The sequence below is a fragment of the Hydrogenophaga sp. LT287 genome (assembly GCF_055702805.1).
This window is the reverse complement of sequence record NZ_JBVPZC010000019.1, coordinates 1-55,751: the sequence shown is the minus strand read 5'-3', so window position 1 is coordinate 55,751 and position 55,751 is coordinate 1. Positions and strand designations below refer to the sequence as shown.

Here is a 55,751-nt window from a genome sequence, read left to right as displayed (position 1 = left end):
CAAGCTGCCCGCGATTTTTTCAAAGACGGGCCCAACCAGCTTGGCCAGGGTCGCGCTGTTGAATCCATAGCTCAAGGTGAATTCCACCTTGCATGCCCGCTGGCTACCGTCTCCCAGCGGGGTGAACACCCAGCAACCGTCAAGGTGCGAAAACGGGCCGTCCACCAACTCCATGACCACCTTGCGGTCGGCCTCGTGCACATTGCGTGTGGTGAAACTGTGGCGCAGACCGCTGATGGCCATACCCACTTTGGCCACCATGGTGTGGTCTTCTTGCTCCAGCACCTCGCCGTGCTCGCACCAAGGCAAAAACTGGGGGTAATGTTCGATATCGGTCACCAGCGCAAACATTTCGTGTGCGCTGTGCCAAAGCAAAACAGATTTGTGAATGGTTTTCATACAATGGACCTGCGTGCAAGCGGGTGTGAAGCCCGCCGGTCAGCCGGTTGGTCTCAGGGCCGTCAATGCCATGTCGATGCGACATGCAACCAGCGCCTGAGCTCCGAACCCCATTGTATGGGCCTTGCATGTCCCACCATGCGGCCCCACCTGAACCCCCATGGCCACCAAATCCAGCAAATCAACCTCCGTCAAAGGCGCAGACAGCCGCATCGCTGACAACAAGAAAGCCTTCTTCAACTACGCCATTGAAGAGCGCTTTGAAGCGGGCATGGTGCTCGAAGGCTGGGAAGTCAAAGCCCTGCGCGAAGGCAAAGTCCAGCTTACCGATGGCTATGTGGTGATCCGGGAAGGCGAGTTGTTCTTGATCGGTTGCCAGATCAATCCGCTCAATACCGCATCCAGCCACATTTCGCCAGATGCCGTTCGCACCAAAAAACTGCTGCTGCACAAAGACCAGATCCGGCGGCTGATCGGAAAAATCGAGCAAAAAGGCTACACGCTGGTGCCGCTGAACCTGCACTGGAAAAATGGCAAGGTGAAATGCGACATGGCGCTGGCCAAAGGCAAGGCCGAGCACGACAAACGCGACACCATCAAGGACCGCGAAGGCAAGCGCGAGGTTGAGCGCGCCATGAAAAGCCGGCAGCGCTGAACCGCAGCCGCAGCGAAGCAGCCCAGCGGTGCGATCCGCTGGCGTTCGAACTCAGGCCAGTGTGCGCAGCGGGTGCGTGTGGTCTGGCCAGGGGCTTTCAAAGAATGCGCTCACCTGCTCCAGGGAGACATCCTCCACCCGAGCCGGGTTCCAGCGCGGCTGGTGATCTTTGTCCACTGCCAACGCGCGAATGCCCTCTACCGTTTCGCTGTCCGCTCCCGGACGCAACTGAAAGCAGCGCCGAACAAGGCCTCGCTCCAGCCGCAAATCGTCCGCCAGACCCATGCCGCGTGCACGCCGAATATGTTCCAGCACAACATGCAACATCAGTGGTGAGCGTTTGTTCAGCGTGGCCAGCGTGCTGCGTGCCCAGTCAGAATCGGTGGCCTCCAGCGCTGCCACGATCTCAGGCACGCTCGGAAGACTGAAAATGCGGTCAACCTCCGTGACGGGCCAGGTCCCGGGTGTCGTGGCGGTGTTCAGGTGGCTGGCGCACCAACGTTCAACCGATGCGCCGTTTTCAAACGGCGTCTGGGCCAGCGAACTCCACAAGCCAGGCAGTCGCCCCGAATCGATGAACCCGTCGGCAAGCCCTGCGGCCATCGCGTCGCGTCCACCCAGCACCACACCGGTGAGGGCCAGGTATTCGCCCAGGCGGCCGGCACAGCGGCTTAAAAAATATCCGCCACCCACGTCAGGAAACAAGCCGATGCCCGTTTCTGGCATGGCCAACTTGCTGCGCTCGGTCACAATGCGCAAGCTCGCGCCCTGACTGATGCCCATGCCTCCGCCCATGACGATGCCGTCCATCAACGCGATATAGGGCTTGGCGTAGGTGTGGATCAGATGGTTGAGCGCGTATTCCTCGGTGAAGAAGTCTTCCAGCTCGGGGTTCCCGCTCAAGGCCGCCTGATGAAAGAACCGAATGTCGCCGCCCGCGCAAAAAGCGCCAAACGGTCCGTCCTTGTTGACACCGCGCACCACCACCGCCAGCACCTGCTCGTCGTCGCGCCAGTCCAACAGGGCTTGCGTGAGGGTGCGAATCATCCCCAGCGACAGGGCATTGAGCGCCTGCGGGCGGTTCAGGGTGATGCAACCCACCCGGCCGCGCAGTTCAGCGACAACGTGATTTTCGGCAGAGAGCGTGGTCATGGTGAAGGTCCTATGTCTAGGGTGGACGAGGCCAGGTCATTGCCTGGGCTGATTAACGGTCTGAATGCGGGGTGTGCCGGTGCGTGAGCGCCAGCCCAACAACTCGTTGACGAGCAAGGCGCCAATGACCAGGCTTCCACCCAACAGCACCTCGGCTGCCGGCTTTTCGTGGGCCCATACCCACGCCAGCAAAATACCAAATACGACTTCCAGCAACGCCAGCAGCGAGATTTCGGGTGCTTTCAGAACCCGTGCACACACGACCGACAGCGTGCAGGGGATAGCCAACTGAAAAAGACCGAGCAAAGCCAGCCAGCCCACGTCCGATACCGTGGCCGCGAATGGCAATGCCAGAGGCAGGGTGAGCAGCGCCGAGATCAGCGCACCCAGCAAAACCGAAGGCACGAGGTCAATCTTTTCGCCCTGAGACTGGCTGCGCTGTACCACCGTCCAATTGATGGCACCCGCCACGGGAACACACAGCGCCACCAGGGAGCCCAGCACCAGGGCCGAAGCTTCTGTCGATTCCCCCTGGAAAGCCGCGAGCATCTGGCTGCCGTACATGTACACAATGCCAGCACCCGCGGCCACAATGGCCAGCCAGGTGCGCAGCGGCAGGCGTTGGCCAATGGTGAAACGGGCCACGAGGGCGGTAAACAAAGGCCCAGCAGCCAGAATGATCAGCACATTGGCCACGCTGGTGAAGGTCAAGGCCAACATGAAGGCCGTGAACATCACGCTCCAGCAAGCGCCTGACAGCCAAAACGCACGGGTTTCAGGCAGCACGCCCCAGTGGCGGTGCATGAATTGACCGACCACCGATCGTTCAGACAAAGGTTGAGCGAGGTGAGAGCCGCTGGCATGGCGCCAGATCGGGAGGATCACCACAAGCGACAGCGCTGTGAACGCGCTGCGCCAGAACGTGACTTCAAATCGGGCCGCAGACTCCAACTGGCGAGAGACCACACCAGCGATCGACCAGAGAAAGGCGACCAAAACCATCAACACCACGGCCTGCGTGTGGCTCAGCTGGCGAGAAGGGAACATGTCTTTGTTCTGGGAAAAACCGGCGCCTGCCAACAGGCGCCACTGGACACACCGCCCGAAGCAGGGCGGCGGTCCCCTGCGTTAATCACTTGTTGCGCTTGCGGTCGCCTTCTTTCAGGAAACGCTTGCGCAGACGGACCGACTTGGGCGTGATTTCCACCAGCTCGTCGTCTTCAATGAATTCCACACCGTATTCGAGGTTCAGGTCGATTGGCGGCGTGATCTTGATCGCGTCTTCCTTGCCCGATACGCGGAAGTTGGTCAGCTGCTTGGTGCGGGTGGCGTTCACGATCAGGTCGTTGTCGCGGCTGTGGATACCGACGATCATGCCCTCGTACACCGGATCACCAGCCTTCACAAACATGCGACCCCGGTCGTCCAGCTTGCCCAGTGCGTAAGTGAAAATTTCACCGTCGTCCATCGAAATCAGCACACCGTTCTTGCGACTGGCAATGTCACCTTTGTGCGGTTCGTAGCTGTCGAAGATGTTCGAGATCAGGCCGGAGCCGCGGGTCAAGTTCAGGAATTCGTTGGTAAAACCGATAAGACCGCGCGCTGGAATACGGTATTCCAGACGCACGCGGCCACGGCCGTCCGGCTCCATGTTGGCCAGCTCACCCTTGCGCTCGCCCAGGGCTTGCATCACGCCGCCTTGGTGCTGCTCTTCAATGTCGGCCGTCACCAGCTCGATGGGCTCGTGGCGCACGCCATCCACATCGCGGAACACCACGCGTGGCTTGGACACGGCCAGCTCGTAGCCTTCGCGGCGCATGTTTTCCAGCAAGATGGTCAGGTGCAATTCACCGCGGCCCATCACCTCGAAGATGCCCTCTTCGTCGGTTTCCTTGACGCGCAGCGCCACGTTGGACTGCAACTCTTTTTGCAGGCGGTCCCAGATTTGGCGGCTGGTGACAAACTTGCCCTCGCGGCCAGCCAGCGGGCTGGTGTTGACACAGAAGTTCATCGTCAGGGTGGGCTCATCCACCTTCAACATGGGCAGCGGTGCTGGCGTCAGCGGGTTGGTGATGGTCACACCGATGCCGATGTCAGCAATGCCGTTGATCAGCACGATTTCACCCGGTCCGGCTTCGGTGGCTTGCACGCGGTCCAGACCCTGGAACGTCAGGACCTGGTTGATGCGGCCTTTGATGGACTTGCCATCGGGGCCTTCCATCACCAGCACGTCCATGTTGGGCTTGATCGTGCCCTGGCTGATACGGCCCACGCCGATACGGCCCACGAAAGTCGAGAAGTCGAGCGCTGAAATTTGCAGCTGCAGGGGTGCTTCTGGATCGCCCGTCTGTGCAGGCACGTGGTTGAGCACCGTTTCAAACAGGGCGGACATGTCAGGCCCCCACTGTTCGCCAGGAGCGCCTTCCACCAGCGAAGACCAGCCATTGATGCCCGAGGCGTAAACGACCGGGAAGTCCAGCTGCTCGTCGGTTGCACCGAGCTTGTCGAACAGGTCGAAGGCAGCGTTGACCACCTTGTCGGGGTTCGCGCCGGGCTTGTCCACCTTGTTGACCACCACGATGGGCTTCAGACCCAAGGCCAGGGCCTTTTTGGTCACAAAGCGGGTCTGTGGCATGGGGCCTTCTTGCGCGTCGATCAGCAGCACCACACCGTCCACCATGGACAAAGCGCGCTCCACCTCGCCACCGAAGTCCGCGTGACCGGGGGTGTCCACGATGTTGATGTGGGTGCCCTTCCAGCTGACGGCACAGTTCTTGGCCAGAATCGTGATGCCGCGCTCTTTTTCAATGGCGTTGTTGTCCATCACCGTGTCCACGACTTTTTCGTGTTCGGCGAAGGTGCCCGACTGCCGAAGCAGCTGGTCCACCATGGTGGTTTTGCCATGGTCAACGTGGGCGATGATGGCGATGTTGCGGATTTGTTTGCTCATGATGTGAGTTCCGGTGAGGTTTCCAGGATTTGCTGTATTTCGATGGGGCTCAGCAGCCGCCCCGGGATCAATTCGCCGCCTTCGGTGTGGGCACTGCCCAGCAACACGCGGTCGGTTGTTGTTTCGTTAGAAGCGCCTGGGGCAGGTCCGAAAACCGCTACCCGCGCTTCGTTGGGCCAGGCGCCCCGGCGGCGCACACCGCTCAGAAAGCGCCCTGCACTTTCAGCTTCCAGCACAACCGGCGTGTAGCCTTCGAGCAAGGTCTTCACAGGCAGCAACCGGCCCAGACGTTGCTCTTCGGTGGCCGCTTCCAGCGCTTCGAGCGTGGTGCACTGGCTGGCGTCAAAGGGTCCGGTGGCTACCCGGCGCAGCATGGTCAGGTGACCGCCGCAGCCGAGGGCTTCGCCAATGTCTTCGCCCAGCGTGCGAATGTAAGTGCCTTTGCTGCAACGCACGAGCAAATGCAAACTGGGGTTGTCGCCCGTGAGCTGCATGTCCAGCAACTCCAGATCGTGAATGACCACCTGCCGGGCTTCGCGCTCCACCGTTTCACCGTCACGCGCGTACTCATAGAGCGCCTTGCCGTCTTTCTTGAGCGCACTGTACATCGGCGGCACTTGGGCAATGGGGCCCATGAAGCGGTCGAGCACTTCGACCACCTGGCCTGGCGAGCAGGTCACCGGGCGGGTTTCAATGACTTCGCCCTCGGCGTCGCCAGTGGCCGTTTTCTGCCCCAGGCGCACCGTGGTTTCGTAGGTTTTGTCGGCATCCAGATGGATTTGACTGAACTTGGTGGCCGCTCCAAAGCACAAGGGCAGCACGCCCGTGGCCAACGGATCGAGCGTTCCGGTATGGCCTGCTTTTTCAGCGCGCAGCAACCACTTGGCCTTTTGCAGAGCCTGGTTGCTGGAAAGACCCAGCGGTTTGTCGAGCAGCAACACCCCGTGCACAGGGCGCCGCTGCACCCGAGTGCGTGGCGCGTGCATGGTCAGTCCTCCTGGGCGCGAGAAGAAACGGCCTTGGCGATCAAGGCGTTCATGTCGGCCGCGCGCTCGGTGGTGCGATCAAACACAAAGTGCAAGGTCGGCACCGTGTGGATGTGCAAGCGCTTGAACAAGCCGCTGCGCAGAAAGCCCGCTGCGGTGTTCAATCCTTGCAAGGTCTCTTGTGGATCGCCTGTGAGCAGGCTGAAGAACACCTTGGCATGCGCGTAATCGGGCGTGACCTCGACCGCATTGATTGTGACCATGCCCACCCGCGGGTCTTTGAGTTCGCGCGCGATCAGCTCGGTCAGATCGCGCTGGATCTGATCGGCCACGCGAAAACCGCGGTTGGGGGTGGATGACTTCTTGCGGGTTGCCATGGTGCTTGTGTTGCCGGTGCGCGCTTACAGCGTGCGGGCCACTTCCTTGACTTCGAAGAACTCCAGCTGATCACCTTCTTTGATGTCGTTGTAGTTCTTGAGCTTGATACCGCACTCGAAGCCTTCTTTGACTTCGCGCACATCGTCCTTCAAACGCTTGAGGGTGTCGATTTCGCCGGTGTAGATCACCACGTTGTCGCGCAGCAAGCGGAAGTGTGCGTTGCGGTTGACCTGGCCCGACGTGACCATACAGCCCGCCACGGTACCAATCTTGGTGGCCACAAACACCGTGCGAATTTCGGCAGAACCGATGACTTCTTCGCGCTTTTCAGGTGCCAGCATGCCGGACATGGCCGCCTTCAACTCATCCACGGCGTCGTAAATGATGTTGTAGTAACGCAGATCCACGTCGTTGCCCTCAGCCAGCTTGCGTGCGCCCACATCGGCGCGCACGTTGAAGCCGATCACAACCGCCTTGGAGGCGATAGCCAGGTTGACGTCGCTCTCGCTGATGCCACCGACACCGGCAAACACCAGCTGAACCTTGACTTCGTCGGTCGACAGCTTGAGCAGCGAAGCGCCCAGCGCTTCTTGCGAACCCTGCACGTCGGCCTTGACGATGATGGGCAACACCTTGACTTCACCAGCAGAGATGTCGGTGAACATGTTTTCCAGCTTGGCGGCCTGTTGGCGCGCCAGCTTGGTGTTGCGGAACTTGCCGGCACGGTAGGTGGCGATCTCGCGAGCGCGGCGCTCGTCGGTCATCACCATGAAGTCGTCGCCAGCCTGAGGCACTTCAGACAGACCCTGGATTTCTACCGGGATCGAAGGACCAGCGGATTTGATGGGCTTGCCGTTCTCGTCCAGCATGGCGCGCACACGGCCCGAGGTCTGGCCAACCAGCACCACGTCACCGGTTTTGAGCGTACCGCTCTGCACCAGCACGGTGGCCACCGAGCCACGGCCTTTGTCCAGGCGGGCCTCAATCACCAAGCCCTTGGCCATGGCTTCCACAGGCGCCTTCAATTCCAGCACCTCAGCCTGGAGCAACACCTGCTCCAGCAGAGCGTCGATGCCTTCGCCGGTCTTGGCCGACACGCCCACAAAGGGCACGTCGCCGCCAAACTCCTCGGGTACCACCTCTTCGGCCACCAGCTCGGAACGCACGCGCTCCAGGTTGATGCCCGGCTTGTCGATCTTGGTCAGCGCGACCACGATCGGCACACCGGCCGCTTTCGCGTGCTTGATGGCTTCTTTGGTCTGGGGCATGACGCCGTCGTCCGCCGCACACACCAGAATGACGATGTCGGTGGCTTGCGCACCGCGGGCACGCATGGCGGTGAAGGCCTCGTGACCGGGAGTGTCAAGGAACGACACCATGCCGCGCGGGGTTTCGACGTGGTAGGCGCCAATGTGCTGCGTGATACCGCCGGCTTCGCCCGCGGCCACTTTTGCTCGACGGATGTAGTCCAGCAACGAGGTCTTGCCGTGGTCAACGTGACCCATCACGGTCACCACAGGCGCACGCGGCAGCAGTTCACCTTGCAGCTGGGTTGAATCGTCGTCGGTGAAGGCCTCTGGATCGTCCAGCGCCGCGACCAACGCCTTGTGACCCAGCTCTTCCACCACGATCATGGCGGTGTCTTGGTCCAGCGGCTGGTTGATGGTGACCATCTGACCCAGCTTCATCAATTGCTTGATGACCTCGGACGACTTCAAGCTCATCTTGTGCGCAAGCTCGGCGACCGTGATGGTCTCGGGCACATGCACCTCGATGATCTTGACTTCGGTCGGAGCCACAAAATTACCCTGACCATGGTCGCCGCGCGAATCGCGGTCGCCACGGCGGCCGCCGCCACCACGGGGGCCACCGCGCCAGTTGGAACGACCTGCGCTGGTGTCGCCGCGGGTCTTGATTTCCTTCTTCTTGGCAGCGTCGTCTTTCCAGGTGGAAGACAGGTTCTCAGACTTGACTTCCTTCTTGCCAGCGGTGGCTGGCGCAGCAGCACCCGCCGCGGCGGCCGGCTTGACAGGCGTGCCAGCAGGCTTGTGCAGCGTCCCTTTGATCCCGGCTTTGGGGTCTGGCGTGGGTTCTGGCTTTTTGGCCACCATCGTCTTGGCAGGAGCCGCCATCATGGCGCGAATATTCGCAGCTTCGGCCTCGGCTTTGCGGCGGCGCTCCACGAGATCTTGCGCACGCAGTTCTTCTGCACGCTTGACCTCGGCGTTCTTGTCTGCCAGCACACGCGCAGCGGACTCACGCTCAAGCGTGTCTGTTTTGACCTGAGCGCGCTTCGCGGCGTCAGCGGCCAGCGTTTCCTCAGTCGGGGCGCTCGGCGCTTCGGTGGCGGCTGCGACTTTCGCGGCAGCAGCGGCTTCGGCAGCAGCCGCCGCCTGTGCAGCTTCAGCGGCCGCGCGGGCTTTTTCAGCCTCGGCCTGCTTGCTTTCCTCAGCTTCACGGTCGCGCCGTTTTTGGGCCAACTCTTCTTCCTGGCGGCGCAGCAACTCGGCTTGACGGCGTGCGTCTTCCTCGCGCCGGGCCAGTTCAGCCGTGTCCACCACCGAGACGGGTTCCACCGCTTCGACGTGGTCCACAACCGCTTCAGGCACCACGACTTCGTCGTCCCGCTTGATGAACGTGCGCTTTTTGCGCACCTCCACCTGAATGGTGCGCGCACGTCCAGTGGCATCGGCCTGTTTGATCTCCGAGGTGGACTTCTTCACCAGGGTGATCTTTTTGCGCTCGGCACTGGCCGTGCCATGGCTGGCCTTGAGGTGACCCAGCAGCGTCTGCTTGTCCGCTTCCGAAAGCGGATCGGCTCCAGATGTCTTGGGTACCCCGGATGCGGAGAGTTGCTCCAGCAAAAGGGACGTGGGTTTGTTGAGCTCGGCAGCCAATTCGGCGACGGTGGTACTGGTCATAGGTTCTTTTCTCCGCTGGGGCCTCCGCTGGTCAGGTCGTGGGTTGCGCTTCGTCACCGGCGAACCAGTGAGCGCGGGCCAGCATGATCAGCGCGGTAGCCTCTTCAGGCGTTTGTCCGGTGATGTCGGTCAATTCGTCGGTGGCCAGGTCGGCCAACTCGTCGCGGGTGTGAATCCCGCCGTCAGCCAGTTTGGCCACCAGCTCCTGGGTGACGCCATCGAGATCGCGCAGGTCTTGCGAAACCTCTTCAACGCTTTCTTCCCGGACGAGTTCCATGGTGAGCAAGGCATCCTTTGCACGGGTGCGCAGTTCGTTGACGGTGTCCTCATCGAACGATTCAATTTCAAGCATTTCCTGGATCGGCACGTACGCCACCTCTTCGAGGCTGGTGAAACCTTCCTCGATCAGGATGTCGGCAATCTCTTGGTCCACATCCAGTTTGGCCATGAAAATCTTGCGAATGCCGTCGGCCTCTTCAGCCTGCTTTTGCGCCGACTCGTCGGCGGTCATGATGTTGATGCGCCAGCCAGTCAGCTCAGACGCCAGACGCACGTTTTGACCACCACGGCCAATGGCGATGGCCAGGTTTTCCTCGTCCACCACCACATCCATGGCGTGGCGCTCTTCGTCCACCACAATGGACTGGACGTTGGCAGGAGCCAAAGCACCAATCACAAACTGGGCGGGATCTTCGCTCCACAGCACGATGTCAACGCGCTCGCCAGCGAGCTCATTGGTGACACCGTTGACGCGCGAACCGCGGACACCCACACAGGTGCCAATCGGGTCAATGCGCTTGTCCAGGGTATGAACAGCGATCTTGGCGCGCGAACCAGGGTCGCGGGCACAGGTCTTGATCTCCAGCAGACCCTGCTCAATTTCAGGCACTTCCAGGCGGAACAGCTCGATCATGAACTCGGGGGCGGAACGCGACAGCAGGATGGGAGCGCCGCGCAGGGTCAGGTCCACTTCCATGATCATGGCGCGCACGCGGTCGCCCGTACGGAAGTTTTCCTTCGGGATCATTTCGCTGCGACGCAGGCGGCCTTCGACGCGACCGCTCTCGACAATGAGGTCGCCCTTGTCCATGCGCTTCACGGTGCCGACAAAAATCTTGTCGCCACGCGACATGAAATCGTTCAACAGCATTTCGCGCTCGGCATCGCGGATTTTTTGCAGGATCACCTGCTTGGCTGCCATGGCACCAATGCGGCCGATCGGCACGCTTTCCACGGGCTTCTCAATGAAATCACCCTCTTCGATGTCCGCGAGTTCGTCGCGGGCATCGGTCAGCAGCTCTTCAGCATCGGGGTTTTGCAGACCGGCTTCATCGGGCACGACCAACCAGCGGCGGAAGGTCTCGTAGGAGCCGTCGTCCGGGTTCATGGCCACGCGGATGTCCACGTCGCCTTTGTAGAGTTTCTTGGTGGCCGAGGCCAGCGCCAGCTCCACCGCACCGAGCACCACGTCGCGTTCGACGTTCTTCTCGCGGGAGATGGCATCAATCAGCATCAACATTTCGCGGTTCATTTACTCGCCCACCTTTCCGGATATCTTTTTCAGAATCAACACAATTATTCGCATTCGTTTGCGCGCGGCGCACCAGTCATTCGGCGTCAGCGACACCTGGAGCCTGTCGACCCTTGAAACTCACAATAGGCGCCAGCCGTGCCTGCTGGACATCGTCCAAGGTGAACACCAGCGCCTGCAGCGGTGGCGGTACACGCTTCTTGCTGACGCGCACACCCGGCTTCACCTCAGGGGCATCGCTCCAGACCACTTGCCACTGCACGCCGTCTTCAGCACGTTCGAGCGTGCCGCGAAATTTTTTCCGGTTGGCCGACACATCGGAGGCGGTAACGCCAATCGGCGCCTTCAAGGTGAGATCCACCACGTGACCTTCAAACCTGATGTAGTCGATTTCACGCTTGAGCGGTCGATCGATACCCGGCGAACCCACCTCAAGGCGGCGGTATTCCAGCCCCTCCACCTCCAGCAAGTACTGAAGCTGGCGGGTGATTTTTTCACAATCTTCCACGGTCACAAAGCGCTCCACCGGAGCGGCTTCACCAGCCTGCGGCGCTTGCCAAGGCCAATCAATAGTCACGCGCAATAAACCACTGCCAGAGCGATCAAGCTCCACCAGGTCAAAACCCAGTCCAGTGACGGTTTGCTCTACGGTTTCTTGCCAAGCCATTGTGTGTGGTGTCTGCCCTAAGGGTTTGCGTGGGGGTAAAAGCGTTCGGCCAAAAAAAATGGGCCGGTAGTAACCCGCCCATTTGGTCGTGAAGCTCGCATTATAACCCGGTTAAGGGGTGATTTGCAAGTTGCGCGGCGTTCAAACAGGGGGCACTTCGCTGAACCCTGAGGGACGCAGCAGCGAGGCATGTTCCGCTACATGCAACGGGCGGCGTCATGCAAGCCGGATAGGCAATCGGGCGCAGGCCAGCGCGAACCGATCAGATGCCCAAGACCCACTGAATGAGGTTCTTGGCCATGAATCCCAACATGCCAAACGAGAGCACCAGAAACAGAATGAAGGTGCCGAACTTGCCGGCTTTGGATTCCCGCGCCAGATTTAACACGATGAACAGCATGTACAAAATAAAGGCACCCACACCGAAGGTGAGGCCGAATTGGGCGATTTGCCCTTCCGTGTAACCAAACAGGGTCGTTTCCATGGCTCAGCCTCCGCCAGTCGACTCGATGCCGCTGGGCAGAGAAACGGGTCTCATCGTGAGGTCGCAGTAAGCGTGCCAACTGGCATGGGCAATCAGCGGAATGACCACAACCAAGCCCAACAGCGCGGTGAACATGCCCACGCCCACCAACAGCCCGATCAGCACAGCCCAAAACGCCATGGGTGCCGGGTGATTGGCCACGGCACGCCAGCTCTCGGCCACCGCCATGCTGACGGGGACCGATGTGTCAACCAGCATGGGGATGGCCACCACGCTGGATGCAAACACCGGTGCGGCCAGCAGGGCACCCAGCAGCAACCAGGCCTCAAACAGGCCGATGTCACGCACCAGCACCACATGGCGCAGGAAATCGATGGGTTTGTGGATGGGCTCGGGCGACCACAGCGTGATCAAACCTGCCGAGGTGAGCACCCAGCCGGTGCCGGCCAGCCCGAGCAACAAACCGAATCGAACCAGGCGACCGTCGCCGGAGCGCCAGAGGGCGATCACTTCGGGCATGCCCACGCAACGCCCGCTGTTGCACGCCCGGCTCACGTGGTAAAGGCCGGTGGCCAGAATCGGCGCCACGATCAGGAAACCCGAAAAAGCACCGGCCAGCAGCCAGAACTGGTCGCGCGCGCCCCACAGCAGCAGCCAGCCGCCAGCGGCCAGCAGCAAACCGTGCCACAGACCTGGAGCAGGGTTGCGGCGCAAATCGGCCCACCCCAGCGCCAGCCAGCGCAAGGGTGAGCCCAGGGAAACGGGGACGGGCATGTTGGGCGCAGAAGAGGGGTGGTCGTTCATTCGAATTTCCATGGGGCACGGCAGCCGGGCGGAACCCGCTTTTATAGTGGTTCGGCGCAAACTGGGGGTTGATAAAAGTCAAGTATGACCGCACGCCGACACAAGCCTTGCGCAAGCGAGGCAGCGCCTGAAGGCGAGCAAGAACAACGCAGACCCAAACGAGCGGATGCCAGCACGCGCACCCGGCAGCTCAAGCGGCGGCTTGAACCAGCGTACGTGTGTAGGGATGGGCGGGCTGCTGAAGAACCTGTTGCACCAAACCGTGCTCCACCACCTGGCCATCTTTCATGACGAGCACGTCATGGGCCATGGCGCGAATCACGTCCACGTCGTGCGTGATCAGCAAATAGCTCAGCCCGCGCTCGCGCTGCAGGCGCTGCAGCAGGGCGAGCACCTGTTTTTGCACCGTCACGTCCAACGCGCTGGTGGGTTCGTCCAGCACCAGCACTTGCGGGCCCACGATCAGCGCTCGGGCAATGGCCAACCGCTGGCGCTGCCCGCCTGAAAACTCGTGCGGGTAGCGCTGCAACCAGTCGCCGGCCTGGGTGGGGTCTTGCACCAGACCCACTTCGGCCAGTGCGGCCACCACGCGCTGGCGCCGCTGCTCTTGCCGCAGTTCCGGCTCGTGAACCAGCAGGCCTTCGCCCACGATCTGTTCGATGGTCATGCGGGGTGAGAGCGATGAAAACGGGTCTTGGAACACCACCTGGATGCGCTGGCGCAGCGACCGGCTTTGGCCTGTCCTCTGCGCCTCGGCCCAATCGGTACCCGTGACTTGCAGGCTGCCCTGGTGCGGCAGCAGGCCGAGTGCTGCCAGTGCCAGGGTGGATTTGCCCGAGCCAGACTCTCCCATGACGCCCAGCGTTTGACCCGGTGCCAAGTCCAGGTCAGCGCCCTGCACTGCCACATAGGCGCCTTTTTTGAACCAGCCTTTGATGCCCGGCAGCGGCACGGGATAGCTCACCCGCATCTGCCGGGCCTGCAACACCGGGGGTGCAGCAGATACGACGGCGGCTTCCACCACATCGCGTTCCGGCCTGCTGGCGAGCAACATCTGGGTGTAGGGGTGTTGCGGCGCGGCAAACACGTCGGCGACAGCGCCCTGCTCCACCAACAGCCCGCGCTCCATCACCGCCACCCGATCGGCAAAGCGCCGAACCAGGTTCAAGTCGTGCGTGATCAGCAGCACGGCCATGCCGTGCTGGCGCTGCAAGTCGGCCAACAGATCCAGAATCTGGCCGCGCAGGCTCACGTCGAGCGCCGTGGTGGGCTCGTCGGCCAGCAGCAGCTTGGGTTGGCTCGCCAGCGCCATGGCGATCATGGCGCGCTGGCGCTGGCCGCCGCTGAGCTGGTGGGGATAAGCGCCAGCGCGGCGAGCCGGTTCGGGAATGCCGGTGGAAGCCAGCAGTTCCACCGTGCCGGCCAACGCCTGGCGCGGCGTAAAACCTTTTTTAAGTTGCAGCACCTCGCCGATCTGGTCGCCCACGGTGTAAAGCGGGTTGAGCGCCGTCATGGGTTCCTGGAAGATGATGGCCACCTCGTCGCCACGCACACCGCGCAACTGGTGTTCACTCATCTGCAGCAGGTCGCGCCCCTGCAGCAAAGCAGAGCCGCTGACTTGCGCGTTGTGCACCAGGCGCAGAAGCGAAAGCGCCGACACGGTTTTGCCCGACCCAGACTCTCCCACCAAGGCCAGCTTTTCACCCGCCGCAATGGAAAAGTCGATGTTTCGCACCACCGCGTGTCCACCGAAGGCCACGCTCAAACCGGTGACCTGCAGCAGGGGCTCTTTGGCGGCCGGGCTTGAGCGCTCCGTCATTTATCGGCCTTTCGAGGGTCCAGTGCATCGCGCAGCGCATCGCCCATGAAGGTGAGCAGCAGCAGCGTGACCACCAACACGGCAAAGGTGGACATCGAAATCCACCAGGCATCGATGTTGTTTTTGCCTTGGCTCAACAGCTCGCCCAGGGAAGGCGTGCCCGGCGGCACGCCCAACCCCAGAAAGTCCAGCGAAGTGAGCGCCAGGATGGCCGCACTCATGCGAAACGGCAGAAACGTGACCACCGGCGTGAGGCTGTTGGGCAGCACATGGCGCCAGATGATCTGCCAGCTGGACAGACCCATGGCACGCGCTGCGCGCACGTAGTCCAGCTGGCGGTTGCGCAAAAATTCGGCGCGCACGTAGTCGCTCAGGCCCATCCAGCCAAACAGACTAAGCAAGATCAGCAGCAAGCTGATGCTGGGCGCAAACACGGCAGAAAAAATGATGAGCAGGTACAGCTCGGGCATGGAGCCCCAGATTTCAATGAAGCGCTGGAAAGCGAGGTCGGTCTTGCCCCCAAAAAAGCCCTGAATGGCGCCGGTGACAACGCCCAGCACCACGCCGATGAAGGTGAGCGCCAAGGCAAACAACACACTGACGCGAAAACCGTAGATCAGCTGCGCCAGCAGGTCGCGCCCCCGATCGTCGGTACCCAGCCAGTTGTCACTTGTGGGCGCTGACGGGTTGGGCTCTTTGGCAAAGTAATTGAGCGTCTTGGGGCCGTAGGGGTTGGGCGCGTACACGGCCCAGTTGTCACCCCGAGTGATTTGTTCACGGATATAGGGGTCCAGGTAGTCGGTGGCGGTTTCGAAATCGCCACCAAACGTGGTTTCCGGGTAACTCTGAGCGATGGGGAAATAGGTTTTTCCCTCGTAGCGCACCATCAGCGGCCGGTCGTTGGACAGCAGCTCGGCAAACAGGCTGGCGACCACCAGCACACAAAAGACCACCAAACTCCAATAGCCCAGGCGGTTGCGCTTGAAGCGCTGCCAGGCGCGACGAGAAGGCGATGCAGAACTTGTCGGGGCCATCAGTCGAACTTCACGCGGGGGTCGACCCAGACGTAGCAAAGGTCGGAGATCAGTTTCGTCACCAGCCCGATCAGTGTGAACAAAAACAGCGTGCCCAGCACCACGGGGTAATCGCGCCGTATCACGCTCTCAAAGCTCAACAGGCCCAGCCCGTCGAGCGAAAACAGGGTTTCGATCAGCAACGAGCCCGCAAAAAAAGCGCCGATGAACGCACTGGGAAAACCGGTGACGATGGGAATGAGCGCGTTGCGAAAAATGTGTTTCCACAGCACCTGGCGCTCGCTCAAGCCTTTGGCCCGCGCTGTCATCACGTATTGCTTGCGTATTTCTTCCAGAAAGGCATTTTTGGTCAGCATGGTGGTGACGGCAAAACTGCCCAGCACCATGGCGGTGATGGGCAGGGTGATGTGCCACAGGTAGTCCACAATGCGCGCCGCCCAGCTGAGCTCCTCCCAGTTGGACGAGGTGAGCCCGCGCAGCGGAAACCACTGCAGCTGGCCACCAAAAATCACCAGCAAAGCCACGCCAAGCACAAAGCCGGGAATGGCGTAACCAATCAGCACCAGCAGGGTGGTGACCAGATCAAACCGCGACCCCGCGCGCACCGCCTTGGCCACACCCAGGGGCACGGCAACCAGGTAACTGATAAAGAAAGTCCACAAGCCCAGGCTGATGGACACCGGGAGTTTTTCCACAATCAGCTCGGACACGGCCTTGTTTTGAAAAAAGCTGGTGCCCAAGTCAAACCGCGCAAACTGGCCGACCATCTGGAAAAAACGCTCGTGCGCCGGTTTGTCAAAGCCATACAGGGCTTTGACTTGCTCCAGCCGCTGCGGGTCAACGCCTTGGGCGCCGCGGTACACCGACCCGCCTTCGGCAGAACCGCCCTGCCCGGTTCGCGCTTCGGCCAGGTACTGCTCAACCGGGCCACCGGGCACAAACTGGATCACCACAAACGTGAGCAACAAAACCCCAAACAGCGTCGGGATCATGAGCAAAATGCGTTTGAGAATGTAGAACCACATAGAGGGGATGTTTTAACCGACAAGGCCAACAGCATGGAGAAGCCGCTGCCGACCCAGAACATCGCGCAACGGGCTTTGCCGGGCCGCCGATGTTGCCCCCTTGGAGATTGATGCGCACAGCGCAGAGCGAGGCCTCATTTGGCCCACCACGTGTCGATGGCCCAGGTTTCACCGGCTGCGTAGGGCGGCATCTCAGCGGGTCGGGCGAGCCGCCAGGCGTTGTACACCATGCGGTGGGTGGTGGCCGACCACTGCGGCACCAGGTAATGGCTGTGGCTGATGACGCGGTCCAGCGCTCGGCAGGCGGCCAAAAACTCGGGTTTCGATGGCGCATTCGACATGCGGGCAATGAGTGCGTCCACCGCCGGGCTGGCCACACCGGCGAAGTTGCCAGAGTCTTCCGTTTTGGCCGCTTGGCTGCCAAACAGATCGGCGTATTCCGCGCCTGGGTTGTGGGTGCCGCCGTAGGCGATCGAGATGATGTCGAAGTCAAACGTGCGCAAGCGCTGCTGGTACAGCGCAAAGTCGACCGGACGAAACTTGAGTTCAATGCCCAGCTTTTCCAGGTTGCGCGCCCAGGGCGTGACCACACGGGCGCCGGTTTCGTTGCTGTCCAGGTACTCAAGCACCATGGCCTCGCCCCGGGCGTTGCGCAGCTGACCGCCCTGCACCGTCCAGCCCGCTTCGCGCAGCAAGGCCTGCGCGCGCCGCAGATTGCCGCGCAGCGAGCTGGCGCCGTCGGTGCGCGGCGGCACCAGCATGGGTCCAAAAGCGGCCGGCGGCAGTTGACCGCGCCAGGGCGCCATCAGCGCCAGTTCGTCCGTGCCGGGCGTGTCCGTGGGCGAGCAGTCGGTGTTACCAAACAGGCCCTGCACACGCTGGTAAGCGTTGTAGAACATCTGGCGGTTCATCCACTCGTAGTCCATGGCCAGACCCAGCGCCTCGCGCACGCGGACATCGGTCAGCGGGGCACGGCGCGTGTTCAGCACATAGCTTTGAAAACCCGTGGGCAGGCGGTGTTTGAGCTCGGCCTTGACGAGCTCACCCGTATCAAACCGTTTGCCGTTGACACGGCGCGCCCAGTCTCCGGCTGAAAAGAAACGCATCAAGTCAAACTCGCCCGCCTTCAGCGCTTCCAGTTTGGCGGTGTTGTCTTTGTAAATTTTGACCAGGATGCGGTCGAAATTGGCGCTGCCACGGCGCACCGGCAGGTCGCGTGCCCAGTAGGCCGGGTCGCGCACATAGGTGATGTCTTTGCCAAACTGCACCGGGCCTATTTTGTAGGGCCCGCTGCCAATGGGTGGGTCCATCACCACCTGGTCAAAGGTCTTGCGCTGGCCCGTTTTGGGGTCGATGGCATTGCCCCAGGCCCGACTGAACACCGGCAGGCCGCCCACAGTCAGAGGCAGTTCGCGGTTGGGCTTTTTGAAACGGTAGCGCACGGTGCGCTCGTCGATCACGTCCAGCCCGGCCACGTCTTCCAGAATGGTTTTGAAAGCGGGCGACGTGTGCGGGCCCATGAGGGTGTCGAAACTGTGTTTCACGTCTGCGGCCAGCACCGGATCGCCGTTGTGAAAGCGCGCAGCGCTACGCAACCGGAACGTGACCGACAAGCCGTCTGGCGCCGCCGCCACATCTTCGGCCAGCAAGCCGTAACCGGCACCGGTTTCGTCCAGCGCCCCCACCAGCAGGGTGTCAAACATCAGGTTGGACAGGTAGGCCGGCGCGCTGCCCCGCAGGGTGAACGGGTTGTATTTATCGAAGGTGGACACCCGCAGGTTGCTCACCAGCTTCAGGTCACCGCCTTTGGGCGCAGCGGGGTTCACGTATTCAAAGTGGGAAAAACCGGCCGGATACTTCAGGTCGCCCCACAGTGCGTAGCCGTGGGCTGCCCATGCCGCAGGGCATGCCATGACCAGCCACGCAGCAACCGCCAAGGGGGTCCGGGAGCGAAGGAAGTGGCGGGTAATGCGCATGCGACAATTCTGCTGGAATTTTCTTTGGAGATTGAACAATGGGTTTTCTCGCAGGCAAAAAATTGCTGATCACGGGCGTACTGTCCAACCGCTCGATCGCCTATGGCATCGCCAAGGCCTGCCACCAGCAAGGCGCCGAACTGGCGTTCAGCTATGTGGGTGAGCGTTTCAAGGACCGCATTACCGAATTCGCTGCCGACTTCGATTCGAAACTGATCTTTGATTGCGACGTGGGTTCTGACGAGCAGATCGAAAAAATGTTCGCTGACCTCTCGCTGGTCTGGCCGCAATTTGACGGCTTTGTACACAGCATCGGTTTCGCACCGCGCGAAGCCATTGCCGGTGACTTCCTGGAAGGCCTGTCGCGCGAGAGCTTTCGCATTGCCCACGACATCAGTGCCTACAGCTTCCCGGCCATGGCCAAGGCTGCGCTGCCCATGCTGAACAACAAGTCGGCCCTGCTGACCCTGACGTACCTGGGCGCCCTGCGCACGGTGCCCAACTACAACACCATGGGCCTGGCCAAAGCGAGTCTGGAAGCGTCGGTGCGTTACCTGGCTGAGTCGCTCGGCCCCAGGGGCATGCGTGTCAACGGTATCAGCGCCGGCCCCATCAAAACCCTGGCTGCCAGCGGCATCAAAGACTTTGGCAAGCTGCTCGGCATGGTGGCCAGCGCGTCGCCGCTGCGCCGCAACGTGACGATTGAAGACGTGGGCAACGTGGCCGCGTTCCTGATGTCCGACCTGGCTGGCGGCGTCACGGCAGAAATCACCTACGTGGACGGTGGCTTCAGCCACACCGCAGGCGTGAGCCGAGACAGCGACGCTGTGGCCTGAACCCCACGTTGAACGCAGCCATCAACGTTCTCGTGGCTGCGCCAACCTCTTCCAGCAGGCGCCGCCTGCTGATCGCTGGGTTGGCACTGGGGCTTGGCTGGCCCCTGGCTGCGGCGTGGGCCAACCCCAACCAGCCGCCAGCGCTCATGCTCTCGGGCGTGTACCGGCTGGGCACCCCGCTTGAAGCCTACTGGCTCAGCGAAAAATACGACGGTCTTCGCGGCTACTGGGACGGCCAGCGCTTGCTGACCCGTGGCGGTCAGACCGTGCAGGCACCCAGCTGGTTCACCGCCGGGTGGCCCGCGGTTCCCATGGACGGCGAGCTGTGGGCTGGTCGCGGCCGGTTTGAACAAGCGCTGTCCACCGTGCGCCAGCAAACACCCAACGAAGAGGGTTGGCGCGGCATCCGATTCATGGTGTTTGACCTGCCTGCGCACACGGGCACCTTCACCCAGCGCATCAGCGCCTACCAGCAACTGGTGGGCCAGTTGTCACAGCCCTGGGTGCAAGCGGTGCAGCAAGAAAAAGTCAGCACCCACGCCGAGCTGATGAAACGGCTGGACCGCATGGTGCGCGACGGTGGCGAGGGCCTGATGCTTCACCGGGGCGACGCGCTGTACCGCGCGGTGCGCAGCGACGACTTGCTGAAAGTCAAGACCCACGAGGACGCAGAAGCGCGGGTGACGGGCCACCTGCCCGGCCAAGGCAAATACGCCAACAGCCTGGGTGCGCTGCAGGTGCAAACACCCGATGGCCGCCAGTTTCGGCTGGGGTCTGGCTTGACCGATGCACAGCGGCACAACCCGCCGGCAGTGGGTGCCTGGGTAACCTACCGTTTTCGCGGCCTGCACGCTAGCGGCCTGCCCCGTTTTGCCAGCTTCGTGCGCGTGCGCGACGACATGAACACACTCACACCCGAAATCGCCCCAACACCCCGCCAGCCGTGACGGCTGACCGCCCTCGCCCGCCGGCGCTGAAGACGAAAAAAAGCCCCTGAAGCGACCGGTGGGTCACGTCAGGGGCCTCGGGATCACGTCAACCAGCGTCAGGCACTCGCTTTGCGCAAGATCTCGTACAACTCGTCTTTGAGCAGCAGCTTTTCCTTCTTCAACTGCTCAATTTGAAACTGTGAACCAGCTTCAATACCAGCTTCCATGTTTTTGATGGTCTGGTCCAGCGCGTTGTGCTTGTCAAACAGGCGGGTGAAGTGGTGGTCGTGGCCCTTGAGTTGGGTGATCAGGTCGCGGTATTCAGGAAACATTCAAACTCCTTTCAGTGCAGGTAAGAATCTGACAGGTTACCCCGCTTTGACGCAATCGGCAAAGTAGCGTTTGCGGCCTTCTTCGTCCTTCACCTCGACCAGGCCGTGGATGTCGGTCTCGAAGCCAGGACACTGGGCGTTGAACTCCCGCGCAAACTTGAGGTAGTCCACGATCTTCTTGTTGAACACCTCGCCGGGGATCAACAACGGGATACCCGGCGGGTAAGGCGTGACCAGACTGGTGGTGATGCGACCTTCCAGTTCGTCGATCGGCACGCGCTCGGTGGTGCGCTGCGCAATGTGCGCAAACGCGTCGGTGGGCTTCATGGCTGGCGTCAAATCGCTCAGGTACATCTCGGTCGTGAGCCGCGCAATGTCGTACTTGGCGTACAGCGTGTGCACGTGCTGGCACAGATCGCGCAAACCCATCTGCTCGTAGCGCGGGTACTTCTGGCAGAACTCCGGCAGGATGCGCCACATGGGCTGGTTCTTGGCGTAGTCGTCCTTGAACTGCTGCAAGGCGGTCAGCAGCGTGTTCCAGCGGCCCTTGGTGATGCCGATGGTGAACAGGATGAAGAAGCTGTAGAGGCCTGTTTTCTCCACGACCACGCCGTGCTCGGCGAGAAATTTGGTCACGATGGAGGCCGGAATGCCGGTTTCAGCAAACTGGCCGTCCAGATTCAGACCTGGGGTAACGATGGTGGCCTTGATCGGGTCCAGCATGTTGAAGCCCGGCGCCATGTCGCCAAAACCGTGCCAGTCGTTGTCGGTCGGTTGCCAGTCGGGTTTGCGGTTGAGCACCCAGTCGCTGGCCTCGCCCATGCCCTCTTCTTCCAGCGTCTCAGGGCCCCACACCTGGAACCACCAGTCGTCTTCACCAAACTCAGCCTCCACCTTGCGCATGGCGCGGCGAAAGTTCAGCGCTTCCATGATGCTTTCTTCCACCAGGGCACGGCCACCGGGTGGCTCCATCATGGCGGCAGCCACGTCGCAGCTGGCGATGATGGCGTACTGCGGGCTGGTGCTGGTGTGCATCAGGTAAGCCTCGTTGAAGAGGTGGCGGTCCAGCTTCACGTTTTGTGAGTCTTGCACCAGCACATGGCTGGCCTGGCTGATGCCCGCCAGCAGCTTGTGAATGGACTGCGTGGCGTACACGACAGACTCTTTCGGACGCACCCGCTTTTTGCCCATGGCGTGGAAGTTGCCGTAAAACGGGTGAAACGCCGCGTGCGGCAGCCAGGCCTCATCAAAATGCAGGTTGGCCACATAGCCGTCCAGCATTTCCTTGATGGCCTCGGTGTTGTAAAGCACACCGTCGTAGGTGGACTGCGTCAGCGTGAGCACACGCGGCTTGACCGCGTCGGCATCCACACCGGCCAGCAGCGGGTTGGCGCGGATCTTGGCCTTGATCGAATCGATCTCGAACTCGCTCTGCGGGATCGGCCCGATGATGCCGTAGTGGTTGCGCGTGGGCTTCAAAAAGACGGGAATAGCGCCCGTCATGATGATGCTGTGCAGGATGGACTTGTGGCAATTTCGATCCACCACCACCACGTCACCTGGCGCCACCGTGTGGTGCCACACCATCTTGTTGCTGGTGCTGGTGCCGTTGGTCACGAAGAAGCAGTGGTCGGCATTGAAGATGCGCGCCGCATTGCGCTCGGAGGCGCCGATGGCGCCGTTGTGGTCGAGCAGCTGGCCGAGCTCTTCCACCGCGTTGCACACGTCGGCGCGCAACATGTTTTCACCAAAAAACTGGTGAAACATCTGGCCCACCGGGCTCTTCAAAAACGCGACGCCACCCGAGTGGCCAGGGCAGTGCCAGGAATACGAGCCGTCTTCGGCGTAGTCCAGCAGCGCTTTGAAGAACGGCGGCTGAATCCCTTCCAGGTAGCTCTTGGCTTCACGGATGATGTGGCGCGCCACAAACTCGGGCGTGTCCTCAAACATGTGGATGAATCCATGCAGTTCGCGCAAGATGTCGTTGGGCAGGTGGCGGCTGGTTTTGGTTTCGCCGTAGATGTAGATCGGCACGTCGGCGTTTTTCCAGCGCACCTCTTCAATAAACTTGCGCAAATTCAGCACCACCGGGTCTAGATCGGGGCCGTGGCTGAACTCCTCGTCGTCGATCGACAAAATAAACGCACTGGCGCGCGACTGCTGCTGGGCAAACTGGGAGAGGTCGCCGTAGCTGGTCACGCCCACCACCTCAAAACCCTCGGTTTCAATGGCTTGCGCGAGCGCCCGAATGCCCAGACCCGAGGTGTTTTCAGAGCGGAAGTCCTCGTCAATGATGACGATGGGGAAGCGAAATTTCATGGCAATCTCCAGCCTTGCTAGGGGCACTCAGGTGAGAAAAAAGGGCGGGCAAAAAACACAACGCAGCCAAAAGCGGCAAAGCAGGCGCGAAGTGTACGGAAATCAGCAGGCCGCTCCCGGTGCGGGCAGGCTTTTGTCGCAGAATGTGGCGCAAGCCTGACATATCAACCCATGGGGGTTTCTCGTGACGCCCGCTTATTTTCGTTCCATAGGAAGGCTGATGTATGTCTGATTCAACACTCTGGTGGCTGCTGGCTGGCTCGGCGGTGGCGCTGGAGCTTTTCACGGGCACGTTTTACCTGCTGATGCTGGCTGTGGGCATGGCCGCCGCCGCCCTGGCTGCCCATGCCGGCGCTGGCACGGCGGTGCAGCTGGTCTGCGCTGCTGTGGTGGGCTCAGCCGCGGTGGTCGGCTGGTACATCCGCAAAAAGCGCAACCCCGCAGACCCGTCGGTGCGCACCATGCGCAGCGTCAACCTGGATGTGGGTGAAATCATTCAGGTAGACGAATGGTTGGCCGATGGCACGGCCAGCGTGAAATACCGTGGCGCGCAGTGGAGCGTGGTCCAGCGCCCCGGCAACGCAAACGAGCCCGGCGCTCACCGCGTCATTGAACTGCTGGGGAACCGCCTGGTGGTCGAAAAAGTCTGACCCCCAACGCAGTTCCCACCCACAGTCACGAAACTCGACTACCCTGCCCTTTTACCAACCTCTAAAAAGAGCCCCCACACCATGGAACTTGCCGTTCTCCTGTTTGTTATTGCAGCGATCTTCATCACCCGATCCATCAAGGTCGTGCCCCAGCAAAACTCCTGGGTGATTGAGCGCCTGGGCAAGTACCACGGCTCACTGGCGCCCGGGCTCAATTTCCTTGTGCCCTTCATCGACAGGGTGGCCTACAAGCACAGCCTGAAGGAAATTCCGCTGGACGTGCCCAGTCAGGTTTGCATCACGCGCGACAACACCCAACTCCAGGTCGACGGCATTCTGTACTTTCAGGTCACAGACCCCATGCGCGCCAGCTACGGCTCGTCCAACTACATCATGGCGGTCACGCAACTGGCCCAAACGTCGCTGCGTTCCGTGATCGGCAAACTTGAACTCGACAAGACCTTCGAAGAGCGCGACATCATCAACGCACAAGTGGTGCAGGCGATTGACGAAGCCGCTCTGAACTGGGGTGTGAAGGTGCTCCGCTACGAAATCAAGGACCTGACCCCGCCCAAGGAAATCCTGCACGCCATGCAGGCCCAGATCACCGCCGAACGCGAAAAGCGCGCGCTGATCGCAGCTTCCGAAGGCCGCCGCCAAGAGCAGATCAACATCGCCACCGGCGAACGCGAGGCGTTCATTGCCCGATCTGAAGGTGAAAAACAGGCTGCCATCAACAACGCCCAAGGCGAAGCCGCCGCGATCACCGAAGTGGCCAATGCCACCGCCATGGCCATCGAACGGGTGGCGGCCGCCATTCGGCAACCGGGCGGCGAAATGGCCGTGCAACTCAAAGTGGCTGAACGCGCGGTGGACGCCTATGGCAAAGTGGCCGCGGATTCCAACACCACACTTATCGTGCCCAGCAACATGACCGAAGTCTCTGCCCTGATCACCTCGGCCATGAAGATGATTGGCACCGGAAAACCCAGCTGAATACCTGGCGCACTCGAACCATGAGCCGCAATGTTTTGGGCGAAGAGCTGCTGCCCTGCTCCTACGACCCACTGACCGGGTATTTTCGCGATGGCTGCTGCCGCACCGACGAAAGCGACCTGGGCACACACGTGGTGTGCGCCCGTGTCACCCAGGCCTTTCTGGATTATTCGCTCAGCCGAGGCAACGACCTGATGACGCCCCGGCCCGAGTGGCGCTTTTCTGGACTGAAGCCCGGCGACCGATGGTGCCTGTGCGTGCTGCGCTGGCTCGAAGCCCTCCAGGCAGGTGTGGCACCGCCGGTGGTTCTGAACAGCACCCACGAAAAGGCGCTGGAACATGTTGCGCTGGACGTGCTGCGGCAGCACGCATGGCAGAAGGCAGCCGACGGGCCCTCTGTGCACTGAAAACGATCATTTCTGGGTGGCACACAACCGAGCGCCTTAAAAATCAGCCGCGGCGCCTGCTATAATGCAGGGCTGCCTGGAGAGGTGGATGAGTGGTTTAAGTCGCACGCCTGGAAAGCGTGTGTGGGTTTATCCCCACCGCGGGTTCGAATCCCGCCCTCTCCGCCAAAAATGACGTAAGCCCTTGAATCTAAACGGATAGTTGCGATTCAAGGGCTTTTTCGTTTCTGAGTGGTACACCAGCCTGGTACACCATCGATAGACTGTCTCTCACGAAAGACGATGAGATGTTCAGACACTCCCCTGCACAGGCGCAGCGACATCTACTACTTCAGAGCCAAAGTCCCCGTCGATTTATTGCCTTGCTACCAGGGCGAGACCAGCGAGAGCCTTTCTGGGGTGTTTCCTTCAAACAGGGAGATCAGCGCAGACAGTAAAGAGCAGAGGTGTACGAAGTAGCGTCCTCCTGAGCTGCACCAGGACGGTCTTGTGCTCTACGATTCACCAATCGAGCAGAAAAAGAAATGCGGTAAGTCTTTAATTTGTTTCGGTCTTGGTAATCAGCTTCACATCACCCGACTAAATGCAAAAAACCACCCGAAGGTGGTTCTTGGCTGGCTGTCAGACCTTGCGGGGCTGACAGCACAAGGGCGGCAATCAGCGAATGACGGCCAATGTGGTGCGTGCACCGGCCTTATAGGTCATCAGCGTCAGGGCGCCGTTTTTGATGTCGCCTTTTTCGTCAAAAGCGATGTTGCCGGTCACGCCTTTGTAGTCCGTGGCTTTCAGGGCTGGCAGGTACTTGGCTGGGTCGGCAGAGTTGGCGGTCACCATGGCGTTGGCCATGACTTTCACAGCGTCATAAACGTAGGGTGCGTACACCTGAACGTCAGCGCCAAACTTGGCTTTGAAGTCTTCACGGAACTTGTCCATGCCGGCTTTCTGCTCGCCTTCCACACCACCGGCTTCAGCGCAGTACACCTGGTCGTCGGCCATGCCGTCGCCAGCCAGCTTGGGCAGCTCGCTGGAGCAGATGCCGTCGCCACCCATGAACTTGGCGTTGATGCCGAGCGCTTTCATTTGCTTGAGCATGGGGCCGGCCACAGCGTCCATACCGCCGAAGAACACGACGTCAGGCTTCTTGGCCTTCAGGGTGGTCAGGATGGCGTTGAAGTCGGTGGCTTTGTCGTTGGTGAATTCACGACCCACCACGGTGCCGCCCGCTGCGATCACGCCTTTTTCGAACTCGTCAGCCACGCCCTGGCCGTACGCGGTGCGGTCGTCGATGACGGCCACGGTTTTGGCGGTCAGCGTTTCCACAGCGTATTTACCCAGCGTGCCGCCCAGGTGCACGTCGTCAGCCACCATGCGGAACACGCCCGCATAACCCTGGCGGGTGTACTTGGGGTTGGTGGCCGAGGGGGAAATCTGGGGAATGCCAGCGTCGTTGTAGATCTGCGAAGCGGGAATGGTGGTACCCGAGTTCAGGTGACCAATCACGCCTGCGACCTTGGCATCGACCAGCTTGGTGGCGGCAGCGGTGCCCTGCTTGGGGTCGCCAGCGTCGTCTTCAGCCAGCAGCTCAAACGTGGTGGGCTTGCCGTCGATCATCAGGCCCGCTGCGTTCAGCTCTTCGATGGCCATCTTGGCGCCGTTTTCGTTGTCCTTGCCGAGGTGAGCAATGCCACCGCTGGTGGGACCGACGTGACCAATCTTAATGACTTGGGCTTCAACAGCGGCGGGTGCCGCAGCTGGAGCAGCAGCAGGTGCAGCCTCTTCTTTTTTACCGCAAGCGGCCAAAGCGACAGCCGCTGCGATCACGGCCAGTTTCATGTTCAGGTGCATAGTTATCCTCGGGAAGGAATGAAAGTTGGAATGCGGAGGGAACTTTTTTCTCCACATTCATAAAGATACTCTAAAAAATCACTTTATTGCAGCAACGACCAGGAACTGCGGGGGTGTTCAAGGGTTTGCCCGCAGGTCGATCACACCAAAGAATGCCTCATTAGCGCCACGCATGCCGTGCGAGACCTGTTCGATGCGCTACACACGCAGGCCAAGCCCGGTCTCCATCAGTCCTGCGGGGCCAGTTGCAGATCGTGCCGAACCGGTTCAATACCGCTCTGTTTGTAAGCTCGCCAACGTTCGCGAGCCTGCAAGCGGTCGTCCTCGTCCTGTGTCACCACCTCAATCACCCGCCCAAAGCGCGCGTACCCAGGTGGCAAGCTGGTGCTCAGATTCACCAAGACAGCGGACTCGATGCCCTCCAGGCTTTCAGGGAGTTCGCTGTACAGCTGAACGGGCGAGCGCTGGAGCACCATCGGCGGATCGCCTTCACAGCCATGCGGAATGAACTCACCCTGGGCAAAGGTCCATAAGGCGGTGTCCAGTGCAGACAGCGCCTGGGCATCGGTACGCACCACCAACCGGGCACCTTTCAGGTAGCCCTTGCGCAACAAGCGGCAAGCGTAGCTTTGCTTGTCAGGCGCATTGAAATGAAAAGCCACCTCGGTCATGTTGGATGTATCCAATGTCCCAGCCGCTCAGGCCTTGCGTGCGCGCTTGGTGGCTTTTTTCTTGGGCTCGTGGCTGGCTTCTGGCGCTGGCCGCGCCGCTTCGTCCAGCAGGTATTGCAACAGCAGCGGCACAGGTCGACCGGTGGAGCCTTTGGCGGCGCCACTTTTCCAGGCCGTGCCGGCAATGTCCAGGTGTGCCCAGGGCAGATCGGCTGTGAACTTCTGCAAAAATTTGGCGGCAGTGATGGAGCCGCCGGCGCGCCCGGCCACGTTGCCCATGTCGGCAAAATTGGACTTGAGACCTTCGGCGTACTCATCGTCCAGGGGCATGCGCCAGCAAGGGTCCAGCGCACTTTCACCGGCTTGTTGCAGGGCTGCAGCGATGTCGTCGTGCGCTGAGAACAGACCTGAGCGCACGGCGCCCAGGGCAATCACACAGGCGCCAGTCAGGGTGGCGATGTCCACCACGCTGCGGGGCTTGAAACGGGCCGCGTAGGTGAGCGCATCACACAAGATCAGCCGACCTTCGGCGTCGGTGTTGAGAATTTCAATGGTCTGCCCGCTCATGCTGGTCACCACATCGCCGGGCTTCACGGCCTGGCCGTCGGGCATGTTTTCGCAGCTGGGGATCAGTCCCACCACGTTGATGGCTGGTTGCAGCTCGGCCAGCGCGGCAAAAGTGCCGAGCACACTGGCCGCACCACCCATGTCGAACTTCATTTCGTCCATTTCGGCAGCGGGTTTGATGGAAATTCCGCCCGTGTCAAACGTGATGCCCTTGCCCACCAGCACCACCGGCGCGCTGGACTTTGCCGCACCGGTGTAGTGCATGACGATGAAGCGCAGGGGCTCCACCGAACCCCGGGCCACCGACATGAACGCACCCATGCCCAAAGCGGCCACCTCTTTGGGGCCCAGCACCTCGGTCTTCATGCCCGGCTTGCGCCCGATCTTGCGAGCGGCGTCGGCCAGCATGCTGGGCGTGGCGTGGTTGGCCGGGCGGTTGGCCCATTCTTTGGCGAACTCAACGCCAGTCACCATGGCCTTGCCGGCATCAAAAGCCGCTTGAACCGCCGACGCATCGGCCACCGCCACCACCACCTGTTGCAGCGCGCGCGCCTTGGCTGATGGCTTGGTGGTGGTGTAGGTGTAGCTGGCGTCTGCACAAGCTTGCACCGCCGCACGCACCGCACCGTTGTCGTTGTCCAGCAGGCTCAGCACGAGACCGAGTTTCTTGATGTTGGGCTGTTTGAGCGAAGCCAAACCGGCCGCGACGGCCTTGAGCACCGCAGCGGCTGAGCCGTTGCCCGCACGCACCAGCACCACGCGGCTCGCCTTGATGCCTGGCACACGGTAACAAGACAGCGTTTTGCCCAGGCCGGCTTCCAGGTCCCCCTTGCTGGCCGCTTCCGACGTGAGGGTGGCCAGAGCACCCGCCAGCGGCGTGGCCGACAGGGCATCGGGCACCAGCACCAGCAAGGCATCGGCAGCCATGGCGGCGGCTTGTTCGGGCGAGAGGGATTTAAGTTCGAAGTCCATAATTGCGTTTTCCTGTTGTCATTCAATGTTATTCCATTCTTCCATTCGCAAAGAGCTGGCCCGCAGCTTCGGGGCCACGCTGGTGGTGCTGTTCACCATCGTGCTGACCATGCTGCTGATTCGCACGCTGGGTCTGGCCTCGCGTGGCAGCGTCAACCCCGAAGAAATCATGCTGGTGCTGGGTTACACCGTGCTCGGGCGCATGCCCACCATCCTGACGCTGGCGCTGTTCATTGCCATCGTGTTCACGCTCTCGCGTATGTACCGCGACAGCGAAATGATCATCTGGTTTGCCAGCGGGCGTTCGCTGGGGGGGTTTATGGCCCCTGTGATGCGCTTCGCCTGGCCGATCTTGCTGGTCATTTCCTTGATGGTGTTTTTTGTATGGCCCTGGGCCAATCAGCAAACCGAGGAACTGCGCAGCCGTTTCCAGAAACGTGGCGACCTGGAACGCATTGCGCCCGGGCAGTTCCAGGAATCGTCCAGCGGTCGCCGCGTGTTCTTTATTGACAAAGACACCGCCGACGGCACCGAGGGCCGCAACATCTTCATTTCCAGCAAGGAAGATGACGGCCGCGAAACCATCACCTCGGCGCGCTCGGGTCGCATCGAATGGATTGACGAACAGCAGGTGCTGATGCTCAACAACGGGCAGCGACTTGAAATTGCTGCTGACCAAAGCAGTCTGCGCGTGAGCGAGTTTGAAGAATATGGCACCCTCGTGGGTGAAGGCGAGACGGTGGTCGGCAGCGCGCAAGGGCTGAAGGCGCGCCCCAGCTGGGAGCTGATTCGCAACCCCAGCCAGGCCAATCTGGGTGAGTTGGGGTGGCGTGTTGGCATGGCCTTGACGGCCTTCAATTTTGTGCTGATTGCACTCGCGACCACGGCGGGTAACCCCCGCGCGGGGCGCGGTGGCAACCTGTTCTTCACCTTGTTTGCGTTCGTGTTTTATTACAACCTGCTCAATCTGGGCCAAAGCTGGGTGTCCAAAGGTTTTGTCGGTTTGGGCCTATTCATGGTCATGCTGCATGGCGCAGTGTTTGTGCTGGCCCTCTTGTGGCTGGCCAAGCGGCACAACAACCTGACCCTGCGAGACTGGCTCCTCACCTGGCGAGACAAGGGTCAGCGTGCCCAGGAGGCTCGCGCATGAAGACCATTCGCCGCCTGATCTACGGAGAAATTTTTGTGGCTGTGGGCTTTGTGCTCCTGGCGTTTCTGTCGCTGTTCTTTTTCTTCGACTTTGTCGAAGAATTGCCCGCGCTGGGTCGTGTGTCTCCGCTGGACGCCAACCTGGTCTACGAAATTCGCCACGCCTTGCTTTACGTGCTGCTGCTGATGCCGAGCCGGGTCTACGAACTCATGCCCATTGCCGTGCTGATTGGCTCGGTTTTTGTGCTGGCGCGGCTGGCGCAGGGTTCGGAATACACCATTCTGCGCACCAGTGGCCTAGGCCCCTGGCGGGCGCTGCGCACCTTGCTGGGTCTGGGCACCATCTTTGTCGCCTTGACGTTTGCCATTGGCGACTACGTGGCGCCGTTGGCCGACAAAACGGCCCAGTTGCTCAAGGCCTCTTACCAGGGCCGCATCAGCCTGGGCCAAACCGGCGCCTGGCTGAAAGAGCGGCAGGCCTACAGCAATTTTTCGGTCAATGTGGGCTCGCTTTCGCCGCAAGGTGAATTGGGCGATGTGCGTATTTTCGAGTTCGACAACCAGGGCTTTCTGGTGTCCACCGTGCAGGCCAAGGCGGGACAAATCGAAACCGACGAGTCGTGGACACTGATGCAGGTGGAGCGGCGCGAATTCGACACCGCCGGGCTGGCTTCGGCGCGCATCACCCGCAGCAAGCTGGACACCTTCCGTTGGCCCAGCAGCATCAGCACCGAAATGGTGTCGGTGGCGCTGCTCAAACCCGAGCGCATGCGCACCGCCGACCTGTTTGCCTACATTCGCCACCTGGAAGCCAACAACCAGACCGCCCAGCGCTACGAAATCGAGTTCTGGCGCAAAGTGTTTTATCCCCTGAGTTGCCTAGTCATGGTGGTGTTGGCCCTGCCCTTTGCCTACCTGCATTTCCGCTCGGGCAGCATCACCGGCTATGTGTTTGGCGGTGTTTTGATCGGCATCAGTTTTTTCCTGCTCAACAACGTGTTCGGCTACATCGGCAACCTCAACCAGTGGCAACCCTGGCTGGCTGCGGCGTCGCCGTCCCTCATTTATTCGGTTTTTTCACTGGGCGCCTTTGGCTGGCTGGTGCTTCGACGATAGGTTCAACATGCTTGGTGTGATTGTTTTTGCCCATGGTTCGCGCGACCCGCTGTGGCGCTTGCCGGTGGAGTCGGTGGCGCAGCAAATTGAGCGCAGCGACCCCGCTGCCCGGGTGTCGTGCGCCTACCTGGAACTGTGCGAGCCCGACATGGCCACCGCTGCGCGCCAGATGGTGGCGCAAGGCGTGAGCCGTGTGCGCGTGCTGCCGCTGTTTTTTGGCATGGGCAAGCACGCCCGCGAAGACCTGCCAGTGCTCATGGCCGAGTTGGCCCAGGCCCACCCCGGCGTGCGGTTTGAACAACTGCCTGCCGCCGGCGAAGACCCGCGCCTGACTGCGCTGCTGGCCACCATAGCCCTTGAAGAGGCCACATGAACCTGCACCAGTTCCGTTTTGTGCAGGAAGCGGTGCGCCGCAACCTGAACCTGACCGAAGCGGCCAAAGCCCTGCACACCTCGCAGCCCGGGGTGTCCAAGGCCATCATCGAGCTGGAAGACGAACTGGGCATCGAGATCTTTGCCCGCCACGGCAAGCGCATCAAACGCGTCACCGAGCCTGGCGCGCAGGTGCTCAAAAGCATTGAAATCATCTTGCGCGAGGTGAACAACCTCAAGCGCATTGGCGAGCAGTATTCGGCCCAAGACAGTGGCACGCTGTCGATTGCCACCACCCACACGCAGGCCCGCTATGTGCTGCCCGGACCAGTGGCCGCGCTGCGCCAGGCTTACCCCAAGGTCGGTATCAGCCTGCACCAGGGCTCGCCCGACCAGGTGGCCAAAATGCTGATGGAAGAAGTGGCAGAAATCGGCGTGGCCACCGAGTCGCTGGTGAACTACCCCGAACTCGTAACCCTGCCCTGCTACGAATGGCAACACGTGCTGGTGTTCCCGTTTGACCACCCGCTGCTGGCGCGTGAGCGCATCACGCTGGAAGACCTGGCCCAGGTGCCGCTCATCACCTACCACCCCAGCTTCACCGGCCGCACCCGCATTGACCAGGCCTTTGCCTTGCGCCACCTGCAGCCCAACGTGGTGCTGGAAGCCATCGACTCGGACGTGATCAAGACCTATGTGAAGCTCGGCATGGGCGTGGGCATCGTGGCCGAAATGGCCATGAGCGGCGACAACCAGACGCCCGACCTGGTGGCGCGCCCCGCCGCGCAGTTGTTTGGCCACAACCTGGCGCGCGTGGCCTTCAAGCGCGGCACCTATTTGCGCCATTTCGTGCTGCGCTTTGCCGAGTTGTTGAGCAACCGCCTGACGCGTGATTCGATCTTGCGCGCCATGAGCGGCACACCCGATGACTATGAACTGTGACTCCCCCCGCGCCGGCCTGACGGCCTTCACCCCCCAGGGGGCAACACCTGCGGCCTGGCGAAGCCCGTTCGGCGGTGTTCTGGCTGGGGCTACCTTGATCTCCGGACATTGATATGCCATCTCCATTGCCCCACACCCCCGCCCTCACCTCGCGGCTGCCCAAAGTAGGCACCACCATCTTCACCGTCATGTCGGCGCTGGCGGCCGAAACCGGTGCGGTCAACCTGGGGCAGGGTTTCCCTGACTTTGACTGCGACCCGGCGCTGGTGAATGCTGTGACGCAGGCCATGCAGGCCGGCCATAACCAGTATCCGCCCATGCCCGGCGTGCCCGCCCTGCGCCAGGCCATGGCCGCCAAAATGCAGGCGCTTTACGGCTTGGCCTGTGACCCGAACACGGAAATCACCGTGACCGCAGGTGCCACCCAGGCCATCCTCACCACCATCTTGGCGGTGGTGCACCCGGGCGACGAGGTGATCGTGCTGGAGCCTTGCTACGACAGCTATGTGCCCAACATCGAGCTGGCCGGCGGCGTGGTGGTGCGTGTGCCGCTCACACCCGGCAGCTTCCGGCCCGACTTTGAACGTATCAGCGCGGCCATCACGCCGCGCACCCGCGCCATCCTCATCAACAGCCCGCACAACCCCAGCGGCCAGGTGTGGAGCGAGGCCGACATGCTCCAGCTGCAAGACCTGCTGGCGCCCACCGACATTTTGCTGATCAGCGACGAGGTGTACGAGCACATGGTGTTCGACGGCCAGCAGCACCAAAGCGCGGCGCGATTCCCCGGCCTGGCTGCGCGCGCATTCATCATCAGCAGCTTTGGCAAAACCTACCATGTGACCGGCTGGAAGGTGGGCACCGTGGTGGCGCCGGCCACACTCACCACCGAGTTTCGCAAGGTGCACCAGTTCAATGTGTTTACCGTGAACACGCCCATGCAACACGCGCTGGCCGCCTACATGGCCGACCCGGCGCCGTATTTGAACCTGCCGGCTTTCTACCAGCGCAAACGCGACCTGTTTCGCAGCGGGCTGGCCAGCACCCGCTTCAAGTTGCTACCGGGCGCCGGCACCTATTTCCAGTGCGTGGACATCTCTGGCCTGGCGGTGCCCGAGCGCGACCTGCCCGAGGCCGAGTTTTGCCAGTGGCTTACGCGTGAAATGGGTGTGGCGGCCATTCCGCTGTCGGCGTTTTACGGCAACGGTTTTGATCAAAAAGTGGTGCGCTTTTGCTTCGCCAAGCAGGACGACACGCTGCGCGAGGCGCTCAAGCGGCTCGCCCGCTTGTGAGCCACTGAACCCGCAGCTCAGCAGCGCACGGCGTTGCGGCAAAAACTGTCCAGCTCACGCACCATGCTGCGGCCCACCACCGCTTGTTTGGCGCGTGGGCCCGCTTCCAGGCTCAGTTTCATTTCGTACTTTTTGAAAAAGTCGTCAAACAGCTCACCACCCAAGGTGCCCGTGGCTGTGAGGGTGTCGGCCTTGGGGTCGTGTTCCAGCAGCACCGCACAGAGCGGCTGTTCTGCCGGGCCACCCAGCACCTGCGCACCACGCGCCGGGTCGTACTGGCTGTGGTCGGCGCAGCAATGAATCAAGTCACTGCCTTTGCTGGGTGTCTGGGGGTTGACCGCAGCACCTTTGCGAAAGCTGATGAAACTCAGGTCTTTGGTGGGATACACCAGCTTGTGCGCGCAAATGGCCGAAAACGCCACCAGGCTGCGCGCCGGGCCCACCCCACCAGGCCACTGGTAAGCCTGCTGCTCCCGCGTGCGCAGGCTGGTGGCCAGCGCCGGCTTGCCCAGGTCGAGCAAAAACACCGGCGTGGCTTCAAACGGGTAATGGAAAACATAGTTGGTCTGCGCCCGCAGGCGCGAGGCCTTGATGGGCTGGCCCATCTCATCGGTGAGCAACACCCGGCCATACGCGCGAGGCTTGGCGTCCGCCGCCCAGGCCTGCCCTGCCAGGGTGGCCGCCAGCGCGCCAGCGCCCAAAGCACAACTCTCCACAAAGTCACGACGGTCCATGCGTTGCTCCTCATTGATCGACAGCGGCCAAACCCAATGGCCTCCACAGTGAAACGCAAGCACTGGCGTGCTGTCAACCCAACTCAAAAATAGGACAGCGGCACGGCGGGGTAACCCCTGCCCACAACACCCTTTCCAGCCGCCAAGTGAGCAGATTGGTGACTTACTTCACTACAAACGCGATGAAAGCGGAGGATTCACGCCATTTGCCGTCAACCGCTGAATCCAACGATTGTCTCGGTGCGTACCTTCAATGTGGCCACAGGCTGCCGATAAACCGCCTGTCACTCCGTTTTTATTGAGGTACCGCATGTTCATCAACCCAAACAACCGCGCTTCTGTCACCGTTCGCCCCACTGTCCAGAGCACGAATGGGCTTCGAAAAAGCTGGATCGCCCGCGGCGCGTCGACACTGATCCTGGCCGCCATCGCCTGGGGTCTGGGTCAACCCAGCCATGCAGCGGCTGCCAACACGGTGGTGGAAGCGGTGCAACTGCCCGCCTGGGTGGAGCGCCAGGGCCAGCGCCGCCCGGCCCAGCCAGGCCAGCTGCTGCGGGACAACGACAAGGCCGTGACCGCAGACGGCGCACGCATGCTGCTGCGCCTGCCCGACCGCTCGGTGATCAAGCTGGGCGAGCAAACCCAGTTTCACATTGAAACCATGGTGGCCAAGCAACAGGGCACCGCCGGTCCGTCTGAAATCAAGTCCAGCTTGCGCTTGATCACCGGCGTGTTTCGATACGCAACCGACTACACCAGCAAGGCGCTGGGCCACAAGCGCGAGCTGAACCTGCAACTGGCCACCGCTACCGTGGGCATTCGCGGCACCGACTTCTGGAGCATGACCGACGCCGAACACGATGCCGTGTGTGTGTTTGACGGCAGCGTGGCCGTGGAGCGCGAGGCGAAACCCGACATCACCCTGGACAAGCCCGGTGCTTTCTGGGTGGTCTTCACCGGTCAGCCCGAAAAGCCCGCCGGCCAGGCCACGCCCGATCAGCTGGCGAAGTTCATTGGCCAGGCCGAAATGCAACCGGGCAGCGGCATCTTGCTGCAGGGTGGGCGCTGGCGCACGGTGGCAGGCTTGTCGTCCAGCGTGGCAGAGGCTGCCGCTTTGCGCGTGCGCCTGCAAACCGCTGGTTACCCCGCCGAGATGGTGGCCAAAAATGGTCGCCATGAAGTGCGCATCAACCAGCTGGCCACCCGGGAAGACGCAGAAGCCGTGCTGGCACGGCTGCAGGCCAACACCGACCTGAAGGTGACCCAGGGCCGCGTCGCGCTGGCGGCCGACTGAGCGTACCGAGCACCCTGAGGCGGCCCGCGCCGCTTCGTGGTGCGGACAAGCTGCGGGTCTAGCTGTTGAGCTGAGACCAGGCCTTGTCCAGCCGCTTCACGCTCACCGGCTGGGGCGTGCGCAGCTCTTGTGCAAAAAAGCTCACCCGCAGCTCCTCCAGCAGCCAGCGCAGTTCTTGCAGGCGCGCGTCTTGCACGCCTTTGCGCTCGGCCACCAAGCGCCAGAAGCGTTGGTCTTGCGGGCGCAACTCAGTCAGCTTGGCGGCGTCGCGCGCCGGGTCGGCGCGCAGCTTGTCCAGCCGCAGCTGCACCGCTTTCAGATAACGGGGAAAGTGCTGCAATTGCGCATAGGGCGTGGTCAGCAAAAAGCGCTTGGGCACCAGGCGCTGCAGCTGCTGGGCCACATCGGTGGCCACGTCGGCGGGCGGGCGGCTGTCTTTGAGCTTGCGCGCGGCGGCGGCGTATTCGGTCAAGATCAGCCCGGCGTTGCGCGCAATCTCGGTTGAAATCAGCGTGAGCCGGCCGCGGCCCTCGTCCACCCGTTTCTTGAAAGCCGCTTCGTCGGTGGGCAGCGGTTCGGCCAAAAAGGCGCGGTCCAACGCGAGTTCAATGATCTGGCTGCGCAGCTCTTCCAGCGTGCCGCCGCCCGATCCGCTCTCGGTTTTTCCCACCTGCATGTAGGCCGTGGCCATGGTCATCAGGCCGGGCAGGTTCTTTTCCAGGTATTTCAGCGCGTCCTTGATCTGCAGCGCAAACAGGCGGCGCAGGCCTTCCCGGTGCCGCGCCATCGCCACTTCAGGCTCGTCAAACACCTCAATCGCCACGGCGTCGCCCAGGTCCATGAGCGCCGGGAATCCGATCAGCGTCTGCCCGCCTTTGCGGATCTCCATGAGCTCGGGCAATTCACCAAAACTCCAGCTGGTGTAGCGCTGAGCCGCACTGGCGGCGGGCACGGCGGGCGCCTCTGCGGCCACACGGCGGGCGCCGCTGGCAGCGGCGGGTGCCGGGGCGGCCTTGGGCTCGGGCGGAGCCGGGCGCAAGCTCTCCAGCTTCAGCGAAGCCAGCGCCTGAAACGCCCCACGCGCCTGCCCGCCCAGCTCGGCCTTCAGCGCAGCCAAGCTGCGGCCCTGGCCCAGCTGGCGGCCGTGTTCGTCCACCACGCGCAGGTGCATGAAGTGGTGGGGCGTGAGCATGTCCACCTTGATGTCGTTGCGCGCAATGTCCAGCTGGGTGGCTTCGCGCACCAGCTTCAGCAGCGCATCCATCAGGTTGCCGGCGCCAAACACCGCGGGCTCGGTGAGCGCGGTGGCAAAACGTTCGGCCGTGGCCGGCAGGGGCACCAGGCGCGAGCGCGGGCGCTGGTGCAGGGTTTTCAGCAGCGCCAGCAGCTTGTCTTTCAGCATGCCGGGCACCAGCCAATCGCAGCGGTCTTCGCTCACCTGGTTGAGCGCAAAAATCGGCACCGCCACGCTCAGACCATCGCGCGCATCACCCGGTTCGTGCAGGTAGGTGCAGGCGCAGTCCACCCCACCCAAGCGCAGCGTTTTGGGAAACGCCTGCGTGGTGATACCGGCTGCCTCGTGGCGCATCAGCTCTTCTTTGGTCAGCAGCAACAGCTTGGGGTTGAGCCGCTGCGCGTCTTTGTACCAGCGCTCAAAACTGGCGCCGCTGCACACCTCGGCGGGAATCTGCGCGTCGTAAAACGCAAAAATCAGCTCGTCGTCCACCAGCACGTCCTGACGACGCGACTTGTGTTCCAGCTCGGCCACCTGCTTCACCAGCTTCTGGTTGGCGGCCAGAAACGGCAGGCGCGTCTCCCATTCACCAGCCACCAGCGCTTCGCGGATGAAAATCTCGCGCGCGCCCGCCGGGTCGACCCGGCCGTAGTCGGTGCGGCGGTTGTGGTACACCACCAGGCCGTACAGCGTGGCGCGCTCCAGTGCCGTGACCTGTGCGGCCTTCTTCTCCCAATGCGGGTCGAGCAGCTGCTTTTTGATCAGGTGCGGGCCGACCTGCTCCAGCCACTGCGGCTCAATGGACGCGATGCCACGCCCAAACAGGCGCGTGGTTTCCACCAGCTCGGCGCACACGATCCAGCGCCCGGGCTTCTTGCTCAGGTTGGCGCCCGGGTGGCGGTAAAACTTGATGCCGCGTGCGCCCAGGTACCAGTCCTCAGCCTCGTTCTTCTGGCCAATGTTGCCCAGCAGGCCCGACAGCATGGCCAGGTGCAGCTGCTCGTAGCTGGCCGGCTGGGTATTGAGGGACCACTTGTGTTCGGCCACCACGGTGTGCAGTTGGGTGTGGATGTCGCGCCATTCGCGCACCCGCCGCACGTTGATGAAGTTTTCGCGCAGCAGGTTTTCGTATTGCCGGTGGCTGAGCTTGTGGTCTTTGCCGTGGCCGCCCTTGCTGTCGTCCAGCCACTTCCAGAGCTTGAGCGTGCCGGTGAATTCGCTCTTTTCGTCGTCGAACTTGGCGTGCGCCTGGTCGGCCTGGGCCTGTTTGTCCATGGGCCGGTCGCGCACGTCTTGCACGCTGAGCGCAGAGGCGATCACCATCACCTCGTCGAGCGCACCGCGCTGCTGCGCCTCCAGAATCATGCGGCCCACGCGCGGGTCCAGCGGCAGGCGCGAGAGCGTCTGGCCGATGGCTGTGAGTTCGTTGGCCTCGTCCACCGCGCCCAGCTCGGAGAGCAGTTGGTAGCCGTCCACAATGGCGCGCTTTTGTGGCGGTTCAATGAACGCAAACTCTTCTACGGCGCCCAGGCGCAGCGCCTTCATGCGCAGAATCACACCGGCCAGCGAGCTGCGCAAAATTTCAGGGTCGGTGAAGGCCGGTCGTCCGTTGAAGCCGGCTTCGTCGTAGAGCCGGATACAAATACCGTCGGCGACGCGGCCGCAACGCCCGGCGCGTTGGTTGGCCGCCGCGCGGCTGATGGGTTCCACCATCAGCTGCTCCACCTTCTGGCGAAAGCTGTAGCGCTTCACGCGCGCGGTGCCCGCGTCGATCACGTAGCGGATACCCGGCACGGTGAGCGAGGTTTCGGCCACGTTGGTGGACAGCACGATGCGCCGCCCACTGTGGTCCTGAAAAATGCGGTCCTGCTCGGCTTGCGACAGGCGCGCAAACAGCGGCAGCACCTCGGCGTTGCGCAGCGTGGGGATGTGGCTGAGGTGCTTGCGCAGGTGGTCCGTGGCTTCGCGGATTTCGCGCTCACCGGGCAAGAATATCAGGATGTCGCCACCCTGCGGCCCGCGCCAAAGCTCGTCCACGCCGTCGGCAATGGCGTTGTTCAAATCGTAGTCGCGGCTTTCTTCAAACGGCCGGTAACGCACTTCCACCGGGAAGGTGCGGCCAGACACCTGGATCACCGGGGCGGGACCGCGTTTGGACGCGAAGTACTGCGCAAAGCGGTCGGCGTCGATGGTGGCCGAGGTCACCACCACCTTCAGGTCGGGCCGGCGCGGCAGCAGCTGGCGCAGGTAGCCCAGCAAAAAGTCGATGTTGAGGGAGCGCTCGTGCGCCTCGTCAATGATGATGGTGTCGTAGGCGCGCAGGTCGGGGTCGGTCTGCGTCTCGGCCAGCAAAATGCCGTCGGTCATGAGCTTGACGGATGCGTCTTTGCTCAGCCGGTCTTGAAACCGCACCTTGAAACCCACCACCTCGCCCAGTGGCGTCTTCAGCTCTTCGGCGATGCGCTTGGCCACGCTGCTGGCGGCAATGCGGCGAGGCTGGGTGTGGCCAATCATTTGCGGGCGCTGGCCCGGCTTGGCGTTGAGTTTGCCGCGCCCCATCTGCAGCGCGATCTTGGGCAGCTGCGTGGTTTTGCCAGACCCGGTTTCCCCGCAGACGATGACCACCTGGTGCTCGCGCATGGCCGCCTCAATCTCAACGCGACGCGCAGAGACCGGCAAGGACTCGGGAAATTCGATAAACAAAGGCGTAGAGGACAAGGGCACAACTTCAGTCAAAATCAGGCAACCGGTGATTATCCGCGCCCGCCCCATTCCCTGCCCGACAGCCTGCCCGATCTGCCCGCCCACATGTCCAACGTCTTCAATTTCACCTTTGTGCCCTGGTTTCGCTCGGTGGCGCCCTACATCCACAAATTGCGCGGCAGCACGGTGGTGGTGGGCGTGTCGGGTGAAGCCATCGCAGCGGGCAAGCTGCCCCTGATTGCGCAAGACCTGGCGCTGATCCAGAGCATGGGTGTGGAAATCGTGCTGGTGCACGGCTTCAGGCCGCAAGTGAACGAACAACTGCACGCCAAGGGCCACACGCCCAAATACTCACACGGCATGCGCATCACCGACTCGGTGGCGCTGGACTGCGCCCAGGAAGCTGCGGGCCAGCTGCGCTATGAAATTGAAGCGGCGTTCAGCCAGGGCCTGCCCAACACACCCATGGCGGGCGCCACGGTGCGGGTGATTTCAGGCAACTTCGTGACTGCGCGCCCCGTGGGCCTGATGGACGGCGTGGACTTTCAGCACTCGGGCCTGGTGCGCAAGATCGACACCGAAGGCATTCAGCGCACGCTGGACATGGGCGCGCTGGTGCTGCTGTCGCCCTTCGGCTTCTCGCCCACGGGCGAGGCCTTCAACCTGACCATGGAAGACGTGGCCACCTCGGTGGCCATGGCGCTGCAGGCCGACAAGCTGATGTTTTTGACCGAGGTGCCCGGCATCCGGCTCGACGCCAACGACCCGACCAGCGAGATCGACACCGAACTGCCGCTGGCCGCCGCCAAAACCATGCTAGCCGCCCTGCCCGCTGCCACCCAGCCCACCGACACCGCTTTTTACCTGCAGCACTGCATCAGGGCCTGCGAAGGTGGCGTGGACCGCAGCCACATCTTGCCGTTTGCGGTGGACGGTGCGCTGCTGCTGGAGATTTACACCCACGACGGTATTGGCACCATGGTGGTGGACGAGAAGCTGGAAAGCGTGCGCGAAGCCACCATGGACGACGTGAGCGGCATCGTGGCGCTGATCGAGCCGTTTGAAAAAGACGGCACGCTGGTCAAGCGCGACCGCACCGAGATCGAGCGCGACGCGGGCTACTACACCATCATCGAACACGACGGCGTGATCTTTGGCTGCGCCGCGCTCTACCCGTACCCGGAAGCGCGCACCGGCGAAATGGCGGCACTCACGGTGTCGCCCGACACGCAGAGCCAGGGCGACGGCGAACGCCTGCTCAAACGCATCGAAACCCGCGCGAAGGCACAAGGCTTGCAAAGCATCTTCGTGCTGACCACCCGCACCATGCACTGGTTCATCAAGCGCGGTTTTGTGCAGGTCAACCCGGACTGGCTGCCCGAAGCGCGCAAGCGCAAGTACAACTGGGACCGCAAGAGCCAGGTGTTGGTGAAGAAGCTGTCGTAAACCACATCACGCCACAGGGCCTGCTGCAGGGAGCATTGCAGCGCCGACTTGATAAAAATCAAACCGGTGCAACGCCCATTGTTGATACTGGTGTGTTGTGTGACAGAAGGATGAACAAGCCATGACGGAACGAGCCACCCCCAACGCCCCCGTTGCCAACGCTGCCGCCCCAGCCACCAAGGCAGCGGCCAAACCGCGTGCGCGGCGCGCCGCCCAACCACCGGCGGCTACCCCGCGCCAGGCCGCTGCGGCGTCAAAGCCCAAAGCCCCGGTGGCTTCGGCCAACCTGCCCGCTGAAAAGCCACGCCGTGTGGCGCTGGGCGACACCAGTGGCAGCAGCCAGCCCAAAAAGATCCGGAAAAACACCGTTTCACGGGCCATGGCATCGCGCCAAGCTGCCCAGTTGGCCGCCGTACAAGACATTTTGTCGCGCACCGAAAACAGCCAACGAGAAAGAGCCGAATCGCTGCGCGCCATTTTGGAGGGCGCAGCGCCCGACGACGCCAAGGCCATCCGCCGCCTGCTCAAGCAAGAAACGCAGGTGGTACGCAGCGAAGCCAAGGCCATGGTCAACCCCGACGAGGCGCTGGCCGCTGACTGGCGCAGCGGCGCCTACCCCTACAAAAACCTGCTGTCGCGCCGAGTCTACGAGTCGCAAAAATACCTGTTGCAGGTGGAGCTGCTCAAGCTGCAAGCCTGGGCCAAAGAGACCGGCCAGCGCGTGGTGATCTTGTTTGAGGGACGCGACGCGGCCGGCAAGGGCGGCACCATCAAACGCATGATGGAGCACCTGAACCCCCGCGGTGCGCGTGTGGTGGCGCTGGAAAAACCGAGCGAGGTGGAGCGCGGCCAGTGGTACTTTCAGCGTTATGTGCAGCACCTGCCCACGGCCGGTGAAATCGTGCTGTTTGACCGCAGCTGGTACAACCGCGCGGGTGTGGAACGGGTCATGGGCTTTTGCAGCGACGACGAATACCAGGAGTTCATGCGCCAGGCGCCGCAGTTTGAACGCCAGCTGGTGCGCAGCGGCGTGCACCTCATCAAGTTCTGGTTTTCGGTCAGCCGCGAAGAACAGCGCCGCCGCTTCAAAGAGCGCAAGGCCCACCCGCTCAAACAGTGGAAGCTCAGCCCCATCGACCTCGCTTCGCTGGACAAGTGGGACGACTACACCAAGGCCAAAGAAGCCATGTTTTTCGAGACCGACACGGCCGACTCGCCGTGGACGGTGATCAAAAGCGACTGCAAGAAGCGCGCACGCCTGAACGCCATGCGCTACCTGCTGCAAAAGCTACCTTACACCAACAAAGACCCGAAAAACATCGGCTCGCTGGACTCCCTCATCGTGGGCCGGGCCCACGTGGTCTACGAGCGCGGTGAGCGCCCAGGCAGCGCGATCCTCTGACCCAGCCCGCGCTGGGTTTCAGCGCAAAGGGCGCTGAGACCACAGCAAGGCGGCCAGCACCGCAATGGCGGTGAAATACAGGAACGACCAGTTCGCAATCGACAGGCCCAAGAAGGTCCAGTCGATTTCAGAACAGTCGCCACTGCCTTTGAAGATCATGGGAATGGCGCGCTTGAGCGGGAACGACTCGATCATCCCGAAAAAGTCGCGGCCGCAACTCAGCACCTCAGGCGGGTTCCACTGCAGCCAGCTCTGGCGCGCTGCCACAAAAGCGCCAAACACCGCCAAACCTGCCATGAGCCACAACCCGGTGTGCCTCGCACCGCGTTGGGGCAACACCGCAGCAATGCCCGCCACCACAGCCACCAGAATCAGCGCGTAGCGCTGCACGATGCACATGGGGCATGGCTCCAGCCCCACCGCATGCTGCAGGTACAGGCCAAAAGCCAGCATGGCGGCGCTGCCCGCAGCCACCAAGCCCAGAAACTGGCGGGGGAAACGCTCAAAAATAGACGGGGTAACGGTCGGAATGGTGGGGATCAAGTCAGTGTCCTTGCAGGAATACGCGGGCCGTGCGCGGCGAGACGGCAAGTGTCTCACCATATTTGAAACCCAGATTTTTATGCATTGTTGTTCGGCCCACCGGTTATCCAATGGCCAGCCAGCCAGGGCCATTGACCGAGCTCAAGCCCAAGAGTTCCAGACAAGGCCGGCCGGCGTATGCGGGACTGTGGAACATGGCAAGACGCAGTAGTCACGCACCGCTGGCATCTATTCATCACCGACGATCGCATCGGGTGAACCCCCGCCAGCTTCAGGGCAACAAAAGATTGATAAAGTCAACGCATGTGCGCAGCGCAGTTCCTGGGACACCCAACGAACCCATCACCGGAACTTGCGAGCGACGTGAAACTCGGGTGGACGCACACGAGCGCACCGATGCACACACCCATTCATTCAAACACCACTCCAAGGACATCCACATGGCACGCACCGTTAACTGCATCAAGCTGGGCAAAGAAGCCGAAGGCCTGGACTTTCCGCCCTACCCCGGCGAGCTAGGCAAGCGCATTTTTGAAGGCGTGAGCAAGGAAGCCTGGGCCGCCTGGCTCAAGCACCAGACCATGCTGCTGAATGAAAACCGCCTGAATCTGGCCGACGCCCGCGCCCGCCAGTACCTGGCCCGCCAGATGGAAAAACACTTTTTCGGTGAAGGCGCTGACGCAGCGGCCGGCTACGTGCCTCCCCCCGCAGAGAGCTGAAGCCTGCGGTTTCACCCTTGACTGCAGCCAAGCACCACGCCCTGGTGATCGGGGCCGGCCTGGCCGGTGCTGCGGTGTGCGTTGCTTTGGCACGCCGCGGCTGGCACACCACGCTGATCGACGCCGCGAGCGGCCCGGCACAGGCCGCGTCGGCCTTGCCCGTGGGCATGCTGAGCCCCCACGTCACCAAGGCCCCCACACCGCTGTCTCGCCTGTCTGCGCTGGGCGTGGCTGCCACCCGCACTGAACTGGAGCGCCTGCTGCTGCCAGGGCATGGCTGGCAAGCCTGCGAGGTGGACAACCTGGGGCACGATCCCGGCCGCTGGCCCGCCGCCCTGGTGCGCCCTGGCGCCCTGGTGCAAGCCTGGCTGGACGAGGTCCGGCAAACCGCGGGTCTGACCACCGTGTGGAATGCGCCAGTGGCCCGCCTTCGCCAAGGCACCATCTGCTGCGCCCCCAACCATGGCAGCGCGGGCTGGCAGGCACTGGACGCACAAGGCCATGTGCTGGCAGAAGCGCCGGTGGCGGTGGTGGCGGCCGCCTTTGGCAGCCTGGCGCTGCTGCAGGCCAGTGCACCCGAGCTGGGTGCCACCGCCCTGCCGCTGCGTCCTGTCAAAGGGCAAATGAGCCTGGGTGCCCAACACGGCCCGGCGCTGGCCCCACGGCCCCAGCGCGACAACGGTGTTTTTGTGCCCCTTTACGAAGACGCCGGTCTGGCGCCCCAATGGCCGGCCCGAGTTTGGGCCATGGGCTCCACCTACCTGCGCGGCGACGCCAGCACCACGCTGAGTGATGCCGACCACGAACGCAACGCGCTGAGCCTGCATGCCATGGTCCCCGAAGCGGCGGCGCAGCTGCGCGTCGCTGCCGCGCAGGGCACGCTGTTGGGTTGGGCGCAGGTGCGCTGCGCTTCGCTGGACCGCCTGCCGCTGGTAGGTGCGGTACCCGATGTGGCGGCGTTGCATAGCCGCATGGAACAAGCGGGACCTCGAAGGGGCCGCGTGGCGCTGGAAGACACGCCGCGCTGGCCGGGCCTTTTCATGCTGGGCGCACTGGGCTCGCGCGGGCTCACGCTGTCGTATTGGTGTGCGCACTTGCTGGCGGCCCAAATCGAGCGCGAGTCTTTGGACGGCGCAGCGCCCGACCTGGTCCAGGCGCTGGACCCCGCTCGGTTTGCGTGGCGCCAGGCGCGCAAGCAGCCCACACCCCAAGCACCGCAACCCCAGACCGCTTAAGCGCTGCCTTTTACAGCAGATCCATCCATTGAGACAGCTCGCGCGGCTGTAAAGGCCTCGCCAGCAGCACCGAAATGCCAGCCTCGCGTGTGTGGCGCCGCACCCGTCGGCGGTTCCACCAGTCTGCCAGTGGGCCAGCCATTTCGCTGCTGGCCAGCGTGAGCGCCTGGGGGTAGCGCTGTGCAAACATCCGAGCCAATGACCAGACGTCCACCTGCTTGTCGTCCAGATTGAACACACCGCAGCAGTAGTCGTTGCGGCCCATCAGGTCCACCGCGGTTTCGGTGGTGGTGGCCTCGTCCAGTTCCACCACGCCCACCAGGGCCAGACGCGAGCGCAGGTACATGCGCTCATGTTCGTCCGAACCCACCAACAGCGCGCGCTTGATGCGCACTTGCGAAGGATCGAGTTCCAGCGGTGCGGGGGCGGTGATGTCCAGGTCAATCAAGCCCGAATCCGTTTGCCGCGCGGCAAAAACGGCGTCCAGATCGTTGAGCACGTCGGCCCATTGAATAGGGCGCTGCAGCACGCGCCAAGCCTGTTCGGGAGCGCCCGGCCCGACCCAGATCAAGCGCTGCCCCGCAGGCAGCTCTTTGGCGTGCGACAAAACAGCCTCGGCGCTCTGCCCGTCCACCAGCGCCACTTCGGCAGGTGCCACGGTGCCAATGGCGCCCGGTGCTGTCATGGGCGACCAGGGCGCGTAACACAGGTCGCGGTCTTCAGACAGACGAAACACCGTGTTGAGCGCGTGCCGCTCCGTGTCGGAAAACCCGACCACGCTCACAAAAATGCGCTGTTTCTGCATGCCGCAGATATTAAGCCCCTCAGGCCACGCAAGCGGTGATCGTTCTCAAAGCGTTGTCAAACCCCGAGGTGTGCACCGCTCACCGGGCGCGGCCTTCAGCCTCCTTATTCGTTCTGGCTATATGTGAATAAATAAAAAGTAGTTTGAAATATAAAGAGGTGAATTTACAGTCGCGCCCATGCCTGAATTCGCCATCCTCTTTGCCGGCTTTGCCGTGGGACTCATCGTCGGACTGACCGGCGTGGGCGGTGGCTCGCTCATGACGCCCATTTTGATTTTCTTCTTCGGCGTCAAGCCCTACATGGCGGTCGGTACCGACTTGCTGTTTGCCGCCTTCACCAAGCTCGGCGGTACCGTCAGCCTGGCGCGCCAGCGGTTGGTGCCCTGGCGGGTGGTGGGCCAACTCAGCGCGGGCAGCCTGCCAGCCGCCGTGATCACGCTGGCGGTGTTGCACCAGCTGGGCCCGGCCAGCGCGTCGGTGCAGTCGCTCATGACCAGCACCCTGGGCGTGGCCCTGCTGCTCACCGCGGCCGCCATGCTGTACAAGGCAGCGCGCGGCAAACAGCTGCCGCGCACCCTGGCCGACAACCAGCTGGAAGCCGCCAGCCGCGCCCGCCACTGGAGCCTGCCTGTCATTTTCGGCGCCGTGATTGGTACCTTGGTCACGATCACGTCGGTGGGCGCGGGCGCCATTGGCGTGTCGGTGCTGCTGCTGCTGTTTCCCTTGCTTCCGCTGCCGCGCATTGTGGCGGCCGACATCGCTTATGCCGTGCCCCTCACCTTGGTGGCGGGCATGGGCCACGCCAGCCTGGGCTCGGTGGACTGGCCTTTGCTGGGCCAGCTACTGGCCGGCTCGCTGCCGGGCATCTGGCTGGGCACCCGGCTGATGCGCCACACACCCGAGCGCCTGGTGCGCTCGGCACTCTCCGTCTTGCTGGCCTACGCCGGCTTCAAGCTGATCGCTTTTTGACCGCTTTCTGACCTTTTTCACACCACGACGATGTACCAGTACTCCGACTTTGACCGCCAGTTTGTCCAGTTGCGGGCGTCCCAGTTCCGTGACCAGCTTGAGCGCTGGCAGGCGGGCACGTTGCGCGAGGATGAATTCAAGCCGCTGCGACTGCAAAACGGCTGGTACGTGCAGCGCTTCGCACCCATGCTTCGCGTGGCTGTGCCCTACGGCGAACTCTCCAGCCCACAGCTGCGCGTGCTGGCCAAAATTGCCCGGGACTATGACCACAAGGAAGAACACGACACGTCCAAAGCCCAGGCAGCCCTGGCCGATGTGCCTACCTTGCCCGACCGCTGCGGCCACTTCACCACGCGCCAAAACGTGCAGTACAACTGGATTCCGCTCGCCCGCTCGGCCGATGTGATGGACCTGCTGGCCAGTGTGAACATGCACGGCATTCAGACCAGCGGCAACTGCATCCGCAACATCACCACCGACGCGCTGGCCGGCATTGCGGTGGACGAGGTGGCCGACCCCCGCCCGTTCGCCGAAATCATGCGCCAGTGGAGCACGCTGCACCCCGAGTTCGCCTTTCTGCCGCGCAAGTTCAAGATCGCCATCACCGGCGCCCGCGAAGACCGCGCCGCCACTCCCTGGCACGACGTGGGCTTGCGCCTCTTGCGCAATGTGAACGGGGAGCTGGGCTTTCAGGTGCGCGTGGGTGGCGGCATGGGCCGCACCCCCATCATTGGTGCGGTGATCCGCGAGTTTTTGCCGTGGAACCAGATCCTCAACTACCTCGAAGCCGTGGTGCGCGCCTACAACCGCTTCGGCCGCCGCGACAACATCTACAAAGCCCGCATCAAAATTTTGGTGAAGGCCGAAGGCCAGGCCTTCACCGACCAGGTGGAAGCCGAGTACCGCGACATTCTGGACAAGGATGGCGCGCCGCACACCATCACCCAGGCCGAGCTCGACCGCGTGAGCGCATTCTTTGCAGCGCCCCAGCTCCATTGCGACCGCAAAAGTGCCGACGCCAAGATCGCACACATCTTGAAGGCCGCCGCCGAAGACGACGTGGAATTCAGCCGCTGGCTGACGCAAAACGTGAAGCCGCACCAGAACCCCGACCTGCGTGCCGTCACGCTGTCGTTCAAACGCATCGGTGCCGCCCCCGGCGACGCCACCGCCGAACAGCTGGAACGCGCTGCGGACCTGGCCGACCGCTTCTCTGGCGGCGAAGCCCGCGTGACGCACGAACAAAACCTGCTGCTGCCTTGGGTGCGCTGCGACCAGCTGCCCGAGCTGTGGCGCGAGGCGCGCCGGCTGGGCCTGGCCAAGCCCAACATTGGCCTGCTGAGCGACATGATCGCCTGCCCCGGCGGTGATTTCTGCGACCTGGCCAACGCCCGCTCGCTGCCCATCGCCCAAACGCTGCTCAACCGCTACAAAGACCTGGACGAGCTGCACGACCTGGGCGAGATTGACCTGCACATCAGCGGTTGCATCAACAGCTGCGGCCACCACCACAGCGGCCACATCGGCATTCTGGGCGTCGACAAAGACGGCCAGGAGTGGTACCAGATCACGCTGGGCGGCTCGGACGGCTCGCGCCTGTCGGGCGAAGCCACGCCGGGCAAGGTCATTGGCCCATCGTTCGCCGCCAGCGAAGTGCCCGATGTGATTGAAGCCCTGCTGGACACCTACCGCAACCAGCGCACCACCGGTGAGACCTTTGTGAACACGCTGCGCCGCACCGGGCTGGACGCCTTCAAGACCGCCGCCAACGCCGTGCGCGTGAGCACCGCGCGCGCCTGAGCCCATAAGACAGGAACCCACCATGAGCACCGCCCCCCTTTTTAACCTTGCACAGGCTGACAACTTTGTGCCCGCCGAGCCCGAGCAACAACGCCTGGTGCTGACCAACGACAGCGACCCGCGCGAAGCCGACCTGAGCGGCATCACCGTCATCGAGCTGCAGTTCCCCAAGTTCAACGATGGCCGGGCCTTCAGCCAAGCGTTTTTGCTCCGACGTCGGCTCGGTTTCACCGGCGCCATCCGCGCCACCGGCGACGTGTTGATTGACCAGTTGCTGCAAATGCAGCGCAGCGGCTTCACACAAGCCGTGCTGCGCGCCGACCAGAACCTGGCGCATGGCCAGGCGCTGCTGGCCCACTTCCCGGCTTTCTACCAAGGCGACGCGGTCAACACCGCGCCGCATTTTGTGGCACCCGTGGCCGCCCACGCCTGAGCAGGACACCCCATGAGCGCCATCGACCTTTACAACGCACCGTCCCCCGCCTTTGCAGACAAGGTGGCGCACAGCCTGGCCTTGTTGCAACGCGCCGCCAGCGAATACCCCAAGCTCACCCAGGCCTCCAGCCTGGGCGCTGAAGACATGGTGGTCACGCACCTGATTCACCTGGCGGGCATCCCAAGCGGCATTTTTGTGCTCGACACCGGCAAGTTGCACGCCGAGACCCTGGCTTTGGTGGGCCAGATTGAGCAGCGCTACACCCGCAGCGTGGAGGTGTACCGCCCCAAAAACGAGTCGGTGGTGAAGTTTGTGCGCCACCACGGCGAAGAGGCCATGTACCAAAGCATCGACCTGCGCAAGCAGTGCTGCGACATCCGCAAAATGGAGCCGCTGGCCCGCGCCTTGGCCGGCAAAGACGGCTGGATCACCGGGCTGCGCCGCGAACAGTCCAACGCCCGCGCCGAGGTGGCCGACATCGTGCAAGAAGCCGGTGCGTTCGGTAGCCGCGTGAAGATCAGCCCACTGGTGGAATGGACCTGGGGTGACGTGTGGCATTTCATCGCCGAGCACCGGCTGGACTACAACGCCCTGCACGATCAGTTTTACCCCAGCATTGGCTGCGCCCCCTGCACCCGCGCCATCAGCGTGGGCGAAGACTTCCGCGCCGGCCGCTGGTGGTGGGAAGACGAAAAAGCCAAAGAGTGCGGCCTGCATGTGCAGTCCATCGAGTCCCAACGCCCCCAGGCCGCCTGAATTTTTTTGAGCCAAACAACATGAACGCCCGTACCGACAACGCCGTGCTCCAGTCCGCCCAGCCGACCACCGAACACCACCTGAGCAACGCCCACCTGGACGCGCTGGAGGAAGAAACCATCTTCATCCTGCGCGAGGTGGCTGCGGCTTTCGAGCGCCCTGCCTTGCTGTTTTCGGGCGGCAAAGACTCGCTGGTGATGCTCAAATGCGCCGAGAAGGCATTTGGCGTTGGCCGCATTCCCTACCCGCTGCTGATGATCGACACCGGCCACAACTTTTCGGAAGTGACCGACTTCCGCGACAGCCGTGCCGCCGAGTTGCAGGCCGAGCTGATCGTGCGCAACGTCGAAGACTCGATGAAGCGCGGCACCGTGCGCCTGGCCCACCCGGGTGAGAGCCGCAATGTGCACCAGTCGGTCACGCTGCTCGAAGCGATCGAAGAGTTCCGTTTCGATGCCCTGATCGGCGGCGCCCGCCGCGACGAAGAAAAAGCCCGCGCCAAGGAGCGCATTTTTTCGCACCGCGACAGCTTCGGCCAGTGGCAACCCAAGGCCCAGCGCCCCGAGCTGTGGACGCTGTTCAACACCCGGCTGGCCCCGGGCGAACACTTCCGCGTGTTCCCCATCAGCAACTGGACCGAGCTGGACGTGTGGCAGTACATCGAGCGCGAGCACATCGCCCTGCCCTCGATCTACTACACGCACCCGCGCGAGGTGGTCGACCGCCGCGGCTTGCTGGTGCCGGTGACCGAATTGACCCCACCGAAAGACGGTGAGACCGTGCAGGTGCGCGACGTGCGTTTTCGCACCGTCGGCGACATCACCTGCACCTGCCCGGTGGAAAGCCTGGCCGCCACCGCCGCCGACATCGTGATCGAGACGCTGGCGGCTGACGTGAGCGAGCGCGGCGCGACCCGCATGGACGACAAGACCTCTGAAGCTTCGATGGAGAAGCGGAAGAAAGATGGGTACTTTTAGCTCACCCCTGCGCCGCGCCTAAGGGCGCGTCACCCCCTCAAGGGGGCGGCGCTGGCGGCCCGGCAAAGCCGGTTCCGCGGCGCCCTTGCATTGGGACATCGCCTCCGGCCACCTTTTTGATTTTGTGATTGACTGACATGAACACCACTTCCCCCGTTCGGGCTGAGCCTGTCGAAGCCCTCGCACCCACGCAGGCGCAAGACACCCGCCCCGCCCTGAAATTCATCACCTGCGGCTCGGTCGACGACGGCAAAAGCACGCTGATCGGCCGCCTGCTGGTGGACAGCAAAGCCGTGCTGCAAGACCACTTGGCTGGCGTGCAGCGCCAGGGTGAGACCGACCTGGCGCTGTTGACCGACGGCCTGTCGGCCGAGCGCGAGCAGGGGATCACCATCGACGTGGCCTACCGATACTTCAACACCGAGACCCGCAAGTTCATCATCGGCGACGCGCCGGGCCACGAGCAGTACACCCGCAACATGGTGACAGCCGCCTCCAGCGCCGACGCGGCGGTGGTGCTGGTGGACGCCACCAAGCTCGACTGGCAAGACGCCGCACTCAAGCTGCTGGTGCAAACACGCCGCCATTCGCTGCTGCTCAAGCTGCTGCGCGTGCCGTCCATCGTGTTCGCCGTGAACAAGCTCGACGCCGTGGCCGACAGCGCGCTCGCGTTCCAGCACATCAGCGCAGCGCTCGCCGCGTTTGCCGCCGAAGCCGGCATTGCCGTCACCGCCACCGTGCCGGTGTCGGCGCTGAAAGGCTGGAACGTGGTGGACGCTGCCGCCGACGTCACTTGGTGCGGCTACACAGGCCCGACGCTGCTGGACATCCTCGAACACCTGCCGGTCACGGCCGCCGACACGGCGCTGCCTTTCGCATTTCCCGTTCAATGGGTTGAAAAGTTCAGCAGCTCGTCCGACACCAGCCAGGGCCGCCGCGTGTTCTGGGGCCGTGTGGCCACGGGCGGTGTGCAGGCGGGTCAGCAGGTCAAGGTCATGCCCAGCGGCCAAACCGCCACTGTGGCCCAGGTGCTTGACCACGCGCGCCAGCCTAAAACCGTGCCGGCTGGTCACAGCGCCGGCATCGTGCTGGACCGCGAGGTCGACGTGTCGCGCGGCGACTGGCTTCTGGCGGCGGACAACAGCGGCGGTGCGGCCCTGGAAGGCAGCCGCGAGATCCGCGCCACCATGGCCTGGCTGGACGAAGAAACCCTGGTGGCAGGCCGCGTCTACTGGGCGCTGCACGGCCACCGTTGGGTCAAGGCCAAGGTGAAACGCATCGTGCACAAGCTCGACATCAACACCCTGGCCGAAGAAGACGCCACGCAGCTCGAACCCAACGCCATCGGTCACATTGAGCTCACGCTGCAAGAGCCGCTGGTCACCCTGCCATTTGCGCAGTCGCGCGCGCTGGGCTCCCTGGTGCTGGTGGACACCGCCAGCCACAAGACCTCTGGAGCCCTGCTGGTCAACTGAACCCGCGCCCAACAACCTTAACTTATGTCAACGCAAGGGGCTTGACCCCTCCCTACACTCTGGAAAACCCTAAAATCTGGGGTTTTACCGAACAGCCCACCACACCATGACCCACGTTGTCACCGAATCCTGCATCCGCTGCAAATACACCGATTGTGTGGACGTCTGCCCCGTCGACTGCTTCCGTGAAGGCCCCAACTTCCTGACCATCGACCCCGATGAGTGCATCGACTGCGCCGTCTGCATTCCCGAGTGCCCGGTCAGCGCGATCTATGCCGAAGAAGACCTGCCCAAAGACCAGCTGCACATGACCCAGCTCAACGCCGATCTGGCCGTGCTGCCAGGCTGGAAAAGCATCACCAAGCGCAAAGAGCCTCTGCCCGACGCCGACGACTGGAAAGACCGCAGCGGCAAGCTGTCCGAGCTGATCCGCTGAGCACCATGGACCCGCAACTGGCCCCTGCCGTGATGGACACAGCAGCCGCGCATGATGGTCCGATCGAAACCGATGCCGTCATCGTGGGTGCCGGCCCGGTGGGCCTATTTCAGGTGTTTGAGCTCGGGCTGCTGGAGATCAAGGCGCATGTGATCGACGCGCTGGCCTACCCCGGTGGCCAGCCTGTGGAGCTGTACCCAGACAAGCCGATTTACGACATACCGGCCATCCCGGTGTGTACCGGCCAGGAACTCACGGACAGCCTGCTCAAGCAGATTGCACCGTTTGGCGCCACGTTCCACCTGGGTCAAGAAGTGACCACGGTGGCGCAACAAGCTGACGGGCGCTTCTTCGTCGAAACGTCCAAAGGCACCCGGTTCCTCACCAAGACGCTGTTCATTGCCGCCGGGGTGGGCGCCTTTCAGCCGCGACTGCTCAAGGTGGACGGTCTGGAGCGTTTCGACGATTCACAGCTGTTTTACCGGGTCAAGAACCCGGCCGACTTCGCCGGCAAAAATCTGGTGATCGTGGGCGGTGGCGACTCGGCCATTGACTGGGCGCTCAACTTCGTGGCCGATGGCCCGAACAAAGCCGAAAGCGTGATCCTGATCCACCGCCGCGACGGCTTCAAGGCCGCGCCCGCCAACGTGGCCAAGATGCGCGAACTGTGTGACCAACTGGAGATGCAGTTCATCGTCGGCCAGATCACAGGCCATGAAGAAAAAGACGGCCGCCTCAGCGGTGTCAAAGTCACCGGCTCTGACGCCGTGACCCGCGTGGTACCGCTCGACGTGCTGCTGGTCTTTTTTGGCCTGTCGCCCAAGCTCGGCCCCATTGCCGACTGGGGCCTGGAGATTGAACGCAAGCAGCTGGTCGTGGACACCGAAAAGTTTTCCACCAGCATTCCCGGCATCTTCGCCGTGGGCGACATCAACACCTACCCAGGTAAAAAGAAGCTCATTTTGTGCGGCTTTCACGAATGCGCCCTGGCCGCTTTTGGTGCCATGCCCATCATCTTTCCGGACAAGAAGGTGTTTTTGCAATACACCACCACCAGCCCCAAACTGCACAAGGTGCTGGGTGTCGAGTCACCGGTGTTTGACTGAGCCGATCCCGTCAAAACCCATTGAGCCACCTGCGCTCACCCGCAAAGCCCTCCCACTGGAGGGCTTTGTTTTTGCACCTACAATCCAACCGCGCTTGAAAAAGTGCATTCGCTAGGGGTGTTGCGGTCTGACAAGGCTGCGACTGAGAAAGTCCCTTTGAACCTGATTGAGGTAATCCTCGCGCAGGGAAGCAGCCACGCAAAAACCAACGCACGCCCGCCGTGCGACCGTTCCTTTTTGCGTGCAGCCGACCTGCCATTGACGTCCCACGGACACAACACATGGCAACCACCAACCGAAACGCTTCCCCACTTTGCCTGCCCGCTGCGGCGGCAGGCCCTTTCAAACCCAGCAACGCCGCCCTCGCCTGCCTGCTCGCTTGCGCGTCTGCAGCATAAGCGCAAAGCCCGGCGCCCACGGCCAGCCTGGCTGAGGTCGTCATTCAAAGTGACGCAGTCACCGCTGCGCCCGACGTCAGCGGGTTCGCAGACCAGCCCCTGGCCCATTCGCCGCTGAGCGCCACCGTTATCTCGTCGGACGAGATCATCAACACCGGGGCACGCCGGCTGAGCGACCTGTACCGTCTGGACGCGTCGGTTTCAGACGCCTACAACGCTGGTGGCTATTACGACTACGCGAGCGTGCGCGGCTTCGTCATCGACAACACCTACAACTACCGCCGCGAAGGCCTGCCCATCAGCGCCGAAACCGCGCTGCCGCTGGACCACTTGGAGCGCGTGGAGTTGCTCAAAGGGACCAGTGGCATCCAGGCCGGTACCAGCGCGCCCGGCGGCCTGTTCAACCTGGTGGTGAAGCGCCCCACCCAAAACAAGCGTAAGCGCTCTATGAACCCCGTCTTTTAAAGGCAAGGCTGATCGGAGATGCTACGTGTCCACGTACAACAAGGTGGACACCTATGACAGAGATCAGTGCAGAGTTGAAGAGCAGATTGGTCAGCGGACGAAAGCGTGATGGGCGCTGTGCATACGACCCAGTTGCCAAAGCGGAGCTTGTTCAGTCCTGCATGCAGCCCGGCGTTTCCGTGGCGCGCATGGCGCTGCAATACGGCATCAACGCCAACTTGCTGCGCCGCTGGATCACCCAGCGCATGGGCACGGACATGAAGGCCGGTCGGGCCAACATGCCGACTGTAGCGATGGGCGGCGGCGATACATTTGTGCCGCTGCGACTTGCACCACCCGGTGCTGTGCCTGTCGCTGCTGCGCTCAAGGTTCGGCTTCACGCTCGACTGCCCAATGGGGTGGAGGTCGACCTCAGCGAGGCAGGCCCGGGCGAGTTGCTGCCCGTCATTGAACTTCTGGGGCGCCTGCCATGTTCCGGCTCGACGACACGCTGACGGTGTACCTGCACCGCCCGGCCATCGACTTTCGCATGGGTATCAACGGTCTGGCCATCCTGGTGGAGCAAGCCCTGGGAATGAACCCATTCGCCAGGTCGGTATACGTGTTCAGCAACCGCCGTCGCACCCGAGTCAAGATCCTGG

51 protein-coding genes, 1 tRNA gene and 1 riboswitch (1 of these 53 running past the window's edge) are annotated in these 55,751 nt (G+C 62.5%); of the genes, 28 read left to right on the top strand and 24 right to left on the bottom strand.

What is annotated here, in order from left to right; all coding sequences use genetic code 11:
* Positions 1–399: the 5' portion of a type II toxin-antitoxin system RatA family toxin gene (locus tag AC0GNR_RS13930; RefSeq protein WP_472901530.1), read on the bottom strand. Its footprint begins 48 nt before the window's first position; the window shows 399 of its 447 coding nt (coding positions 1–399); the start codon lies at positions 397–399; its stop codon lies beyond the left edge, outside the window.
* 160 nt (positions 400–559) lie between these two features.
* On the opposite strand from AC0GNR_RS13930, the gene smpB reads away from it, so the two are divergent.
* Positions 560–1,054: an SsrA-binding protein SmpB gene (gene smpB / locus AC0GNR_RS13925; protein ID WP_472901529.1), complete on the top strand. Its 495-nt coding sequence runs from the start codon at positions 560–562 to the stop codon at positions 1,052–1,054.
* A gap of 51 nt (positions 1,055–1,105) precedes the next feature.
* Here smpB and AC0GNR_RS13920 read toward each other — a convergent pair whose 3' ends face one another.
* The 14 genes from AC0GNR_RS13920 to AC0GNR_RS13855 all read right to left on the bottom strand — a co-directional run bounded on the left by AC0GNR_RS13920 (position 1,106) and on the right by AC0GNR_RS13855 (position 18,718).
* Positions 1,106–2,206 carry an enoyl-CoA hydratase/isomerase family protein gene (locus tag AC0GNR_RS13920; protein ID WP_472901528.1) on the bottom strand — a complete coding sequence of 367 codons (1,101 nt, stop codon included), beginning with the start codon at positions 2,204–2,206 and terminating at the stop codon, positions 1,106–1,108.
* A 36-nt stretch (positions 2,207–2,242) separates the two neighbouring features.
* Positions 2,243–3,253, bottom strand: a complete 1,011-nt coding sequence (locus AC0GNR_RS13915) for a DMT family transporter (RefSeq protein WP_472901527.1) — start codon at positions 3,251–3,253, stop codon at positions 2,243–2,245.
* A gap of 85 nt (positions 3,254–3,338) precedes the next feature.
* Positions 3,339–5,156 carry a translational GTPase TypA gene (gene typA / locus AC0GNR_RS13910; RefSeq protein WP_472901526.1) on the bottom strand — a complete coding sequence of 606 codons (1,818 nt, stop codon included), beginning with the start codon at positions 5,154–5,156 and terminating at the stop codon, positions 3,339–3,341.
* The gene (gene truB / locus AC0GNR_RS13905; protein ID WP_472901525.1) at positions 5,153–6,142 is read right to left on the bottom strand and encodes a tRNA pseudouridine(55) synthase TruB; all 990 of its coding nucleotides are present in this window, start codon (positions 6,140–6,142) and stop codon (positions 5,153–5,155) included. Before truB ends, typA begins: the two co-directional genes overlap by 4 nt.
* A 2-nt stretch (positions 6,143–6,144) precedes the next feature.
* Positions 6,145–6,519: a 30S ribosome-binding factor RbfA gene (rbfA, locus tag AC0GNR_RS13900; protein ID WP_304834246.1), complete on the bottom strand. Its 375-nt coding sequence runs from the start codon at positions 6,517–6,519 to the stop codon at positions 6,145–6,147.
* Positions 6,520–6,543: 24 nt separating this feature from the next.
* Complete coding sequence (gene infB, locus AC0GNR_RS13895; RefSeq protein ID WP_472901524.1) at positions 6,544–9,441, bottom strand: translation initiation factor IF-2; 2,898 nt, start codon at positions 9,439–9,441, stop codon at positions 6,544–6,546.
* 31 nt (positions 9,442–9,472) lie between these two features.
* Positions 9,473–10,972: a transcription termination factor NusA gene (nusA, locus tag AC0GNR_RS13890; RefSeq protein ID WP_472901523.1), complete on the bottom strand. Its 1,500-nt coding sequence runs from the start codon at positions 10,970–10,972 to the stop codon at positions 9,473–9,475.
* Positions 10,973–11,048: 76 nt separating this feature from the next.
* Positions 11,049–11,639 (bottom strand): ribosome maturation factor RimP, encoded by a 591-nt coding sequence (rimP, locus tag AC0GNR_RS13885; RefSeq protein ID WP_472901522.1) that lies wholly within the window; start codon positions 11,637–11,639, stop codon positions 11,049–11,051.
* Positions 11,640–11,901: 262 nt separating this feature from the next.
* Entirely contained in the window at positions 11,902–12,123 is a 222-nt protein-coding gene (locus tag AC0GNR_RS13880; protein WP_472901521.1) for a DUF2788 domain-containing protein, read from the bottom strand.
* A 3-nt stretch (positions 12,124–12,126) separates the two neighbouring features.
* A complete protein-coding gene (locus AC0GNR_RS13875) occupies positions 12,127–12,927 on the bottom strand; it encodes a DUF2189 domain-containing protein (protein WP_472901520.1) in 801 nt (266 codons plus the stop codon).
* Positions 12,928–13,117: 190 nt separating this feature from the next.
* Positions 13,118–14,746 carry an ABC transporter ATP-binding protein gene (locus tag AC0GNR_RS13870; protein WP_472901519.1) on the bottom strand — a complete coding sequence of 543 codons (1,629 nt, stop codon included), beginning with the start codon at positions 14,744–14,746 and terminating at the stop codon, positions 13,118–13,120.
* The gene (locus tag AC0GNR_RS13865) at positions 14,743–15,780 is read right to left on the bottom strand and encodes an ABC transporter permease (protein ID WP_472901518.1); all 1,038 of its coding nucleotides are present in this window, start codon (positions 15,778–15,780) and stop codon (positions 14,743–14,745) included. The genes AC0GNR_RS13870 and AC0GNR_RS13865 overlap by 4 nt, the downstream gene beginning before the upstream one ends.
* Complete coding sequence (locus tag AC0GNR_RS13860; RefSeq protein WP_472901517.1) at positions 15,780–16,805, bottom strand: microcin C ABC transporter permease YejB; 1,026 nt, start codon at positions 16,803–16,805, stop codon at positions 15,780–15,782. Before AC0GNR_RS13860 ends, AC0GNR_RS13865 begins: the two co-directional genes overlap by 1 nt.
* 134 nt (positions 16,806–16,939) lie before the next feature.
* On the bottom strand, positions 16,940–18,718 hold the full coding sequence (locus AC0GNR_RS13855) for an extracellular solute-binding protein (protein ID WP_472901516.1): 1,779 nt from the start codon (positions 18,716–18,718) through the stop codon (positions 16,940–16,942).
* 101 nt (positions 18,719–18,819) lie between these two features.
* Between AC0GNR_RS13855 and fabI the strand changes: the two genes are divergently transcribed.
* Complete coding sequence (fabI, locus tag AC0GNR_RS13850) at positions 18,820–19,617, top strand: enoyl-ACP reductase FabI (protein ID WP_472901515.1); 798 nt, start codon at positions 18,820–18,822, stop codon at positions 19,615–19,617.
* Between the two features lie 32 nt (positions 19,618–19,649).
* Positions 19,650–20,564 carry a DNA ligase gene (locus tag AC0GNR_RS13845; RefSeq protein WP_472901514.1) on the top strand — a complete coding sequence of 305 codons (915 nt, stop codon included), beginning with the start codon at positions 19,650–19,652 and terminating at the stop codon, positions 20,562–20,564.
* A gap of 98 nt (positions 20,565–20,662) precedes the next feature.
* On the opposite strand, the gene AC0GNR_RS13840 is transcribed toward AC0GNR_RS13845, so the two are convergent.
* Both AC0GNR_RS13840 and AC0GNR_RS13835 read right to left on the bottom strand, forming a co-directional pair.
* A complete protein-coding gene (locus tag AC0GNR_RS13840) occupies positions 20,663–20,878 on the bottom strand; it encodes a YdcH family protein (protein WP_472901513.1) in 216 nt (71 codons plus the stop codon).
* 36 nt (positions 20,879–20,914) lie between these two features.
* A complete protein-coding gene (locus tag AC0GNR_RS13835) occupies positions 20,915–23,197 on the bottom strand; it encodes an Orn/Lys/Arg family decarboxylase (protein ID WP_472901512.1) in 2,283 nt (760 codons plus the stop codon).
* A gap of 224 nt (positions 23,198–23,421) precedes the next feature.
* On the opposite strand from AC0GNR_RS13835, the gene AC0GNR_RS13830 reads away from it, so the two are divergent.
* From AC0GNR_RS13830 to AC0GNR_RS13815, 4 genes are all read left to right on the top strand, one after another.
* Positions 23,422–23,847 carry an NfeD family protein gene (locus tag AC0GNR_RS13830; RefSeq protein ID WP_472901511.1) on the top strand — a complete coding sequence of 142 codons (426 nt, stop codon included), beginning with the start codon at positions 23,422–23,424 and terminating at the stop codon, positions 23,845–23,847.
* Between the two features lie 81 nt (positions 23,848–23,928).
* A complete protein-coding gene (locus AC0GNR_RS13825) occupies positions 23,929–24,843 on the top strand; it encodes an SPFH domain-containing protein (protein WP_472901510.1) in 915 nt (304 codons plus the stop codon).
* A gap of 20 nt (positions 24,844–24,863) precedes the next feature.
* Positions 24,864–25,250: a DUF2237 family protein gene (locus AC0GNR_RS13820; RefSeq protein ID WP_472901509.1), complete on the top strand. Its 387-nt coding sequence runs from the start codon at positions 24,864–24,866 to the stop codon at positions 25,248–25,250.
* A gap of 78 nt (positions 25,251–25,328) precedes the next feature.
* Positions 25,329–25,418, top strand: a tRNA-Ser gene (locus AC0GNR_RS13815).
* A gap of 489 nt (positions 25,419–25,907) precedes the next feature.
* Here AC0GNR_RS13815 and AC0GNR_RS13810 read toward each other — a convergent pair.
* The 3 genes from AC0GNR_RS13810 to AC0GNR_RS13800 form a co-directional block, all read right to left on the bottom strand.
* Entirely contained in the window at positions 25,908–27,083 is a 1,176-nt protein-coding gene (locus tag AC0GNR_RS13810; protein ID WP_472901508.1) for a branched-chain amino acid ABC transporter substrate-binding protein, read from the bottom strand.
* A gap of 239 nt (positions 27,084–27,322) precedes the next feature.
* Positions 27,323–27,766, bottom strand: a complete 444-nt coding sequence (locus tag AC0GNR_RS13805) for a DNA polymerase III subunit chi (protein ID WP_472901507.1) — start codon at positions 27,764–27,766, stop codon at positions 27,323–27,325.
* 27 nt (positions 27,767–27,793) lie between these two features.
* Positions 27,794–29,305: a leucyl aminopeptidase gene (locus AC0GNR_RS13800; protein ID WP_472901506.1), complete on the bottom strand. Its 1,512-nt coding sequence runs from the start codon at positions 29,303–29,305 to the stop codon at positions 27,794–27,796.
* 25 nt (positions 29,306–29,330) lie between these two features.
* Here AC0GNR_RS13800 and lptF point away from each other — a divergent pair, with 25 nt between their 5' ends.
* The 5 genes from lptF (at position 29,331) to AC0GNR_RS13775 (ending at position 34,176) form a co-directional block, all read left to right on the top strand.
* Positions 29,331–30,455 carry an LPS export ABC transporter permease LptF gene (gene lptF, locus AC0GNR_RS13795; RefSeq protein ID WP_472901505.1) on the top strand — a complete coding sequence of 375 codons (1,125 nt, stop codon included), beginning with the start codon at positions 29,331–29,333 and terminating at the stop codon, positions 30,453–30,455.
* Positions 30,452–31,570: an LPS export ABC transporter permease LptG gene (lptG, locus tag AC0GNR_RS13790; protein WP_472901504.1), complete on the top strand. Its 1,119-nt coding sequence runs from the start codon at positions 30,452–30,454 to the stop codon at positions 31,568–31,570. Before lptF ends, lptG begins: the two co-directional genes overlap by 4 nt.
* 7 nt (positions 31,571–31,577) lie before the next feature.
* Positions 31,578–31,943, top strand: a complete 366-nt coding sequence (locus tag AC0GNR_RS13785; protein WP_472901503.1) for a sirohydrochlorin chelatase — start codon at positions 31,578–31,580, stop codon at positions 31,941–31,943.
* Positions 31,940–32,884 (top strand): CysB family HTH-type transcriptional regulator, encoded by a 945-nt coding sequence (locus AC0GNR_RS13780; RefSeq protein WP_472901502.1) that lies wholly within the window; start codon positions 31,940–31,942, stop codon positions 32,882–32,884. The genes AC0GNR_RS13785 and AC0GNR_RS13780 overlap by 4 nt, the downstream gene beginning before the upstream one ends.
* Positions 32,885–32,997: 113 nt before the next feature.
* Positions 32,998–34,176 carry a pyridoxal phosphate-dependent aminotransferase gene (locus tag AC0GNR_RS13775; protein WP_472901501.1) on the top strand — a complete coding sequence of 393 codons (1,179 nt, stop codon included), beginning with the start codon at positions 32,998–33,000 and terminating at the stop codon, positions 34,174–34,176.
* Between the two features lie 17 nt (positions 34,177–34,193).
* On the opposite strand, the gene AC0GNR_RS13770 is transcribed toward AC0GNR_RS13775, so the two are convergent.
* Positions 34,194–34,910: a twin-arginine translocation signal domain-containing protein gene (locus AC0GNR_RS13770; RefSeq protein WP_472901500.1), complete on the bottom strand. Its 717-nt coding sequence runs from the start codon at positions 34,908–34,910 to the stop codon at positions 34,194–34,196.
* Between the two features lie 310 nt (positions 34,911–35,220).
* Between AC0GNR_RS13770 and AC0GNR_RS13765 the strand changes: the two genes are divergently transcribed.
* Positions 35,221–36,204, top strand: coding sequence for a FecR domain-containing protein (locus tag AC0GNR_RS13765; protein WP_472901499.1), 984 nt, complete (start codon positions 35,221–35,223; stop codon positions 36,202–36,204).
* 58 nt (positions 36,205–36,262) lie between these two features.
* Here the strand turns inward: AC0GNR_RS13765 and hrpA are convergent, their stop codons facing one another.
* Positions 36,263–40,210: an ATP-dependent RNA helicase HrpA gene (hrpA, locus tag AC0GNR_RS13760; protein ID WP_472901541.1), complete on the bottom strand. Its 3,948-nt coding sequence runs from the start codon at positions 40,208–40,210 to the stop codon at positions 36,263–36,265.
* A gap of 36 nt (positions 40,211–40,246) precedes the next feature.
* Between hrpA and argA the strand changes: the two genes are divergently transcribed.
* Both argA and ppk2 read left to right on the top strand, forming a co-directional pair.
* Positions 40,247–41,587: an amino-acid N-acetyltransferase gene (gene argA / locus AC0GNR_RS13755; RefSeq protein WP_472901498.1), complete on the top strand. Its 1,341-nt coding sequence runs from the start codon at positions 40,247–40,249 to the stop codon at positions 41,585–41,587.
* Positions 41,588–41,708: 121 nt separating this feature from the next.
* Positions 41,709–42,989 (top strand): polyphosphate kinase 2, encoded by a 1,281-nt coding sequence (gene ppk2 / locus AC0GNR_RS13750; RefSeq protein ID WP_472901497.1) that lies wholly within the window; start codon positions 41,709–41,711, stop codon positions 42,987–42,989.
* Between the two features lie 18 nt (positions 42,990–43,007).
* Here the strand turns inward: ppk2 and AC0GNR_RS13745 are convergent, their stop codons facing one another.
* Positions 43,008–43,529, bottom strand: coding sequence for a disulfide bond formation protein B (locus tag AC0GNR_RS13745; RefSeq protein ID WP_472901540.1), 522 nt, complete (start codon positions 43,527–43,529; stop codon positions 43,008–43,010).
* Positions 43,530–43,972: 443 nt separating this feature from the next.
* Here AC0GNR_RS13745 and AC0GNR_RS13740 point away from each other — a divergent pair, with 443 nt between their 5' ends.
* Together AC0GNR_RS13740 and AC0GNR_RS13735 are read left to right on the top strand one after the other, a co-directional pair.
* Positions 43,973–44,251: an oxidative damage protection protein gene (locus AC0GNR_RS13740; protein ID WP_472901496.1), complete on the top strand. Its 279-nt coding sequence runs from the start codon at positions 43,973–43,975 to the stop codon at positions 44,249–44,251.
* Between the two features lie 17 nt (positions 44,252–44,268).
* Positions 44,269–45,486, top strand: coding sequence for an FAD-dependent oxidoreductase (locus AC0GNR_RS13735; RefSeq protein ID WP_472901495.1), 1,218 nt, complete (start codon positions 44,269–44,271; stop codon positions 45,484–45,486).
* A 10-nt stretch (positions 45,487–45,496) separates the two neighbouring features.
* Here AC0GNR_RS13735 and AC0GNR_RS13730 read toward each other — a convergent pair whose 3' ends face one another.
* Positions 45,497–46,291: a hypothetical protein gene (locus tag AC0GNR_RS13730; RefSeq protein WP_472901494.1), complete on the bottom strand. Its 795-nt coding sequence runs from the start codon at positions 46,289–46,291 to the stop codon at positions 45,497–45,499.
* 178 nt (positions 46,292–46,469) lie between these two features.
* Between AC0GNR_RS13730 and AC0GNR_RS13725 the strand changes: the two genes are divergently transcribed.
* From AC0GNR_RS13725 to tnpB, 11 genes are all read left to right on the top strand, one after another.
* The gene (locus AC0GNR_RS13725; RefSeq protein WP_472901493.1) at positions 46,470–47,261 is read left to right on the top strand and encodes a sulfite exporter TauE/SafE family protein; all 792 of its coding nucleotides are present in this window, start codon (positions 46,470–46,472) and stop codon (positions 47,259–47,261) included.
* 30 nt (positions 47,262–47,291) lie between these two features.
* The gene (locus AC0GNR_RS13720; RefSeq protein WP_472901492.1) at positions 47,292–49,061 is read left to right on the top strand and encodes a nitrite/sulfite reductase; all 1,770 of its coding nucleotides are present in this window, start codon (positions 47,292–47,294) and stop codon (positions 49,059–49,061) included.
* A gap of 22 nt (positions 49,062–49,083) precedes the next feature.
* Entirely contained in the window at positions 49,084–49,494 is a 411-nt protein-coding gene (locus AC0GNR_RS13715; protein WP_472901491.1) for a DUF934 domain-containing protein, read from the top strand.
* Positions 49,495–49,506: 12 nt separating this feature from the next.
* Positions 49,507–50,253: a phosphoadenylyl-sulfate reductase gene (locus AC0GNR_RS13710; RefSeq protein ID WP_472901490.1), complete on the top strand. Its 747-nt coding sequence runs from the start codon at positions 49,507–49,509 to the stop codon at positions 50,251–50,253.
* Between the two features lie 20 nt (positions 50,254–50,273).
* Positions 50,274–51,230: a sulfate adenylyltransferase subunit CysD gene (cysD, locus tag AC0GNR_RS13705; protein WP_472901489.1), complete on the top strand. Its 957-nt coding sequence runs from the start codon at positions 50,274–50,276 to the stop codon at positions 51,228–51,230.
* A 137-nt stretch (positions 51,231–51,367) separates the two neighbouring features.
* Complete coding sequence (locus AC0GNR_RS13700) at positions 51,368–52,705, top strand: sulfate adenylyltransferase subunit 1 (protein WP_472901488.1); 1,338 nt, start codon at positions 51,368–51,370, stop codon at positions 52,703–52,705.
* Positions 52,706–52,811: 106 nt separating this feature from the next.
* Positions 52,812–53,141, top strand: a complete 330-nt coding sequence (fdxA, locus tag AC0GNR_RS13695) for a ferredoxin FdxA (protein WP_472901487.1) — start codon at positions 52,812–52,814, stop codon at positions 53,139–53,141.
* Between the two features lie 5 nt (positions 53,142–53,146).
* A complete protein-coding gene (locus AC0GNR_RS13690) occupies positions 53,147–54,247 on the top strand; it encodes an NAD(P)/FAD-dependent oxidoreductase (RefSeq protein ID WP_472901486.1) in 1,101 nt (366 codons plus the stop codon).
* A gap of 103 nt (positions 54,248–54,350) precedes the next feature.
* Positions 54,351–54,453, top strand: a riboswitch (TPP riboswitch).
* A 219-nt stretch (positions 54,454–54,672) separates the two neighbouring features.
* Positions 54,673–55,110 (top strand): TonB-dependent receptor plug domain-containing protein, encoded by a 438-nt coding sequence (locus tag AC0GNR_RS13685; protein ID WP_472901539.1) that lies wholly within the window; start codon positions 54,673–54,675, stop codon positions 55,108–55,110.
* A gap of 53 nt (positions 55,111–55,163) precedes the next feature.
* Positions 55,164–55,604, top strand: coding sequence for a transposase (locus AC0GNR_RS13680; RefSeq protein ID WP_472900627.1), 441 nt, complete (start codon positions 55,164–55,166; stop codon positions 55,602–55,604).
* Positions 55,580–55,751 (top strand): IS66 family insertion sequence element accessory protein TnpB (gene tnpB / locus AC0GNR_RS13675; protein ID WP_472900637.1); only part of this gene is annotated, 172 nt, incomplete at its 3' end. The genes AC0GNR_RS13680 and tnpB, both read left to right, overlap by 25 nt.

Excerpts from the sequence above, each read along its gene's own strand:
- smpB (WP_472901529.1), top strand. The coding sequence starts at position 560 with ATGGCCACCAAATCCAGCAAATCAACCTCCGTCAAAGGCGCAGACAGC.
- AC0GNR_RS13920 (WP_472901528.1), bottom strand. The coding sequence starts at position 2,206 with ATGACCACGCTCTCTGCCGAAAATCACGTTGTCGCTGAACTGCGCGGC.
- AC0GNR_RS13915 (WP_472901527.1), bottom strand. The coding sequence starts at position 3,253 with ATGTTCCCTTCTCGCCAGCTGAGCCACACGCAGGCCGTGGTGTTGATG.
- typA (WP_472901526.1), bottom strand. The coding sequence starts at position 5,156 with ATGAGCAAACAAATCCGCAACATCGCCATCATCGCCCACGTTGACCAT.
- truB (WP_472901525.1), bottom strand. The coding sequence starts at position 6,142 with ATGCACGCGCCACGCACTCGGGTGCAGCGGCGCCCTGTGCACGGGGTG.
- rbfA (WP_304834246.1), bottom strand. The coding sequence starts at position 6,519 with ATGGCAACCCGCAAGAAGTCATCCACCCCCAACCGCGGTTTTCGCGTG.
- infB (WP_472901524.1), bottom strand. The coding sequence starts at position 9,441 with ATGACCAGTACCACCGTCGCCGAATTGGCTGCCGAGCTCAACAAACCC.
- nusA (WP_472901523.1), bottom strand. The coding sequence starts at position 10,972 with ATGAACCGCGAAATGTTGATGCTGATTGATGCCATCTCCCGCGAGAAG.
- rimP (WP_472901522.1), bottom strand. The coding sequence starts at position 11,639 with ATGGCTTGGCAAGAAACCGTAGAGCAAACCGTCACTGGACTGGGTTTT.
- AC0GNR_RS13880 (WP_472901521.1), bottom strand. The coding sequence starts at position 12,123 with ATGGAAACGACCCTGTTTGGTTACACGGAAGGGCAAATCGCCCAATTC.
- AC0GNR_RS13875 (WP_472901520.1), bottom strand. The coding sequence starts at position 12,927 with ATGAACGACCACCCCTCTTCTGCGCCCAACATGCCCGTCCCCGTTTCC.
- AC0GNR_RS13870 (WP_472901519.1), bottom strand. The coding sequence starts at position 14,746 with ATGACGGAGCGCTCAAGCCCGGCCGCCAAAGAGCCCCTGCTGCAGGTC.
- AC0GNR_RS13865 (WP_472901518.1), bottom strand. The coding sequence starts at position 15,780 with ATGGCCCCGACAAGTTCTGCATCGCCTTCTCGTCGCGCCTGGCAGCGC.
- AC0GNR_RS13860 (WP_472901517.1), bottom strand. The coding sequence starts at position 16,805 with ATGTGGTTCTACATTCTCAAACGCATTTTGCTCATGATCCCGACGCTG.
- AC0GNR_RS13855 (WP_472901516.1), bottom strand. The coding sequence starts at position 18,718 with ATGGCATGCCCTGCGGCATGGGCAGCCCACGGCTACGCACTGTGGGGC.
- fabI (WP_472901515.1), top strand. The coding sequence starts at position 18,820 with ATGGGTTTTCTCGCAGGCAAAAAATTGCTGATCACGGGCGTACTGTCC.
- AC0GNR_RS13840 (WP_472901513.1), bottom strand. The coding sequence starts at position 20,878 with ATGTTTCCTGAATACCGCGACCTGATCACCCAACTCAAGGGCCACGAC.
- AC0GNR_RS13835 (WP_472901512.1), bottom strand. The coding sequence starts at position 23,197 with ATGAAATTTCGCTTCCCCATCGTCATCATTGACGAGGACTTCCGCTCT.
- AC0GNR_RS13830 (WP_472901511.1), top strand. The coding sequence starts at position 23,422 with ATGTCTGATTCAACACTCTGGTGGCTGCTGGCTGGCTCGGCGGTGGCG.
- AC0GNR_RS13825 (WP_472901510.1), top strand. The coding sequence starts at position 23,929 with ATGGAACTTGCCGTTCTCCTGTTTGTTATTGCAGCGATCTTCATCACC.
- AC0GNR_RS13820 (WP_472901509.1), top strand. The coding sequence starts at position 24,864 with ATGAGCCGCAATGTTTTGGGCGAAGAGCTGCTGCCCTGCTCCTACGAC.
- AC0GNR_RS13810 (WP_472901508.1), bottom strand. The coding sequence starts at position 27,083 with ATGAAACTGGCCGTGATCGCAGCGGCTGTCGCTTTGGCCGCTTGCGGT.
- AC0GNR_RS13805 (WP_472901507.1), bottom strand. The coding sequence starts at position 27,766 with ATGACCGAGGTGGCTTTTCATTTCAATGCGCCTGACAAGCAAAGCTAC.
- AC0GNR_RS13800 (WP_472901506.1), bottom strand. The coding sequence starts at position 29,305 with ATGGACTTCGAACTTAAATCCCTCTCGCCCGAACAAGCCGCCGCCATG.
- lptF (WP_472901505.1), top strand. The coding sequence starts at position 29,331 with ATGTTATTCCATTCTTCCATTCGCAAAGAGCTGGCCCGCAGCTTCGGG.
- lptG (WP_472901504.1), top strand. The coding sequence starts at position 30,452 with ATGAAGACCATTCGCCGCCTGATCTACGGAGAAATTTTTGTGGCTGTG.
- AC0GNR_RS13785 (WP_472901503.1), top strand. The coding sequence starts at position 31,578 with ATGCTTGGTGTGATTGTTTTTGCCCATGGTTCGCGCGACCCGCTGTGG.
- AC0GNR_RS13780 (WP_472901502.1), top strand. The coding sequence starts at position 31,940 with ATGAACCTGCACCAGTTCCGTTTTGTGCAGGAAGCGGTGCGCCGCAAC.
- AC0GNR_RS13775 (WP_472901501.1), top strand. The coding sequence starts at position 32,998 with ATGCCATCTCCATTGCCCCACACCCCCGCCCTCACCTCGCGGCTGCCC.
- AC0GNR_RS13770 (WP_472901500.1), bottom strand. The coding sequence starts at position 34,910 with ATGGACCGTCGTGACTTTGTGGAGAGTTGTGCTTTGGGCGCTGGCGCG.
- AC0GNR_RS13765 (WP_472901499.1), top strand. The coding sequence starts at position 35,221 with ATGTTCATCAACCCAAACAACCGCGCTTCTGTCACCGTTCGCCCCACT.
- hrpA (WP_472901541.1), bottom strand. The coding sequence starts at position 40,210 with ATGGGGCGGGCGCGGATAATCACCGGTTGCCTGATTTTGACTGAAGTT.
- argA (WP_472901498.1), top strand. The coding sequence starts at position 40,247 with ATGTCCAACGTCTTCAATTTCACCTTTGTGCCCTGGTTTCGCTCGGTG.
- ppk2 (WP_472901497.1), top strand. The coding sequence starts at position 41,709 with ATGACGGAACGAGCCACCCCCAACGCCCCCGTTGCCAACGCTGCCGCC.
- AC0GNR_RS13740 (WP_472901496.1), top strand. The coding sequence starts at position 43,973 with ATGGCACGCACCGTTAACTGCATCAAGCTGGGCAAAGAAGCCGAAGGC.
- AC0GNR_RS13730 (WP_472901494.1), bottom strand. The coding sequence starts at position 46,291 with ATGCAGAAACAGCGCATTTTTGTGAGCGTGGTCGGGTTTTCCGACACG.
- AC0GNR_RS13725 (WP_472901493.1), top strand. The coding sequence starts at position 46,470 with ATGCCTGAATTCGCCATCCTCTTTGCCGGCTTTGCCGTGGGACTCATC.
- AC0GNR_RS13720 (WP_472901492.1), top strand. The coding sequence starts at position 47,292 with ATGTACCAGTACTCCGACTTTGACCGCCAGTTTGTCCAGTTGCGGGCG.
- AC0GNR_RS13715 (WP_472901491.1), top strand. The coding sequence starts at position 49,084 with ATGAGCACCGCCCCCCTTTTTAACCTTGCACAGGCTGACAACTTTGTG.
- AC0GNR_RS13710 (WP_472901490.1), top strand. The coding sequence starts at position 49,507 with ATGAGCGCCATCGACCTTTACAACGCACCGTCCCCCGCCTTTGCAGAC.
- cysD (WP_472901489.1), top strand. The coding sequence starts at position 50,274 with ATGAACGCCCGTACCGACAACGCCGTGCTCCAGTCCGCCCAGCCGACC.
- AC0GNR_RS13700 (WP_472901488.1), top strand. The coding sequence starts at position 51,368 with ATGAACACCACTTCCCCCGTTCGGGCTGAGCCTGTCGAAGCCCTCGCA.
- fdxA (WP_472901487.1), top strand. The coding sequence starts at position 52,812 with ATGACCCACGTTGTCACCGAATCCTGCATCCGCTGCAAATACACCGAT.
- AC0GNR_RS13690 (WP_472901486.1), top strand. The coding sequence starts at position 53,147 with ATGGACCCGCAACTGGCCCCTGCCGTGATGGACACAGCAGCCGCGCAT.
- AC0GNR_RS13680 (WP_472900627.1), top strand. The coding sequence starts at position 55,164 with ATGACAGAGATCAGTGCAGAGTTGAAGAGCAGATTGGTCAGCGGACGA.